The sequence below is a fragment of the Coleofasciculus sp. H7-1 genome (assembly GCF_057473865.1).
Map to the genome: position 1 here is coordinate 1 of NZ_JBYCCT010000084.1, position 57671 is coordinate 57671.

Annotated in this window: 57 protein-coding genes and 1 tRNA gene (1 of these 58 running past the window's edge); 34 read left to right on the top strand and 24 right to left on the bottom strand. The window is 46.2% G+C overall.

All coding sequences use genetic code 11. From position 1 onward, the window contains the following. Positions 1-221 precede the first annotated feature (221 nt). A complete protein-coding gene (nadC, locus tag AC2VDX_RS24200; protein ID WP_378181363.1) occupies positions 222-1151 on the top strand; it encodes a carboxylating nicotinate-nucleotide diphosphorylase in 930 nt (309 codons plus the stop codon). Continuing rightward, entirely contained in the window at positions 1135-2892 is a 1758-nt protein-coding gene (gene argS / locus AC2VDX_RS24205) for an arginine--tRNA ligase (RefSeq protein ID WP_378181360.1), read from the top strand. The genes nadC and argS overlap by 17 nt, the downstream gene beginning before the upstream one ends. Before the next feature lie 10 nt (positions 2893-2902). On the opposite strand, the gene AC2VDX_RS24210 is transcribed toward argS, so the two are convergent. Then, positions 2903-3580 carry a hypothetical protein gene (locus AC2VDX_RS24210; RefSeq protein WP_378181357.1) on the bottom strand — a complete coding sequence of 226 codons (678 nt, stop codon included), beginning with the start codon at positions 3578-3580 and terminating at the stop codon, positions 2903-2905. Between the two features lie 199 nt (positions 3581-3779). Next, positions 3780-4127 (bottom strand): hypothetical protein, encoded by a 348-nt coding sequence (locus tag AC2VDX_RS24215; RefSeq protein WP_486928254.1) that lies wholly within the window; start codon positions 4125-4127, stop codon positions 3780-3782. Between the two features lie 678 nt (positions 4128-4805). Between AC2VDX_RS24215 and AC2VDX_RS24220 the strand changes: the two genes are divergently transcribed. Then, positions 4806-5990: an RNA-guided endonuclease InsQ/TnpB family protein gene (locus AC2VDX_RS24220; RefSeq protein WP_378181352.1), complete on the top strand. Its 1185-nt coding sequence runs from the start codon at positions 4806-4808 to the stop codon at positions 5988-5990. Positions 5991-6016: 26 nt separating this feature from the next. After that, complete coding sequence (locus AC2VDX_RS24225; protein WP_378181349.1) at positions 6017-6436, top strand: GNAT family N-acetyltransferase; 420 nt, start codon at positions 6017-6019, stop codon at positions 6434-6436. Here AC2VDX_RS24225 and def read toward each other — a convergent pair whose 3' ends face one another. Then, the gene (gene def / locus AC2VDX_RS24230) at positions 6437-6982 is read right to left on the bottom strand and encodes a peptide deformylase (RefSeq protein ID WP_378181346.1); all 546 of its coding nucleotides are present in this window, start codon (positions 6980-6982) and stop codon (positions 6437-6439) included. A gap of 81 nt (positions 6983-7063) precedes the next feature. On the opposite strand from def, the gene dnaA reads away from it, so the two are divergent. Together dnaA and dnaN are read left to right on the top strand one after the other, a co-directional pair. Next, complete coding sequence (gene dnaA, locus AC2VDX_RS24235; protein ID WP_378181343.1) at positions 7064-8440, top strand: chromosomal replication initiator protein DnaA; 1377 nt, start codon at positions 7064-7066, stop codon at positions 8438-8440. 458 nt (positions 8441-8898) lie between these two features. After that, positions 8899-10071, top strand: coding sequence for a DNA polymerase III subunit beta (gene dnaN, locus AC2VDX_RS24240; protein WP_378181340.1), 1173 nt, complete (start codon positions 8899-8901; stop codon positions 10069-10071). Here the strand turns inward: dnaN and AC2VDX_RS24245 are convergent. From AC2VDX_RS24245 to psbX, 6 genes are all read right to left on the bottom strand, one after another. After that, a complete protein-coding gene (locus tag AC2VDX_RS24245) occupies positions 10068-11507 on the bottom strand; it encodes a trypsin-like peptidase domain-containing protein (RefSeq protein ID WP_378181337.1) in 1440 nt (479 codons plus the stop codon). The genes dnaN and AC2VDX_RS24245 overlap by 4 nt on opposite strands. Before the next feature lie 129 nt (positions 11508-11636). Further along, positions 11637-12122 (bottom strand): TolB family protein, encoded by a 486-nt coding sequence (locus tag AC2VDX_RS24250; protein ID WP_378181380.1) that lies wholly within the window; start codon positions 12120-12122, stop codon positions 11637-11639. A 451-nt stretch (positions 12123-12573) separates the two neighbouring features. Next, on the bottom strand, positions 12574-13098 hold the full coding sequence (locus tag AC2VDX_RS24255; protein WP_378181335.1) for a TolB family protein: 525 nt from the start codon (positions 13096-13098) through the stop codon (positions 12574-12576). Between the two features lie 2 nt (positions 13099-13100). Next, complete coding sequence (locus AC2VDX_RS24260) at positions 13101-13658, bottom strand: TolB family protein (protein ID WP_378181332.1); 558 nt, start codon at positions 13656-13658, stop codon at positions 13101-13103. A 100-nt stretch (positions 13659-13758) separates the two neighbouring features. Continuing rightward, entirely contained in the window at positions 13759-14574 is an 816-nt protein-coding gene (locus tag AC2VDX_RS24265) for a Ycf66 family protein (protein WP_378181329.1), read from the bottom strand. Between the two features lie 241 nt (positions 14575-14815). Beyond that, positions 14816-14935, bottom strand: a complete 120-nt coding sequence (psbX, locus tag AC2VDX_RS24270; protein WP_190410189.1) for a photosystem II reaction center X protein — start codon at positions 14933-14935, stop codon at positions 14816-14818. A 242-nt stretch (positions 14936-15177) separates the two neighbouring features. Here psbX and AC2VDX_RS24275 point away from each other — a divergent pair, with 242 nt between their 5' ends. Next, the gene (locus tag AC2VDX_RS24275; protein ID WP_378181326.1) at positions 15178-15471 is read left to right on the top strand and encodes a YggT family protein; all 294 of its coding nucleotides are present in this window, start codon (positions 15178-15180) and stop codon (positions 15469-15471) included. A gap of 62 nt (positions 15472-15533) precedes the next feature. Here the strand turns inward: AC2VDX_RS24275 and accC are convergent, their stop codons facing one another. Further along, entirely contained in the window at positions 15534-16886 is a 1353-nt protein-coding gene (gene accC, locus AC2VDX_RS24280; RefSeq protein WP_378181323.1) for an acetyl-CoA carboxylase biotin carboxylase subunit, read from the bottom strand. Between the two features lie 192 nt (positions 16887-17078). Between accC and AC2VDX_RS24285 the strand changes: the two genes are divergently transcribed. From AC2VDX_RS24285 to AC2VDX_RS24295, 3 genes are all read left to right on the top strand, one after another. Beyond that, positions 17079-17159, top strand: a tRNA-Leu gene (locus AC2VDX_RS24285). Positions 17160-17335: 176 nt separating this feature from the next. Beyond that, positions 17336-17959, top strand: coding sequence for a chorismate lyase (locus AC2VDX_RS24290; protein WP_378181320.1), 624 nt, complete (start codon positions 17336-17338; stop codon positions 17957-17959). A 318-nt stretch (positions 17960-18277) separates the two neighbouring features. Then, positions 18278-18472 carry a hypothetical protein gene (locus tag AC2VDX_RS24295; protein ID WP_486928255.1) on the top strand — a complete coding sequence of 65 codons (195 nt, stop codon included), beginning with the start codon at positions 18278-18280 and terminating at the stop codon, positions 18470-18472. A gap of 980 nt (positions 18473-19452) precedes the next feature. On the opposite strand, the gene purF is transcribed toward AC2VDX_RS24295, so the two are convergent. Both purF and purL read right to left on the bottom strand, forming a co-directional pair. Further along, positions 19453-20946 (bottom strand): amidophosphoribosyltransferase, encoded by a 1494-nt coding sequence (gene purF, locus AC2VDX_RS24300; protein WP_378181314.1) that lies wholly within the window; start codon positions 20944-20946, stop codon positions 19453-19455. A gap of 164 nt (positions 20947-21110) precedes the next feature. Beyond that, the gene (gene purL / locus AC2VDX_RS24305; protein ID WP_378181312.1) at positions 21111-23468 is read right to left on the bottom strand and encodes a phosphoribosylformylglycinamidine synthase subunit PurL; all 2358 of its coding nucleotides are present in this window, start codon (positions 23466-23468) and stop codon (positions 21111-21113) included. Between the two features lie 39 nt (positions 23469-23507). On the opposite strand from purL, the gene AC2VDX_RS24310 reads away from it, so the two are divergent. The 3 genes from AC2VDX_RS24310 to AC2VDX_RS24320 all read left to right on the top strand — a co-directional run bounded on the left by AC2VDX_RS24310 (position 23508) and on the right by AC2VDX_RS24320 (position 28904). Continuing rightward, positions 23508-23660 carry a hypothetical protein gene (locus tag AC2VDX_RS24310; protein ID WP_378181309.1) on the top strand — a complete coding sequence of 51 codons (153 nt, stop codon included), beginning with the start codon at positions 23508-23510 and terminating at the stop codon, positions 23658-23660. 507 nt (positions 23661-24167) lie between these two features. Further along, complete coding sequence (locus AC2VDX_RS24315) at positions 24168-26990, top strand: hybrid sensor histidine kinase/response regulator (RefSeq protein WP_378181306.1); 2823 nt, start codon at positions 24168-24170, stop codon at positions 26988-26990. A 3-nt stretch (positions 26991-26993) separates the two neighbouring features. After that, positions 26994-28904 carry a two-component system response regulator gene (locus tag AC2VDX_RS24320; RefSeq protein WP_378181303.1) on the top strand — a complete coding sequence of 637 codons (1911 nt, stop codon included), beginning with the start codon at positions 26994-26996 and terminating at the stop codon, positions 28902-28904. A gap of 66 nt (positions 28905-28970) precedes the next feature. Here AC2VDX_RS24320 and AC2VDX_RS24325 read toward each other — a convergent pair whose 3' ends face one another. After that, on the bottom strand, positions 28971-29330 hold the full coding sequence (locus AC2VDX_RS24325; RefSeq protein WP_378181300.1) for a helix-turn-helix domain-containing protein: 360 nt from the start codon (positions 29328-29330) through the stop codon (positions 28971-28973). A 148-nt stretch (positions 29331-29478) separates the two neighbouring features. Here AC2VDX_RS24325 and AC2VDX_RS24330 point away from each other — a divergent pair, with 148 nt between their 5' ends. Both AC2VDX_RS24330 and AC2VDX_RS24335 read left to right on the top strand, forming a co-directional pair. Further along, a complete protein-coding gene (locus AC2VDX_RS24330; RefSeq protein ID WP_378181297.1) occupies positions 29479-29892 on the top strand; it encodes a GIY-YIG nuclease family protein in 414 nt (137 codons plus the stop codon). A 76-nt stretch (positions 29893-29968) separates the two neighbouring features. Next, complete coding sequence (locus AC2VDX_RS24335) at positions 29969-30340, top strand: hypothetical protein (RefSeq protein WP_378181294.1); 372 nt, start codon at positions 29969-29971, stop codon at positions 30338-30340. Positions 30341-30863: 523 nt separating this feature from the next. Here AC2VDX_RS24335 and AC2VDX_RS24340 read toward each other — a convergent pair. The 4 genes from AC2VDX_RS24340 to AC2VDX_RS24355 all read right to left on the bottom strand — a co-directional run bounded on the left by AC2VDX_RS24340 (position 30864) and on the right by AC2VDX_RS24355 (position 32082). Further along, entirely contained in the window at positions 30864-31238 is a 375-nt protein-coding gene (locus AC2VDX_RS24340; RefSeq protein WP_378181291.1) for a type II toxin-antitoxin system VapC family toxin, read from the bottom strand. Then, positions 31229-31444: a hypothetical protein gene (locus tag AC2VDX_RS24345; RefSeq protein WP_378181289.1), complete on the bottom strand. Its 216-nt coding sequence runs from the start codon at positions 31442-31444 to the stop codon at positions 31229-31231. Before AC2VDX_RS24345 ends, AC2VDX_RS24340 begins: the two co-directional genes overlap by 10 nt. A 193-nt stretch (positions 31445-31637) precedes the next feature. Continuing rightward, positions 31638-31856 (bottom strand): type II toxin-antitoxin system HicB family antitoxin, encoded by a 219-nt coding sequence (locus AC2VDX_RS24350; protein WP_378181286.1) that lies wholly within the window; start codon positions 31854-31856, stop codon positions 31638-31640. Then, positions 31849-32082 (bottom strand): type II toxin-antitoxin system HicA family toxin, encoded by a 234-nt coding sequence (locus AC2VDX_RS24355; protein WP_378181283.1) that lies wholly within the window; start codon positions 32080-32082, stop codon positions 31849-31851. The genes AC2VDX_RS24350 and AC2VDX_RS24355 overlap by 8 nt, the downstream gene beginning before the upstream one ends. On the opposite strand from AC2VDX_RS24355, the gene AC2VDX_RS24360 reads away from it, so the two are divergent. After that, positions 32076-32243 carry a hypothetical protein gene (locus tag AC2VDX_RS24360; protein ID WP_378181280.1) on the top strand — a complete coding sequence of 56 codons (168 nt, stop codon included), beginning with the start codon at positions 32076-32078 and terminating at the stop codon, positions 32241-32243. The genes AC2VDX_RS24355 and AC2VDX_RS24360 overlap by 7 nt on opposite strands. Positions 32244-32329: 86 nt before the next feature. Here AC2VDX_RS24360 and AC2VDX_RS24365 read toward each other — a convergent pair whose 3' ends face one another. Both AC2VDX_RS24365 and pdhA read right to left on the bottom strand, forming a co-directional pair. Continuing rightward, positions 32330-33184 (bottom strand): Rpn family recombination-promoting nuclease/putative transposase, encoded by an 855-nt coding sequence (locus AC2VDX_RS24365; RefSeq protein ID WP_378181277.1) that lies wholly within the window; start codon positions 33182-33184, stop codon positions 32330-32332. A gap of 155 nt (positions 33185-33339) precedes the next feature. Further along, positions 33340-34371, bottom strand: a complete 1032-nt coding sequence (pdhA, locus tag AC2VDX_RS24370) for a pyruvate dehydrogenase (acetyl-transferring) E1 component subunit alpha (protein ID WP_378181274.1) — start codon at positions 34369-34371, stop codon at positions 33340-33342. A gap of 169 nt (positions 34372-34540) precedes the next feature. On the opposite strand from pdhA, the gene AC2VDX_RS24375 reads away from it, so the two are divergent. The 6 genes from AC2VDX_RS24375 to AC2VDX_RS24400 all read left to right on the top strand — a co-directional run bounded on the left by AC2VDX_RS24375 (position 34541) and on the right by AC2VDX_RS24400 (position 42330). Further along, positions 34541-36958 carry an IMS domain-containing protein gene (locus AC2VDX_RS24375; RefSeq protein ID WP_378181271.1) on the top strand — a complete coding sequence of 806 codons (2418 nt, stop codon included), beginning with the start codon at positions 34541-34543 and terminating at the stop codon, positions 36956-36958. Between the two features lie 102 nt (positions 36959-37060). Then, positions 37061-38023 carry an AEC family transporter gene (locus tag AC2VDX_RS24380; RefSeq protein WP_378181268.1) on the top strand — a complete coding sequence of 321 codons (963 nt, stop codon included), beginning with the start codon at positions 37061-37063 and terminating at the stop codon, positions 38021-38023. Between the two features lie 721 nt (positions 38024-38744). Next, positions 38745-40013, top strand: coding sequence for a DUF4912 domain-containing protein (locus tag AC2VDX_RS24385; protein ID WP_378181265.1), 1269 nt, complete (start codon positions 38745-38747; stop codon positions 40011-40013). Between the two features lie 100 nt (positions 40014-40113). Continuing rightward, positions 40114-40683 carry a hypothetical protein gene (locus AC2VDX_RS24390; RefSeq protein WP_378181262.1) on the top strand — a complete coding sequence of 190 codons (570 nt, stop codon included), beginning with the start codon at positions 40114-40116 and terminating at the stop codon, positions 40681-40683. Between the two features lie 24 nt (positions 40684-40707). Then, the gene (locus tag AC2VDX_RS24395; RefSeq protein WP_378181260.1) at positions 40708-41109 is read left to right on the top strand and encodes a C6orf136 family protein; all 402 of its coding nucleotides are present in this window, start codon (positions 40708-40710) and stop codon (positions 41107-41109) included. 33 nt (positions 41110-41142) lie between these two features. Next, complete coding sequence (locus AC2VDX_RS24400; protein WP_378181257.1) at positions 41143-42330, top strand: TRC40/GET3/ArsA family transport-energizing ATPase; 1188 nt, start codon at positions 41143-41145, stop codon at positions 42328-42330. 157 nt (positions 42331-42487) lie between these two features. Here AC2VDX_RS24400 and AC2VDX_RS24405 read toward each other — a convergent pair whose 3' ends face one another. Together AC2VDX_RS24405 and AC2VDX_RS24410 are read right to left on the bottom strand one after the other, a co-directional pair. Then, on the bottom strand, positions 42488-42691 hold the full coding sequence (locus AC2VDX_RS24405) for a chlorophyll a/b-binding protein (RefSeq protein WP_378181254.1): 204 nt from the start codon (positions 42689-42691) through the stop codon (positions 42488-42490). Positions 42692-42722: 31 nt separating this feature from the next. Further along, the gene (locus AC2VDX_RS24410; protein ID WP_378181251.1) at positions 42723-43742 is read right to left on the bottom strand and encodes a succinate dehydrogenase/fumarate reductase iron-sulfur subunit; all 1020 of its coding nucleotides are present in this window, start codon (positions 43740-43742) and stop codon (positions 42723-42725) included. 452 nt (positions 43743-44194) lie between these two features. Here AC2VDX_RS24410 and AC2VDX_RS24415 point away from each other — a divergent pair, with 452 nt between their 5' ends. Further along, on the top strand, positions 44195-44626 hold the full coding sequence (locus tag AC2VDX_RS24415) for an AbrB family transcriptional regulator (protein WP_378181248.1): 432 nt from the start codon (positions 44195-44197) through the stop codon (positions 44624-44626). A gap of 226 nt (positions 44627-44852) precedes the next feature. Beyond that, positions 44853-45734: a CPBP family intramembrane glutamic endopeptidase gene (locus AC2VDX_RS24420; protein WP_378181245.1), complete on the top strand. Its 882-nt coding sequence runs from the start codon at positions 44853-44855 to the stop codon at positions 45732-45734. On the opposite strand, the gene cbiE is transcribed toward AC2VDX_RS24420, so the two are convergent. The 3 genes from cbiE to AC2VDX_RS24435 all read right to left on the bottom strand — a co-directional run bounded on the left by cbiE (position 45731) and on the right by AC2VDX_RS24435 (position 48576). Next, complete coding sequence (gene cbiE / locus AC2VDX_RS24425; RefSeq protein ID WP_378181242.1) at positions 45731-47017, bottom strand: precorrin-6y C5,15-methyltransferase (decarboxylating) subunit CbiE; 1287 nt, start codon at positions 47015-47017, stop codon at positions 45731-45733. The genes AC2VDX_RS24420 and cbiE overlap by 4 nt on opposite strands. A 103-nt stretch (positions 47018-47120) precedes the next feature. Next, positions 47121-47738, bottom strand: a complete 618-nt coding sequence (locus tag AC2VDX_RS24430) for a cobalt-precorrin-8X methylmutase (protein WP_378181240.1) — start codon at positions 47736-47738, stop codon at positions 47121-47123. 52 nt (positions 47739-47790) lie between these two features. Beyond that, positions 47791-48576, bottom strand: coding sequence for a DUF1868 domain-containing protein (locus AC2VDX_RS24435; protein WP_378181237.1), 786 nt, complete (start codon positions 48574-48576; stop codon positions 47791-47793). Positions 48577-48610: 34 nt separating this feature from the next. Here AC2VDX_RS24435 and holA point away from each other — a divergent pair, with 34 nt between their 5' ends. The 10 genes from holA to urtE all read left to right on the top strand — a co-directional run. Continuing rightward, positions 48611-49633, top strand: coding sequence for a DNA polymerase III subunit delta (gene holA, locus AC2VDX_RS24440; protein WP_378181234.1), 1023 nt, complete (start codon positions 48611-48613; stop codon positions 49631-49633). Between the two features lie 339 nt (positions 49634-49972). Beyond that, positions 49973-50452 (top strand): DUF4168 domain-containing protein, encoded by a 480-nt coding sequence (locus AC2VDX_RS24445; protein ID WP_378181231.1) that lies wholly within the window; start codon positions 49973-49975, stop codon positions 50450-50452. Between the two features lie 94 nt (positions 50453-50546). Continuing rightward, positions 50547-50990 (top strand): urease accessory protein UreE, encoded by a 444-nt coding sequence (gene ureE, locus AC2VDX_RS24450; RefSeq protein WP_378181229.1) that lies wholly within the window; start codon positions 50547-50549, stop codon positions 50988-50990. A gap of 193 nt (positions 50991-51183) precedes the next feature. After that, entirely contained in the window at positions 51184-51885 is a 702-nt protein-coding gene (locus AC2VDX_RS24455) for an urease accessory protein UreF (protein ID WP_378181226.1), read from the top strand. 97 nt (positions 51886-51982) lie between these two features. Next, positions 51983-52600 carry an urease accessory protein UreG gene (gene ureG, locus AC2VDX_RS24460; protein ID WP_378181223.1) on the top strand — a complete coding sequence of 206 codons (618 nt, stop codon included), beginning with the start codon at positions 51983-51985 and terminating at the stop codon, positions 52598-52600. A gap of 140 nt (positions 52601-52740) precedes the next feature. Beyond that, complete coding sequence (urtA, locus tag AC2VDX_RS24465) at positions 52741-54078, top strand: urea ABC transporter substrate-binding protein (RefSeq protein WP_378181220.1); 1338 nt, start codon at positions 52741-52743, stop codon at positions 54076-54078. Positions 54079-54224: 146 nt separating this feature from the next. After that, entirely contained in the window at positions 54225-55385 is a 1161-nt protein-coding gene (urtB, locus tag AC2VDX_RS24470; protein ID WP_378181217.1) for an urea ABC transporter permease subunit UrtB, read from the top strand. Between the two features lie 63 nt (positions 55386-55448). Then, positions 55449-56582, top strand: a complete 1134-nt coding sequence (urtC, locus tag AC2VDX_RS24475) for an urea ABC transporter permease subunit UrtC (RefSeq protein ID WP_378181377.1) — start codon at positions 55449-55451, stop codon at positions 56580-56582. Continuing rightward, on the top strand, positions 56557-57336 hold the full coding sequence (urtD, locus tag AC2VDX_RS24480) for an urea ABC transporter ATP-binding protein UrtD (protein WP_378181214.1): 780 nt from the start codon (positions 56557-56559) through the stop codon (positions 57334-57336). Before urtC ends, urtD begins: the two co-directional genes overlap by 26 nt. 299 nt (positions 57337-57635) lie before the next feature. Continuing rightward, positions 57636-57671: the 5' portion of an urea ABC transporter ATP-binding subunit UrtE gene (urtE, locus tag AC2VDX_RS24485; RefSeq protein ID WP_378181211.1), read on the top strand. The gene runs 666 nt beyond the window's last position; the window shows 36 of its 702 coding nt (coding positions 1-36); the start codon lies at positions 57636-57638; the stop codon falls past the right edge of the window.

Below are 57671 nucleotides of genomic sequence, written 5' to 3' on the forward strand. Positions count from 1 at the left end.
CTTGGCTTTCAAACTATTATTTTTTCTAGGTTCGGTGCGCTTCGGTGTCGCTTCACTTTCGCTTGCTCTCCCGACCGCTTTATTAATGTAGCAACCTCTTACCAACTCTGTCAACTGTTTTGAAAAAAAAAATTTGTGCAGCTCAAAAACCGCTGCCAGAGAGCTATTTGGGCTAAGTTGTTTTTGGAAGGTTCTACAAAGGTAAGGAAAAAAGAGAAGTGGTGAGTCCAAGCGCTGTTCTACCCCTCTTAATCGTGTTAGACCCGCTGTTACGCAGCTGGTTGTTAGAGGATGTTGGGCGGGGCGATCGCACGACTCAAGGCTTGTTAAGCGGCGAAGTACGTGTTGGGCAAGCAGATTGGACTGCTAAAGAGGCAGGAGTAATTGCTGGATTGCCGATGGCTACCCGGATATTCCAGCTTTTGAGCGATAGTGTTAATTTTGTTCCTGTTGTCGCTGAAGGGGAACAGTGCCAGCGGGGGCAGTTGGTTGCTCAAATTCACGGTTCGCTAGATGCCCTGCTGCTTGGAGAACGAGTTGCCTTAAACCTAGCTATGCGTCTGAGTGGCATTGCTACACTCACCCGCAAGTACGTTAACCAAATTTCGGATTTGCCAGCTCAACTGGTGGATACCCGCAAAACTACTCCAGGGCTGAGAATATTAGAAAAGTATGCAACGCAGGTGGGAGGAGCGATTAACCACCGTATGGGGTTAGATGATGCAGTGATGATTAAGGATAATCACATTGCTGTGGCTGGAGGGATTGGAGAAGCGATCGCTCGTATCCGCTTGCATATGCCTTATCCCCTGACTATAGAAGTAGAAACCGAAACGCTGGCTCAAGTGGAAGAAGCCTTACAACATAGAGCCGATATCATCATGCTGGATAATATGCCGGTGGAGATGATGCGGCAGGCAGTGCAGATAATTCGCCACAGCAATGAGCGGATCAAGATTGAAGCATCGGGCAACATTACTATAGAAACTATTCGTGCCGTGGCTGAAACTGGCGTAGATTACATCTCCAGTAGCGCCCCGATTACTCGCTCAACATGGCTCGATTTGAGTATGAACATAGACGTTAGTACGATGGAGGAGAGAAGTATGCTGCCTGAGGTTTCGGGAAAACCCAATGAATTCTACCCTTGAACAACTTAAAAATAGATTTGAGCAGGCTTTAGTTGCCGCTTTTGGCAGTGACTATGCTGGGGTAGACCCAATGCTAGTGCCTGCTAGCAATCCCAAGTTTGGTGATTATCAGTCGAATGCGGCAATGTCCCTAACTAAACAGTTGGGTCAGCCGCCACGAGCGATCGCACAAAAAATCGTTGAGCATATAGATGTAACCAATATCTGCCAACCAATGGAAATCGCTGGTCCTGGTTTTATTAATTTCACCCTGAAACCAGAATATTTGGAAGCGCAGCTAGGTGCTATTCAGGTAGATTCCCAGTTGGGTGTCAGCAAGGCAAAAAATGCTCAGCGGGTAGTCGTGGATTTTTCTAGCCCTAATATTGCTAAAGAGATGCACGTTGGGCACTTGCGTTCAACGATCATAGGAGATTGTATTTCCCGAACTTTAGAATTTCGGGGTCACGATGTCTTGCGGCTGAATCATGTGGGCGACTGGGGAACGCAGTTCGGAATGCTTATTGCTTACTTACGGGAAGTTTGCCCAGAAGCTTTGACGACTGCTAATGCTATAGATTTGGGCGATTTAGTGGCTTTATACCGCAAAGCAAAACAGCGGTTTGATGAGGATGAGAAGTTTCAAGAAACTGCCCGACAAGAAGTAGTCAAGTTGCAAGCGGGTGACGAAGAGTCTCGGCGGGCATGGCAGCTGCTGTGCGAACAGTCCCGACGGGAGTTTCAGATGATCTACGATCGGCTTGATGTCCATCTAACAGAACGAGGAGAATCTTTCTATAACCCCTTGTTAGCAGGAGTGGTGAAAGACCTTGCCCAGTCGGGCTTGTTAGTGGAAGACAATGGGGCTAAATGCGTATTTCTGGAAGGGTTTACCAACAAAGAGGGTGAACCTTTGCCCATGATTGTCCAAAAGTCTGATGGAGGCTATAACTACGCCACTACTGATTTGGCAGCCTTACGCTACCGGATTGAACAAGATCGAGCCGATCGAATTATCTACGTTACAGATGCTGGACAGGCAAATCACTTTACTCAGGTGTTTCAGGTAGCGCAACGGGCTGGCTGGATTCCGGATAATTTAGAGTTGGTACACGTTCCCTTTGGTTTGGTGTTGGGGGAAGATGGAAAGAGGATAAAAACTCGCTTTGGAGAGGCGGTACGGTTGCGGGATTTGCTGGATGAAGCGATCGCGTCTGCCTGTGAAGACTTGGAAGCAAGACTCAAAGAAGAAGGGCGCAAGGAAACAGAAGAATTCATTGCCCACGTTGCTGAGATAGTTGGCATTAGTTGTGTCAAGTATGCCGACCTGAGCCAAAACCGGAACAGCAACTATATCTTCAACTCCAAGAAGATGGTAGCTCGAGAGGGCAACACAGCAACTTACTTACTCTATGCCTATGTCCGGATTCAGGGAATTAGCCGCAAAGGTGATATTGACTTTGAGAAATTGGGAGCAAATGCCAAAACTCTGTTGCAGGAAGAAACAGAACTTGTGCTAGCAAAGCATTTATTACAACTGAGCGAAATTGTTAGTGACGTTGAACAAGATTTGCTGCCCAATCGCCTTTGTCAATATCTATTTGAACTGAGTCAGAAGTTTAATCAATTCTACGACCAGTGTCAGGTGCTTAAAGCCGATGAACCTCAGCGAACATCTCGATTAGTTCTATGCGATTTGACTGCGCGAACTCTGAAGCTGGGATTATCGTTGCTTGGGATTTCCGTACTAGAGCGGATGTAAGCGGTTCGGTCTAGAGGCTGGTTGACTGACAAAACTCAAGAATCAAAGCTGTAAGATTTGATGGTAAATTCTCGATCCAATTGCTTTTGTGTTTGTTTTTTGACGCAGATGCAGGCTCTGGATCAATTCTGCCAGACAAGAAAATGGTTGGAAATAATTGCCATTCCTGATGCAAAACACCCTTGAGCCAATTCCAACCGATTCTCAGGTAGCTATTGCCCCGTTGCCAGTGAGCATCTACCCAACGACGTTTTCCCGCCGCAACCACCTCAATACCTTGTACCGTCAAAAGCAAGGTTGCCACTGCCATCACCAAGCATAGACGGGACAGGGCAGGGGCAGAGCGAAGTTCAGAACGTTCGAGTTGAAAGCCATTCGATTTTTCGTCAAGCAGTTCTTCTTCAATTTGAAAGCGTTCGCCATACTCAAAAAAGGTTTGTAGTGTCGTGGTTTGGTCGGAGACAACCATCCACAATTGCCGACTCAGAGGGTCGCGTGCCAAAGCCAGATGGAGGTGTTCGAGGGAATGGGTTTTAGTCAAACTGACGTTTTGGAGAAGCACGACTTCACCCAACGCCAGGTGATATTGGTTGAGTTGTATCCACCCATTGCGACACGAGTGAATCCAACTATTACTCTTGACTCGAATCCGAAAATGCCAGTGCAATTCATCTCGCAAATACTTCATTAATGTTGTGTCCGCAAAGCCTCGGTCTGCCAGAAAACACACTGAACTCCCAGGAGGCACTATACGAGCGGCTCGTTTCAACATCGCCTGATACATCTCAAAGCGCACACTGCTACTGCCATGTCGTATTACGCGCCTGCGCCAGGGGCACTGCCCGTCCTCGGTATTGTACCGAGAGGCGAATCAGACAGTACTCATTCTAGAGCATGGACGTATCTTCAATCAGGGTGATCTCTGAAACTCCCCATCCACTCAAGGCAGTTTGAATCAGACCACTATAGAGTCGTTGCACGTTGATGCGAGGATTATGAAACCACCGACTGAAGCGTCGTTGATGACTTTGAGCAAAAACGGCGCGAGTTTTCACATAAATCGTCCATTTGGTTAAGTTAATACATTCGCTACAGACTAAGCCAATCACCATCCAAATCAGCGTTTGTAAATGTCGCTGGTCTGCCCAAGTCATGGATTGACCTAACAAGGTGTGTAGTTGATGATAGAGTTGGGAGGTTTTCATCGGTTCCTGTGGTTGTGTGGTAACTTTCACAATAAACCGGAAATGCCCTTCTACCAAGGGTTGAACCTCCCTTTTCTTGCAGTTTTGTCAGTCAACCAGGTCTAGAGGTTTAGGAACCATGATCGAGTGTCAAAAAATGACAAAGGAGTTGTTGCGCGATGCCTTTGCGTTATTAGGTGAATTCCTTAGCTTCAAACAGAATTCATCTCACACTCCCCTGAGTACAGGGTGAGGTGTGAGATGAATTCTGGGCAATGAGGAAGTGACCAACGAGCGATATTGAACGCAGTTCAATCAGAAATGTTGGTCGGTGACGAATTGCCAGCCTCAAGTTTAAGGGAATCAATAAAGTCTTCTAGTATCTGAGTCATAGTTTTATCTTTTTGTGCTGAGTATAACCGTAGCTTATTTAACCTACGTTCAGAAATCCGCAAATTCAATGTTTTTGTTTTCATTAAGTAACTACAGCGCCAGTACGTTTATGTTACTATATAAGGAGGTCGAATCAAAAAAAATAAAGGCTCTTCATTACTTGGTATGCTAAAAAGTTGATCCCAAAACTTGAAAGGCTTACCTAGCAAGGTATAACAATTTTGGACTGTATTTTCTATTTAATAAACGCTAAATTGGCTTAAATTTATGGCTAGTATAGCTTGTGGCGCTTCTTGACTATAATTTAGCATACCAACTACGGAAGAGCCAAAATAAATGCGAATCTCATACCAGTACAAAATCAAGCCTAATAAAGAACAATCTGACAAAATTGATAAAACGCTCGAAATGCTACGGTATCAGTATAATTATTTGCTAGCTCAAAGATTTGATTGGTATGAGATGAATCGCTGTTCGATTGATAGATGTTCGTTAATCTGTCATTTACCCGAACTAAAAGACCAACCCAATTATTACAACCAAAAATCATCCCTAACTCAACTGAAAGCAGACCGCCCTTGGTATAAAGATATTCATTCTCAAGTGCTTCAAGAAGTACCTAAAAAGGTTGAGATAACTTTCGATAGATGGTTGAAAGGTGATGCTAACGGTAAAAAATCAGGTAGACCTAGATTCAAAGGCGCTGGACAATACAAGACTTTTACGTATCCACAATTTAAAAAACATCATTTTGCCAATAATAAAATTACTCTCTCAAAAATAGGGGACGTAAAAGTAATTGTTCATCGTCAAATACCTGACGGCTTTGATATTAAGACTGTATCTGTTACCAAAAAAGCAGATGGTTATTATGTTACTCTAAGCCTTGACGATCAAACAGTTCCAACTATCAAGCATGATTTTGATGCTGATAATATTGTTGGTATTGATGTAGGGTTGATAGATTTTTATGTCGCTTCTGACAATACCCGAATTGCAGCACCAAAATATTTACGCAAAGCTGAATGCAAGTTAAAGTCAGCACAGCGCCGTGTTTCTCGTAGAAAAAAAGGTTCTAATCGCCGCAAAAAAGCAATTAAAAAGCTAGGAATTCAACATAAAAAAGTTGCTGATACTAGGAAAGACTTCCACTTTAAAACGGTTAAATCACTACTTGACGAATACGATGTGATATCTGTTGAAAAGTTGAATATAAAAGGACTCGCTAAATCAAGATTGGCAAAAAGTGTGAATGATGCTGGATGGGGACAATTCATGTCAATACTAACAGCCAAAGCCGAAAATGCTGGGTTGTGTGTAGTAGAAGTACTTCCATTCGGCACAAGCCTTGAATGCTCAAGCTGTGGTCACAAGGTCAAAAAGCCGCTATCTCAAAGAATGCACAACTGTCCTGTATGTCAAATCAGTTTGTGTCGGGATTTAAACGCGGCTATAAACATAAAGAACCGTGGGGCACACGGTCTTAAAGCTCAGTCAATGTCTTCAATGAAGAGTCTCTGAGCAGCCTACACTCTATCGGTACTCCGATGAGTGTAGGAGATGTTACTCAAGACGAATATTATCTTGACAGTAGCCGAACCTATGGTGATGGTGGGAGTATAGCTCTACAAAATGCCCTTGAGCTATTTTTGCAGCGCCCAGAGCTTGGACTTGTATGGATGGCTTATGATAGCAATAAACCCGTGGGCATCTGTGTAGTCTGCTTCGCTATTTCTACTTCGATAGGGGCAGTAGTTGCCAAGCTAGATGATGTATTTGTGGCAACAGGTAGGCAAAATCAGGGAATTGGCTCGATACTGCTCGCTTCCCTCAAGAAGGAATTACGCCAGTTGGGTGTTCGGCGCATTGATACCAGCGTTCATTTTCAAAACAACCAGGCACGTCATTTTTACAGTAAACACAATTTCTGTTCTTTAAGTGAGGAACGCTTGTCGTGTTTACTGTAATCAAAGGGCATCTGGAGCTTTTTGAATAATTCGGTTCTGATATTCCTGTTCGGTCATCATATCGTGCGTACTCTGTAAACGATCTACAAACACGATGCCATCTAGATGATCGGATTCATGTTGAAAGATCCGGGCGACAAAATCTGTTAATTGTTGGCGATGCAATTTGCCATCCCGACTGGTGTATTCAACTTCAATCGCCTGATACCTGGGAACCAACCCTCGAATCCCTGGAATGCTGAGGCAACCTTCCCAGCCTTTCACCACCTCCTCAGAGTGGGCAATGATGCGAGGATTTATTATGGCGGTTGGTTCCATCTCAGGGGCGGTGGGATACCGGGGATTAGGACGAGATGCCATGATGAACAAGCGATAAGATTGAGCTACCTGGGGTGCTGCAATGCCAACGCCGCTTGCTTGAGCAACGGTTGTAATTAGGTCATTAATCAGTTTTTGGATCTGTTCAGAGCGCACATTTTCGATAGTCTGAGCCGATTGGCGCAGGATGGGATTGCCGAGTTGAGTGATTGGCAGGATTTCAGTCATAGTTGGGAGAAGTTGAAAGAAGCGATCGCTCTTCACAAGAATGGATAATACTATGCATGCACAAAGCGGTAGAGGTGAGCCGTGGATATTACTCTTGAACAGCTCTGGAGTCAGGTGCTGGAGCGTCTACAGCTACAACTGAGCCGTCCCACCTTTGAAACTTGGATCAAAACTGCCAGCGCTCAAGAGCTGGAAAATAACTGCTTGGTGATTTGCACACCCAACCCGTTTGCCCGGAATTGGTTGCAGAAATATTACATCAAAACAATTGCTGATGTCGTACAAGATATTCTGGGACAGCCGGTGGAAATTCACATCACGGTTGCCAAAGGAAATGAAGTCTCTAGCGCTGGTGATGCCGAAATCTCCTGGTCGCTGCCGATAGAAACCAGTATTGCAGAAATTACGCCGAACCAGCGTCCCAGACCGACCGAATTAAATCTTAAATACGTTTTTTCACGCTTTGTTGTCGGTTCTAATAATCGGATGGCTCATGCAGCTTCTTTAGCTGTGGCAGAATCTCCGGGACGTGAGTTTAATCCATTGTTTTTGTGTGGGGGTGTTGGGCTAGGAAAGACTCACTTAATGCAAGCAATCGGGCATTACCGTTTAGAAATTCACCCGGATTCTAAAATATTTTACGTTTCTACCGAACAGTTTACAAATGACTTGATTGCAGCGATTCGTAAAGACAGTATGCAACGGTTTCGAGAACATTATCGAGCTGCCGATGTACTGTTAGTGGATGACATTCAATTTCTTGAAGGAAAGGAATACACTCAAGAAGAATTTTTTCATACTTTTAATACTTTACACGAAGCTGGAAAGCAAGTAGTAATAGCTTCCGATCGCCCTCCTAATCAGATTCCCCGGCTGCAAGAACGCCTTTGTTCCCGCTTTTCTATGGGGTTAATTGCCGATATCCAGCGCCCAGATTTAGAAACACGGATGGCAATTTTGCAAAAAAAGGCAGAATATGAAAATATGCGATTACCGCGAGATGTTATTGAATATATAGCGACTAATTATACTTCAAATATTCGGGAATTGGAGGGCGCTTTAATTCGGGCTGTGGCTTATATTTCGATTTCTGGTTTACCGATGACTGTCGGGAATATTGCCCCAGTTTTGAATCCGCCTGCGGAAAAAGTAGCGGCTTCTCCAGAGGCGGTAATGATGGCGATCGCAGAAACCTTTGATGTTCCAATTGAAGATTTAAAAAGTAATTCTCGCCGTCGGGAAATTAGCTGGGCGCGACAAATTGGTATGTATTTAATGCGTCAGCACACGGATCTGAGTTTACCCAGGATTGGTGAGGAATTTGGGGGTAAAGATCACACCACAGTAATGTATAGCTGCGAGAAAATTACTCAGTTGAAGGATAGCAATCCCGATGTGGCTAGAACGCTACGCCAACTCAGCGATCGCATTAATATGCTGTGCAAGAAGCCAAAATAAATCCTGATCCTTCTCTAACAGCCAGCCAGTACCCTTTAACTTAAGTTTTCTGAAACTAATTGTAAAGAATGATTAACGTCCGGAAAGGTTGTGGAAAACTCCTAATTTTCTGTGGAAAAGCTTGTGGTAAAGCCGTGAAAAACTTTGTGTCTTCAGGGGAAAACGATCGCAAGTATAAATACCTTGTAGGAAAATAACTCCTTTTTTCCACAAAGTTTCCACAATTCATTAAGCTCTAAAACATATACAGGAAATTCATTTGACAACTTTTTCCACATTTTCCACAGCCCCTACTACGATTCTTTTAAAATTAATTAAAACAGTAGTAGTTTTCGCCAAGGTAGGTAAGCAGGGGAATCTGGATTGCTGAGGACAAGGGTGCTACGATCTCTTTCTGTGCCAAAAGTACCGCGCTCTCTCGCGTTCGGTTGGCTGAACAACTCCAAGGTTGAACTTCTATGAAACTGGTTTGCACCCAAAACGATCTCAGTACCAACCTTTCTCTGGTCAGCCGAGCAGTGCCATCGCGCCCGACACATCCTGTCCTCGCAAATGTCAAGCTGGAAGCTAACAAAAAAACTCAGCTTGTCAGTTTGACGGCATTCGATCTCAGCCTTGGCATTCAGACCAGCTTTCCCGCACAAGTGGAAGAGGAAGGTTTTCTCACGTTACCCGCGAAGCTGTTAAACGATATTGTTTCCCGTCTAGCAGAGGGAGAAATTACTTTAGAGGATAAAGGGGAGGAAGCCACGAGCGAAGGGATTATTGCCACGCTGACTTCTGCCTCTGGGCGTTATAAAGTCCGGGGAATGGGAGCCGAAGAATTTCCAGAACTGCCAGTCATTGAAAATGGCGAAGCTGCTCAATTGCCTGCCGCCGCATTAATTGAGGGCTTGCGGGGTTCCTTATTTGCCACCAGTCCGGACGAAACGAAGCAGGTTCTCACGGGCATCCATTTAACAGTCAAGCCAGAATACTTAGAATTTGCCGCTACCGATGGTCATCGTTTATCGGTTGTCGAAACGACTAACCAAAGTCAAACGGATGAAGAACCCTCTGAGGCGATTAGTCAGACAGCTCCGTTAGAAGTCACGATTCCAGCGCGGGCACTGCGAGAACTGGAACGAATCTTAGGGATGCGCCAGTCGGCGGAAGCGATCGCTCTCCATCTTGACCAAGGGCAGGTCGTATTTGAGTTAGCAGATCAACGTTTGACTAGCCGCACCCTAGAAGGGCAATATCCCGCATATCGTCAGTTGATTCCGCAACAATTTGAGCGGCAGGTGACAATCGATCGGCGTCAGCTGCTCAATGCATTAGAACGAATTGCCGTGCTAGCTGACCAAAAAAATAATCTTGTCAAATTCACGATAGACAGCACCAACCAGCAGGTTGCCTTATCAGTGGAAGCACAGGATGTCGGTAGCGGACGCGAATCTCTACCTGCACAAATATCAGGAAAGGATCTAGAGATTGCCTTCAACATCACCTATCTCAGGGATGGACTGAAGGCGCTGCAATCCTCCGAGATTCAAATACAGATGAATACAGGGAATAGTCCGGTGATTCTGACACCGCTTGGAGGTCTAAAAATGACTTACTTAGTGATGCCAGTGCAGATTCGCGCTTAACGAATTGTTAAGAGATAGCGACCTCGACCGCGCGGATTTGAGGCGGTGGCGATCGCACGATAAACGCCTGTTCGGGGTAAAGTCACACTCAGCTGAGAATTGGGATTGCTGCGGCTGATGTTATCATTCTCAGCAATCTTCCGGTCATTTTGATCGACCAAAATCAGATAAGTATCAAAATCAGGACTGGCAAGGGCGATTGTCACAGGCTGACCGGCACGACCTTGAAAGGAATATTCCTGGAACAAACTACCATCAGAAAGCACCTTGGCACCCCGACCCAGAATGCCAGCTTGCCGCATAAGCAAGCGATTTTGGGAAGTTTGATAGCGATCGCTCGCAGCGGTTGCCATTGCTCGAAGACGGTAAGCACCCGCTTGTCTTCCCTCAGAGGAATTGGCAATGATTAAATAAGTGCCACTTGCAGGCAGTGTCGCCACAAGGCTGGCGTTTCCCCTACCGCCCCCATCATCGTCTTGGGCAACTTCATTGCCATTGGGACCAAGCAGAATTAAGTAGGAGTCAATCTGCTGACTAGCCATATCAACTTTGACTCGCTGACCGGCTCTCCCCTGAAAGGTGTAAAGGTCAAAATAGCTGTTATCAGCTTGTAAAACATTGTCACCACTGCTAAGGGTGGCATTGATAACGGCACCATTTAGGGCGATGGATTTAGGTGGTTGTCTTCCAGAAGCGGGTTGTTGCCGTTGAGCGGTTGTAGGGGCGCGTCCTTGGCGCACTGCGGTCAGGAACGGCTGCACCCGGTCTACAGAAATCGCAAATCCGATGCCAATGTTTCCCGCACTCTGACCGCTGGTAAAAATGGCAGTATTGACGCCAATCAATTCTCCCTGGCTATTGAGAAGGGGACCGCCGGAATTGCCTGGGTTGATGGCTGCATCGGTTTGGATCAAGCCGCGCTGTTGGTCAATCCGACTGACAATGCCAACGGTGAAAGTTCCCTGAAATCGACCGAAAGGGTTCCCAATCGCAAACGCCCGCTGACCGACTTGTACGGAGTTTGCAGGAGCGATCGCTACGGTAGGTAGATTGTTCTGTCCTCGGATTTTCACAACTGCTAAGTCGAGACTATTGTTAGCAAAAGCAACAATATCGGCTGGAAGTCTTCTGCCATCTGAGAGAATAACGGTGACAGTTTGGCGACCGTTTGCCACAACGTGAGCATTAGTCAACACCAGACCGTCTCGGCTAATGATGCTACCGCTGCCACTGCCGTCACCAGCCTGGATGGATACCACCGCTGGACTGGCGCGTTTATAAACCTGAATATTTGTTTGTTCTTCAGCGTCTTGGGCAACAGCGATATTTGGCTGTTGCCAGTTAAAGGGAGCGATCGCGTCGATGGCATTAGCACCAATGGCAGCTGTGGCTGCGATGATGCCCGAAGTGGCAATACGCAGAACTTTGGTACTCATTATGTTAATTTTTTTAAGCTTTTTTGACTGGTCTAGCATATTTAGCAGCGATCGCTCTTAGGCGAAGCTGTTTCTATAGAAGAAGCGGATGCCGCGCTCGTGCGGGATCTCGCTAATTTCATTGATCTTCTACTGTTGTAAAGAGCCTGAATTTGTCGCTGAAGTTCCTCTTTCTACAGTTGCAATATGCCATTGCCCTAGCTGGCTAGTTTCAAACGCGACGTAGCGACCATCGCCGGAAATAGTAGGATGGCGTACCGAGCCTCGGATGCTGCTGGTGAGCAGTTCGGAGCGTTGAGTTTGACGGTCGTAGACAAAGATATCCGTCTTGCCTCGCTCGCTAGAAACATAAGCAATAAATCGACCATCCGCACTCAAAGCAGGTTGATCCTGTCTGGAGTCGCGACGATTGATATTGGGGAGATCGACGAGACGGCGTTGCTGCAAGTCGTAGAGGAAAATGTCTCGATTGTTATTGCGGTCAGAAGCAAAGGCGAGATAGCGACCGTCACTGCTGTAGGCGGGATGTTCGTCGGGCGTCTGGCTGTTGATACCGCCAGTGAGTATTTGCGGCGGGTTGAATAGCTGGGTGTCAAGACAACCAGTCATCCCCATTGTTAATAAAATTGTCAGCCAGCGCCAGTTAATTAGCCATTTCATATCACTTGCGCCTAAATACCTGATGACTGTAACTGCGAAGCGCGACTACACGAACCAAGCCCGCCTGTACAAGCTAAAAATATCACCTGATTCGCCAAAGTTGCGGATTAGAATAAGCGAGTAAGTAGATGGATATAACTATTTGTAGGATGGGTAGAGCGACTAAGCCAGGACTTACGCAAAGCTTATACATATAGCGTTCTTGTCGGTTCAATCCCCTTGTGGTTGCCCAAGAGATGTGGTGATATTTGCGTAAGTCCTGTAAGCGTTACCCATCAAACCCCTGTCATGCGTTGGGTAACGTTGCCTCAACCATTCCCTACATCAGATGTGCGAGTTTAATTATGTCTACCTACTTATTTATTTTTTCTCAGTACTTGTTACACACTACTTAGCACTTTTATCCTCAAGGAGGTGCTGGAAGATTCAGCGGTTGTCCAGAGCGGTCGATAACCACAATATCCCACTGACCATTTTCACTAGATTCAAAGGCAATCATCCTGCCATCGGCGCTAATCGTTGGATTTCGCACTTCTGCTTGCACGTTTTCCGCGAGATTCCTTAACTGGCGAGTTTCGCGGTCATAGAGGTAGATTCCCGACCGACCCTGACGACTTGCAGCAAAGACAATGTAACGACCATCAGCGGAAACAGCCGGGTGAGATGCGATCGCATCCAGGGAATTTAATCCTGGCAAATCAATTAAACGCCGATCCACCGTGTCGAAAAGATAAACATCCTGACTGCTGCGCCGGTCAGAAATCAGGACGATGTACCGACTGGCAATTTGAGGATTGATGTCAGAGGCTGGGCTATTTAAACTTCGCCCTCCTGAATCAAAGGGAAAACTCACGAGACGACCTGAGCCAGTACAACTACTCAATAAACTGGCTAAAGCAACAAATACTGATAGAACAAGGTTACGTTTCACGCTCAGGGAGAGGCAGATGGGCTGCCATCGGGGATATCTAACTCAATATTAGACCCCCGGTCTAGCACCTCTATGTCCCACTGACCGCGACTGCCGCTTTCAAAGGCAATATAGCGACCATCTGGACTAATACTAGGATTTCGCACCCAACCGCGATAGCCCATCGTGAGAATTTGCGAAGATTTGGTGCTGCGGTCGTAAAGTTCCACTTCCGGGCGTCCTTGGTCGCTGGCAATGTAGACAATGTAACGACCGTTCTGACTGAGACTGGGATTTTCGGCGATCGCGTCTTGTCGGTTCAAGCGCGGTACATCTACAAACTGCCGCTGTTGCAAGTCATACAGCCAAATCTGTCGGCTGCCATTGCGGTTAGAAACAAAGGCAAGCAACCGACCATTGCCACTCAAAGCCGGTTGCTCATCTGTATAACGACTGTTGAGGGCAACTGGCCCTGTTGAGCGATTGACTGGGGTACAGGCGACGACTAACCCAGCCATGCTAAACCAGATTCCCCATTTGACCCAGGTATGGATTCCCAGACCGCACGTCAATCTTTTCACATCAAAGTTGCATTGTTGCTTGCAAAAGTAACCCGACCCAATGAACCAGCCGCGTCTCATAAAACGCGGGGCGGACACGAAGACAACGCCCTTACCAGACTCATTCTTGGTCAAAATTGCTGGAGTTGTCCCCTTCGTCTTCCGGGTAGTCTATCGGTTTGTAGTCCACATAGTCGGTTGGGGTTGCTTCTACATCCTCCCGATTCTCCCGATTGGGCGATCGCTCCGACGATTCTCCTCTAGGTGGACGACTTCTTCTTGGCTTGGCGGCAGTCTCTGGATCTCGGCTGGGTGGACGAGTCGAGCTGGGACGGCTACTGCGAGGCGGTTTTTCCTCCCATGTGTCTGAGACTTCCCAATTGTCAGGCTGTTCGGTTGGGCGAGTTTCTGTTGGACGGGGACGAGGCTTGCGAGGGCGATCTCCTTGCCCCAGTTTTTCAGAATTACTATTACTGCGACTGGATGGACGGCGACGCGGTTCATCCTCGTAAGTTTCTACCGTCCGGCTATTGCGAGATTCTTGCGTTCCCCGAATCCGGCGTCTCGGCGGTTCCTCATCCATCGGTTCGAGTTGATCCAACTCGGCTCGATACACGCGGCTTACGGGGCGCTCTTCGTCCACAATTTGCGTATTCCGCTTTGCTACCTCCGTCGCCACTCCCCGCATCCGAATACTTTCAAATGCAAAAAAGATAGCAGAGCCGGTCAACAGAAACTGACCGAATTGCAAAATCGGATCGAGTCGCCATCCCTGAAATAAAAGAATGAAGCCGCACAAGAGACCAACCGCTGCAAAAAAGATATCGTGGTCTCGCGCTAGCTCTGGACGCACGGTACGCAAAAAGTACAGTGCTGCCCCTGCCACTGCCAGAAAAATACCCAGAAGACTGGCTGAGTTAAGCCCGAAGTTTACCATTGCTGTTTTCCCAAGACAAATCTATGTTAACGAGTTAACCGCAGAAATTGGTACGCAGGTTGGGAATTTTAATTCTAAGTATCCTGGGTCAGCAGGAGAATGAGCGGGCAGAAACTGGCGCGGCTGCGATTCGCATCAGCTCTTCTCCCTCTAACATATAAAACCTCAGTTTTTTTAGATCGAGCAACTAATTTAATAATTACTCTCTCGATAAACTGAGGTTTCCGGCTATTCCGGCAATCTAGGAACGTTGGATTTTATCCTTTTGACTAATAAAGATCAGCGCCACTGTGGCTGGGATGACAACAATTACAGCACCCCAGAGCAGACTATAGAGAAAATTCGCTAATGAAGGCGTCATTTTTTTTGGCTCTCTTTGACAACGATTTCTTTTGATCAATTTTAACGATATGTTATGAACTTGAGAAGCCTATTCCTCGCTTCATTTTGTTGCTAGTCTCTTTATACCTCTGTAGCAGTCTGGCTGAATAGGATTCAGCGCCATGCTGCGTTAGAATAATGAGAGATTTGGTTACAAAACTTTAACTATTGTGCCTTGCCACGCCAGTTGCATGACACTGGAAATTTCTTGATTGAGAACCAATGGACGCTGTTTCGCTTGCTAGCTGGATTCTTGGCCCGCTTGTGGGCTTGATGACTTTGTTGTTTATCTTTCGGATTGTCCTTACCTGGTATCCCCAGATAGACCTAAATCGCCTTCCCTTTAACTTGATTGCTTGGCCTACAGAACCCTTTTTAGTGCCATTGCGGAAAATTGTGCCGCCTATCGGTGGTGTGGACATTACGCCAATCATTTGGGTGGGGATCTTTAGCCTACTGCGAGAGATCCTCTTGGGTCAGCAAGGACTGCTGACGATGTTTGCTCATACTCATTAAAGCGCTTTGGAGGTTAGTAGGAGCGGGTAGCGGAAAAAAATTACCGATTCCCCACTCCTTACTTATTGCTGCGACTGCATTAACTGCTCAACAAAATTGGTATAAACCTCGCCTTGTAAAAACTCCGGTGTCTCCATAATTTTTTGATGTAAACCAATGGTCGTGGGTAAACCCGTGATGGCGCATTCCCGCAGTGCCCGTTTCATCCGCTTAATTGCGGTAGGGCGATCGCTACCCCAGACAATTAATTTGCCAATCAAAGAGTCGTAGTAGGCCGGAATTTCGTAATCCGTGTAGACATGGGAATCCATACGCACACCAAAGCCACCGGGGGGCAGATAGCCGCTGATCCGCCCCGGATGAGGGCGGAAGTTGTGGTCGGGATCTTCCGCATTGATTCGACATTCAATGGCATGACCTCGGAGAACTACCCCATCTTGAGTCAGCGACAATTTCTCACCTTGAGCAATGCGGATTTGTTCGGCAATCAAGTCTAAGCCAGTGATCATTTCTGTCACCGGGTGTTCGACTTGAATCCGAGTGTTCATTTCCATGAAGTAAAATTGCCCAGAGGGTGCAAGCAGAAACTCCACAGTCCCGGCACCCGTGTAGTTGATAGACTTAGCAGCCATGACAGCAGCAGTGCCCATTTTTTGGCGCAGTTCTGAACTGAGAACTGGACTGGGGGCTTCTTCCAGTAACTTTTGATGACGCCGTTGGATAGAGCAATCGCGTTCACCCAGGTGAATCACGTTGCCGTAGTTATCGGCTAAGATTTGAAACTCGATGTGGCGAGGACGCTCGATAAATTTTTCTAGATAGACGCCAGGATTGCCAAATGCGGCTTCAGCTTCTCCCTGTGCAGCTTGGAAGAGCTTGCCGAGTTCGCTTTCTTCCCGCACCAAACGCATTCCTCGCCCTCCACCTCCAGCGGTGGCTTTGATCATGACGGGATAGCCGATTTCATCAGCGATCGCTAATGCTTCCCGATCGGACATTAATATCCCATCACTTCCCGGCACTGTAGGCACACCCGCCCGTTGCATAGTTTCTTTAGCGGTGGATTTGTCCCCCATTGCCCGAATCGCTTCCGGCGTCGGACCAATGAAAGAAATCTGGTGAGCCGCGCAGATTTCCGCAAATCTGGCATTTTCTGCCAAAAAACCATAGCCCGGATGAATAGCGATCGCGTTGCGCGTCAAAGCTGCCGCAATAATATTGGGAATATTCAGATAACTTTTGATACTGGGGGGTTCACCAATGCAAACGGCTTCGTCAGCCAGTTGCACATGAAGGGCGTGTCGATCGATCGTCGAGTGAACTGCAACAGTCGCAATCCCCATTTCTTCACAGGTACGGAGAATGCGGAGAGCAATTTCCCCTCGGTTAGCAATTAAAATCTTTGAAAAACGCATCTTCTAGTTTTTAGAGAAATGGGGTAGCGCAAGGAACAATCATTATTATTTCAGGATGTTGCCTTCAGTATCAGTACAGTATATAGATCGCATCACCTCGTATCGGCACAGTTGTCGATGCTGATTAAAAGTCTTGTTTCTTCAAAAAAGAACGAAATTGCCCAAAAGATGCTACGATAGGTATATCTGCAAGCGGATGTGGCGGAATTGGTATACGCGCACGTTTGAGGGGCGTGTGGCTTTGCCTTGCGAGTTCGAGTCTCGCCATCCGCATTATTTTCTCTTATTTTCTCAGTTCTCAGTGCTGTAAGCGCATCAGTGCGTAGTACGCCCTGATTTCTGAAATGGCACAAAAACTTAACTCACCACTCAATTTTTTTGCTGGAATAGGTTTCCGGCAAGAAATTGTTTATGATTTTATATAAGAAAATGAAGTTTTGTAAAGAGCGTTGACTTCAACTGTTATACCTACAAACAGCATTACCCTACCAAGAGCTTGGTATGCTCTCAGTCCGCTTTGGCAGGGAGGCGAAGAAGTGGTGCAGCAAGGACTGCCTCACACACAACTAGCACCAGCATGGCAGATGCTTTTACTGGGAGATGGCTCCCCTACCCGTCATCTACAGCTTTTGACGGGTGAACCAACCGAAGTAGATGTAATTGATATGTCGCCTGTTGGCATGGATGCTGATGCGGCACCCAATCAAATCCAGGCTGTACCGGGACCCAGGTTGCGACGACAGGTATGGCTGCGTACCACCTCCGGTCAGCGGCTGGCTTACGCGACTTCCTGGTGGGAAGCCAGCCATGTAGATGAGTATTTACAAAACCGTTCTTTGCCAATTTGGGCAAGTTTGGCTCGCCTGCGTACCGAGTTGTATCGGGATGTCCAGGGAATTTACTATGGTCAGTCAGATGCTTTAGAATCTGCTTTTGGACAAACAGGACCATTCTGGGGGCGTCATTACCTATTTTGGCATCATGGGCGTCCCCTGACGCTGATTTATGAAGTTTTTTCACCCTATTTGACAAACTACTTGGGGCCAATGCAGCCTGTGAATCCGGGGAATTAAGTAGACGGACTTAATATATTTTGTAGGATGGGTAGGAGCGAAACTCATCAAACCCTTGTCAATGTTGGGTTGAGTACCAATCGCCCAACCTACAAAATGACAGGGTTTAATTCAGTTGTTCTACTTAGCAAGAAGTTACAAATTTGCATAGCAAAGTCAAACAGCAAAGTTCCAATTATGGTAAGCAATTGGAACTTTGCTGTTTCTCTTAATACTAGAGAATTTTGGAGTTAGTTACTACACCCCGGATTAGGATTATTTAAACATAGCCAAGTTCCTTTGGCAGCCCTGATCATTTCAGCAGAAGACGACTGACTATTGCTACCTGTACTAGGAGACGATGGGGTAGTGTTTCTTTCCATAGGAGACGATGGGGTAGTCATTCCATCTGTAGGAGACGATGGAGTAGTCATTCCATCTGTAGGAGACGATGGAGTAGTCATTCCATCTGTAGGAGACGATGGAGTAGTCGTTCCATCTGTGGGAGACTGCTCATTTACTGACGGCATCTGAGCGTATACTTTTTGGCTGTTTACAATCGAGCCAGTGGCATTACTGAAAAATTGATTAGAGTCACTACTACTAGAGTTAATTTGTGCCCAGGCGGGAAAATTCATAAAAACACTAGCGCTAACAACTCCCATCAGACTAATCAGCTTTTTAATTGAGTTTTTTGACGAGTGTGCGTTCATCAGTATCTCCTTGTTTTTTAGCGAAAAGAGTTTCAGTTTCTTGGTTAATTCAGTGTTTTATTTTGTCAGACTCGGCTCTGTTAGCTCAATTCAAAGTTGAGAGGCTTCACTTAGAAATCGAACTGAGACTGAGTAAAGCCAGAGACATTTTTATCCTTCCGTTTTACCCAAGAGTCATGGAGTTTCTTAGTTAAATCTCATCGGTTAAGAGTAGCTTTCTTAATTTTTTGGTTCGTCCACCTAAAGGGTTATCTAAAGTTAAATTATTTTCAGTCTATAGGTATAGGTATAAAATAGTACAAGTTGCTATGAACTGCAAATTTGCTTCTATTTCTTATTTTATTGAGGATTTAAATACTTTAATATAGCAATCCTATTTTAGTTGTGAGATGCCAGCGGTTCAGCTCCCCGACTTCGTAAGAGTTGCCCTAGGATCTTGCCTTCACGAATCATTTAGGACTGCTATATCATTTAGCTTTATGTTTATAACAAATAAATCCCTTAATAATTCCTACAATTTTGGGTTGTCACAAATGTGGGATCGCCTAATCAATTAGAATTGGAAAAATTCTGGTAAATCTAACCCCTAATTTTCTTTCCTTATACAATTCAGTCTTTTGAATGCCCTATTTTTCGCTTCTCAGAGTAACATAAGAGCGATACTATCCCCTAACCCCCTTAAAAAAAGGGGAAATAGACAGAGCTGTTGCAGACATAAAGTGAAATAGTATTACACGGGAAAGATGTCTAGACATCTTTCCCGTGTAAGTTTTTCAAATTCATTTAACCACTGACAAAAAGTTAACAGCTAGCTGCTTTTTCCAACATCAGCTTAGAACGCTTAACTTGCTCTGGAACTGGGATGGGGTAGTCGCCAGTAAAGCAAGCAGAACAAAAATTGTTAGGGTCTTCGCCGGTAGTTTTCAACATTCCATCGCGACTGAGATAAGCTAGCGAGTCTACACCAATTTGCTCGGCAATTTCTTCGACTGAGTTTGTTGCCGCAATCAACTGATCCTGGCTGTCAGTGTCAATGCCATAAAAGCAGGGATGAGTTACCGGCGGAGAGGAAATTCGCATATGAACCTCGGTGGCACCGGCATCTCGGAGGGCTTTGACAAGTTTGCGGCTGGTCGTTCCTCGCACGATGGAGTCATCAACAATGATCACTCGTTTCCCAGTCAGCACATCTTTAAGAGGATTGAGTTTCATCTTGATGCCAGACTCTCGCATTGTCTGAGTCGGCTGGATGAAAGTGCGACCGACATAGCGATTTTTAATCAATCCCTCGGCGTAAGGAATGCTGGATGCTTGGGAAAACCCAATTGCGGCGGGAATGCCGGAATCGGGTACACCAATAACTACATCGGCATCCGCTGGAGATTCGTGGGCGAGTTGCCGTCCTAAGCGCAGCCGGTAGCTATAGAGACTCTCGTCATGCATGACGCTATCCGGACGAGCAAAGTAAATCATTTCAAAGATGCATAGTTTCCGTTTGGGTTGTTCTGCCCAGAAGAAGGAAGCCATACCTTCTTCGGTAATCCAAACTAACTCGCCCGGTTCAACATCCCGCAGGTACTCAGCACCAATAATATCTAAGCCACAAGTTTCTGATGCGAGGACATAGCGCTGGGGGTTAGTGTTTAAAGTGCCAATCACTAAGGGACGAATGCCATTGGGGTCGCGGGCACCCATCAAGCCGTCTGGTGTTCCAATTGCCAGACTAAAGGCTCCTTCGCATTGCCGAAAGGCTCGGATAGCTCCTTCTAACCAGTCTTTGCCTGCGTTAATTTCTTCGGCGATCGCAAAGGCAATCATCTCAGAATCCGTCGTAGTGATTAGGTTACAGTCGCGTCGCAGCAACTCTTCCCGCAGTTTCCCAGTATTGACTAAATTACCATTGTGTGTAAGCGCAAGGGTTCCCAACCGAGTCTCAACAAGTGCTGGCTGAGCATTGACAACGCGGCTGGAACCCGTCGTGGAGTAACGGGTATGACCAACTGCCATGTCACCTGGTAGCTGGTTCAAGATGGATTCATTGAAGACTTGGGAAACCAAGCCCATCTCTTTGTGTAGATGAACCTGCTTGCCTTCAAAAGTGGCAATACCAGCAGATTCCTGACCCCGGTGCTGTAAGGCATACAAACCAAAATAGGTCAGTTTTGCCACATCTTCACCTGGTGCATAAACGCCAAAAACGCCACAAGCTTCCTCTGGCTTATCAGGTCGCTGGACATTCAAGTTGTTAGACTCATCTGAAGACTCATCACTAGCAAAGGGATGGTTGGGAATCATGTGCGAACTTGGCTCCTACTTATTGAGGCAGAGAAAACTAACTGGGCTTAGTAATTCTTAATAATCTCATAACAAAGCATTAATGTCGCTAACCGAAGACATAGACCAGGAATTTAGGGTCTGTCTGGGTGAGCGATTTAGGGAAGGAAATTGGGGGAGATTGGCTAAATGGTTAAACGGCGTTGGATAGCATAGTGATAAGCGTCGCCCATTTTCTTTATGCTAACGTCAATTAAAGCTTGGCTTTGAGCCGTAAAAACCCGTAACTCGCTGTCCGGTTTTCCGACGCGACCCATTTTTTCCCAGCAATCCTCCAGTTGCTCCTTTAAATAGGATTCCCAAATTGCTTGGTGTTCTTGCACTACAGAAACTAAAATTCGCGCTCCTCCCTCGCCAAAAAAGATGGAATCCCAACGTAAAGAGGGTTTTGGGGGAAGTTCCAAGTAAATTTCGGCTCCTAAGTTGCTAGTGATGCAAGCTTCCGAGAGAGCGATCGCTACTCCTCCCTCAGCACAATCGTGAGCTGAGCGAATCCAGCCTTGACGAATTCCTTCCCGACAAGCAGCTTGTACCCGACGTTCCAAATCAAAATCTACGATGGGCGGTTTACCGGCGACAATGCCATGAATTGCTGACAAATACTCGGAGGCACCTAACGTGACTCCCTCTGGTGAATCCAACCGTCGTCCCAGTAAATAAATTAAATCTCCCTCAGCTTGCCAAGCTTGGCTGCAAACTCGCGTAATGTCAGGAATTAACCCCACCATCCCCACCACGGGCGTCGGATAAATTGGCTGGGGATTCCCGTCGGCGTCCACTGTTTCGTTGTAGAGAGACACGTTGCCGCCAGTCACAGGCGTTCCCAATTCCCGGCAGGCTTCCGCGATTCCCCGACAAGCATTTGCCAGTTGCCAGTAACCCACCGGCTTTTCTGGACTCCCGAAATTTAGGTTATCCGTTACCGCTAGAGGTTCGGCTCCCACACAACTGAGATTACGAGCCGCTTCTGCGACGACTGCCTTGGCTCCCTCATAGGGGTCAAGATAGACGTAGCGAGCATTGCAATCGACTGTGGCAGCAACCCCCTTATTGTTCCCCTCGTTAACCGGGTGATTTGGGGAGGGTTCCAGCGGACGCACCCTCACTACTGCTGCATCTGCGCCACCTGGAACAATGACAGTATTGTTTTGCACCTGATGGTCGTACTGACGATAAACCCAACGCTTAGAGGCAATTGTGGGAGTATCTAATAAAGTCAAGAGAATCTCATTCCAGGTGAGAGAACGATCTTGAATTTCAATGCCAGCGCTGGTAAAACTTGGAAGGCGATCGCTTGTCCACTCCCAAGCTAGACGCGCATACTCTGGCGCTTGGGTCAACAATTCCCGGTGATAAATTGGCGTATTATCCGCCAAAGCCGTTGCTGGAATTTCTGCCGCCACGCCGCCTTGGAACAGAATCCGTACAATCGGCTCTTCAATAACTGTGCCTGCAACGACAGCGTGCAAACCCCAGCGGTGGAAAATATCAATCAACTCCTGTTCGCGCCCCTTGTAAGCAACAAACAGCATCCGTTCCTGAGATTCAGATAGTAAATATTCATAAGGCACCATCCCCGTTTCCCGCACTGGAATTTTGTCTAAATCCAGTTCAATCCCGACGCCGCCTTTAGCCGCCATTTCTGACGTGGAACAGGTAATGCCAGCTGCGCCCATATCCTGTGCTGCTACCACTGCACCAGTTTTAAACGCTTCTAGGCAAGCTTCAATGAGGGATTTTTCTAAAAAAGGGTCGCCAACTTGTACCGCTGGACGGTCATCCATCGACTGATCGCTGAGTTCCGCACTGGCAAAACTCGCCCCGCCCATGCCATCTCGCCCAGTCGTAGAACCCACATACAGCACTGGATTGCCAATCCCTACTGCTCCAGATGTGACAATTTCCGGAGTTTCCATCAATCCCAGTGCCATTACATTTACTAAGGGATTCTCCGAATAAGCTGGATCAAAATAGACCTCACCGCCCACTGTGGGTACTCCCACACAATTACCATAATGTGAGATTCCCGATACCACGCCACTGAACAATCGCCGCGTCTTGGCATCTTCCAGAGAACCAAAGCGGAGGGAGTTTAACAAGGCGATGGGACGCGCACCCATTGTAAAGATATCCCGGAGAATACCGCCTACTCCCGTCGCAGCTCCTTGAAATGGTTCGACAGCTGAGGGGTGATTGTGAGATTCAATTTTAAATGCTAGTTGCAGTCCGTCGCCCAAGTCTACAACACCAGCATTTTCTCCTGGCCCGACGAGAATGCGATCGCCCTGTGTCGGAAACTGCTTCAGCAATGGTCGTGAGTTCTTATAGCAGCAATGCTCCGACCACATGACGCCAAACATTCCCAACTCAGCTTTATTAGGATGACGCCCTAGCCGTTGGACAATTTCTACGTATTCTTCTGGCTTTAGACCTTCAGCAGCAATTTCTTCAGGGGTAAACGGGGCGGATGAACTTGTAGACATAGAACCCTTGCACGAACGGCACAGGAGTTCATTTTATCTATGATTGTCCTGTTTCGGGTTGCAGCAGCTGATTTCTCACCTATTTATTTTATTCCCGAAATTCCCGCGCTGATGCCGTCACGCCTAGAGTTTGACATTGCTCAAGTGACTCGCCAATTCTGGCAGATGGAAAGACGCGATCGCCTTCTCTGAAAACTTGCTTCAGCAGCGATCGTGAATTTTTGAATTAACTATCTTTAACTTGCCGAAATAATTAATGTTTATAATAGGATTTTTAAAATAAAAAACTGATAATAATACTCTCTAATAAAGTTTTTTTGTTCATCAAATTATCTTATCTTTTGACTTGTATTTTATGAAAAATCTTGGCTCTTAACGTGTAAATAAAACGGTAATCATTGATATTATTTTTGAGTAAATATAATTAGCGAAGATAAATTGCCAGTTCCATCCCAATAAATTAGAAATAATAAAAAAGTTCTAAACCACCCTACAAGTCAGTATTTTCTTCCATTCTGCTGTATCTTTGGTTACAACCTATAAATTTCCTAAGATTAAGTTTGGTTGAATAGCTACGCAATCAACCCAGCTAACGTACAAGATAAGGAAATAGAAAGTTTTTTTATTTCTTGCCTTGTATTACCTAAAGGCGAACGGCTGTTGGTATCAAAACTATATAGGCATTAAAACGAATTTACTATGACGCGAGTAACAAGCGATCGCCAAATTTCAAAAAATAAGCGAAAAATCCCGCTACGCCTCGTCTTAGTAGTGCCATTTGTCTTCCAAATCTTTACCGCTGTGGGTCTAACGGGGTGGCTCTCGCTACGCAACGGGCAAAAAGCCGTCAACGATGTCACCACCCAACTACGGAGTGAAATTACTGCCCGTATCAAACAGCACCTAGATACCTACTTAGAAACACCTCATATCGTCAATGCCATCAGTGTCGATGCCATTCGTCGCTTCCAAATGTGGAATCCAAACGACATGAGTCCTATGAGAAGCTACTTCTTTTGGCAGCTTAAGCAATTTCCCACAGTAAATTACATTAGCTTCGGAGGAGAGAAAAAAGAATATGCCGGTGCTGGATATAAGGATGATGGTTCCACAGTTATTGAAATTACTGATAAATCTACTAACTTCGTCAATACAATCGTTACCGTAGATAGCGAAGGCAAGCCGACTCAGCTCAAGGAAACCCACCCAAACTACGACCCTCGAAACAGACCTTGGTATAAAGCCGCACGGGTTGCAAACAAACCCCATTGGAATAAAATTTACCAATATTATATTCAACCGAGCCTAGGAATCTCCGCAAGCAAGCCCGTATACGACAAAACAGGCACTTTCCGGGGAGTTGTAGTTACCGATTTATTTCTGTCAAAAATCAGTAGTTTCCTGCAAACTTTAAAAATCGGTCGGACAGGAAAGACATTCATAATAGAACGCTCTGGACTGATAGTAGCTTCTTCTACCTCCGAGAAGCCATTTCTAAACAGCTCGGATGGCAAAGAAGCGAAACGGCTTAACGCAATTGAAAGTTCTGTACCCTTGATTCGCTTTACAGCACAACATTTAACAAAACGCTTCGGCAACCTTAACAAAATTAGCAGCAACCAGCAATTTGACTTTAAGCTGAATGGTCAGCGAGAATTCGTGCAAGTTATGCCCTTCCAAGATGGTCGAGGTCTGGATTGGCTAATTGTGGTGGTTGTTCCAGAAGCCGACTTCATGGAGCAAATCAATGCCAACACTCGTACTACTATCCTGCTGTGTCTGGGGGCATTGATACTAGCTACCCTTCTGGGAATCTTCACCTCTCGTTGGATTACTCGTCCCATTCTTCGTTTAAGCGAGGCTTCTAAGACTTTAGCAATGCAGGCTGTAACAGCGAATTTTGCCAGCAGTCAATTAGAGCAAAAAGTGGAAGTCAAAGGCTTGGGTGAACTGGAAACTCTGGCTCACTCTTTCAACCAAATGGCACAGCAGTTGCGAGAATCCTTTATAGCTTTAGAAAAAACAAACGAGAAGCTAGAAATCCGAGTCGAAGAAAGGACAGCCGAACTCAAAGAAGCAAAAGAAGCCGCTGAGATTGCCAACCGAGCTAAAAGTGAATTTCTTGCCAATATGAGTCACGAACTCCGCACTCCCCTCAACGGCATTCTGGGGTATGCTCAAATCTTGAAACGCGATAAAGATGCCAGCTTCAAACAACTCGATGGCGTCAGTATTATTTATCAGTGTGGCTCCCACCTACTGACATTAATTAACGATATTTTAGACTTTTCCAAAATTGAAGCTAGGAAAATGGAACTCTATCCGAAAGATTTTTATTTTCCTTCTTTTATTTTAGGCGTTATAGAAATTTGCCGCATCCGCGCCGAACAAAAAGAAATTTCTTTTACTTATCAAGCTTTAAATCAACTTCCTACTGCTATTCATGCTGATGATAAACGACTCCGACAAGTTTTGATTAACCTCTTGGGCAATGCTATCAAATTTACAGATAAGGGTAGTGTAAATTTCCAAATAGGGGTAATAGATAAGGGATCGGAGTCTAACCAATTAGCCTTTACCAAGATTCGTTTCCAAATTGAAGATACTGGTGTTGGGATGACTTCAGAGCAGTTAAAAAAGATATTTCTGCCATTTGAGCAAGTGGGAGATAAAAATCGCCATCCAGAAGGCACCGGCTTAGGATTATCGATTAGTCAGGAAATTATTCAGATGATGGGAGGCGAACTAAAAGTCGAGAGTAGTTTAGGTAAAGGTAGTATTTTTTGGATAGACTTAGATTTGCTTAAAACATCTCAATCTATTGAAAAACCTTCTGTTATTTCAGCAAAAAATATTATTTGCTTTAAAGGTGAAAGGCGCAAAATTATGATCGTAGATGACCGATGGGAAAATCGCTCATTTCTAGTTAATTTATTAGAGCCAATAGGATTTGAGGTAATCCAGGCTGAAAACGGAAAAGAAGGGTTAGAGAAAGCTGTTGAATTTAAACCCGATCTGATTATTACAGACTTATTAATGCCAGTTATGGATGGCTTTGAAATGTCTCGACGCCTCCGAGAGTCAACAGAATTAAGAAATGTAATTTTGATTGCTTCCTCTGCTAGTGTATTTGAATTGGATCGGCAAAATAGTCTGGAAGCTGGCTGTAACGGATTTATTGCAAAACCAATTATACTTGAAGATTTATTTGAGAAATTACAAATTTACTTAAAATTAGAATGGATTTATGAAGAAGCTGACAATTTAGAAAATCACAATCAGCAAGATGATTTTAATAATTTTCAAGATTCCGAATTTGTAGCACCGCCATCCGAAGAACTTGTCACGCTTTATCATGCTGCTCGAATCGGTGATATCGAAGGTATTGAACAGGAAGCGACTAGAATAAAGCAATTGGATAAAAAATATTTTTTCTTTGCTAATCAACTGCTGCAACTAGCGGAACTATTTGAAGAAAAAGAAATACTAAATATTGTCAAACGATATTATTTAGAGGTGTAAGAAATGAATAATTTAAATAACGAGCTTATTTTGATTGTTGACGATCTCCCCAATAACCTCAAGCTGTTGTTCAGTTTATTGAAAGAATCTGGCTTTAAAGTTTTAGTGGCTAAGGATGGTGAAAGTGCAATCGAGAAGCTAAAAGAAGTCTCACCCGATCTTATATTGTTGGATGTAATAATGCCGGGAATAGATGGGTTTGAAACTTGCGATCGCTTGAAATCATCAGTAGCAACGAAAGATATTCCTGTGATTTTTATGACTGCTCTTACCGATTCGGTGGATAAAGTCAAAGGTTTGTCTCTAGGGGCAGTAGATTATATTACCAAGCCCTTTCAGCAAGAGGAGGTTTTAGCCCGCGTCCGGCTTCACCTGAGACTATATTCTTTAAGCAAAACGCTCGCAGAGCAAAATGTACTTCTTAAACAGGAAATCGACGCCCGAAGAGAGACAGAAGCAGCGTTGCAGAGGATTTCTCAGGAGTTAGAGCAACGGGTAACAGAGCGCACATTTGAACTTACACAAGCCCTGTATGACCTTCAACAAACGCAAATTCAGCTGTTGCAGAGAGAAGAAAAATTAGGGCATGATGCTTTTCATGACACGCTGACGGGTCTGCCTAACCGAGCATGGTTCATGAATCGGCTGCAATTTGTGCTTGAATTAGCTTTAAAGCGTCAAGATTATTTATATGCAGTCCTATTTATTGACCTAGATCGCTTCAAAGTGGTTAATGATAGCCTTGGACATTTGGTTGGAGATGAATTACTCAAAAGTGTCTCTAGCCAACTACAAGCTTCTTTAAGACACACAGATACAGTTGCGCGTTTTGGAGGAGATGAATTCGTCATTTTACTGGAAGAAATTAAAGATGTAAACGAAGCAACTGCTGTGGCTGAACGCATCCAAAAGCAATTAAGACTACCATTAAATTTTAACGATTATCAAGTCTTCACTGAAGTCAGCATTGGCATTATTCTCAGCACAACGGGTTATGAGCGACCAGAAGATGTGCTGAGGGATGCGGATGTAGCAATGTATCATGCTAAAGCCCAAGGAAAAGGGCGTTACGAAGTGTTCGATCCAGCGATGCAAACACTGGCAATGGCACGCTTGCAAATGGAGAACGATCTACGACGGGCGATCGCGCTAAAAGAATTTTTTCTTTATTACCAGCCCATTGTCTCGCTCTCTACGGGTGAAGTGAGCGGCTTTGAAGCACTGATACGCTGGCATCACCCATCTAGGGGCTGGATATTGCCCGATCGCTTCATCCCTGTGGCTGAAGAAACTGGATTAATTAACGATTTGGGCTGGTTGGTTTTGCAGGAGGCTTGTCGCCAATTGAGTATTTGGCAGCAACAGTTTCCTCAAAAACCTCCTTTGACGATCAATGTGAATCTTTCTGCCGTGCAGCTTAAGCAAGTGGATCTAGTGGATCGAATAGAAGAGATTTTGCAGCGAACTGGGATATCAAGAGGCTGCTTGAAACTAGAAATTACTGAAAGTTGCATTCTAGAAACAGTAGCCTGGGAAGAAAAAATGTTGAAGCAGCTTAAAGCTCTAGGCATTCAGTTATGTATTGATGACTTTGGCACCGGCTACTCTTCTTTAAGTCGCTTGCATGAATTTCCTATTGATACGTTAAAGATTGACCGCTCTTTTGTGAGCCGCATCGAGCCAGACTTCAGCGATATCGAAATTGTTCAGACAATTGTGACGCTAGCTCGTAGCCGAGGTATGGATGTTGTAGCAGAAGGGATAGAAACGCTTCCTCAGCTACAGAAACTGCGAGATTTAGGATGCGAATCGGGGCAAGGATACCTATTTTCTAAGCCTGTAGACAGCCAACAAGCAACCCAACTATTGGTTAATGACCAGATATTTCAGGCAGTGCTGGTAGGAGAAGCGTAAACGACGCTCTGCTTCCTCAAGTAAGGCTATGTCCTCTTGCCTAGTTTCCATCTTTACCGCCCTTAACTAGGTTTCTTGCAAGACGTTGTGGATCAGTTCTGCTGCTAGTTCCAGCTTATCCCGCAGGGTCAGGGCTTCCAGGTCAACTGTGACAACAGACCTAGTTCTGAGCATAGGTGCGGCTGGCGGTGCAGTGGGCAACTCCAGGGTTTCGTAGAAGTAATCAATTGGCTTTCCGTAAACTCCAGCAAATGCGGGTAACTCACTCTCTGCATCTACCTTGCGCTTCCCGTTTTCAATGTACGACAAGGCTTGTTGGCTCAGGCTCAGGTTATAGCCAATCTCTAGCTGTTCGATGACCTGCTCTTGAGTCAATCCCAGTGATTCACGGGTAGCCTTGAGGCGCTTGCCGAGGGAGAACGCCATATCAGGTAATCGTGTAAAGAACAATAAAATCCTATATTTTTTGTTAAGAATGCTCTATTGAATAATTTGGTTAGCTTAAAATAATCGTGTAAACACAAGATAATCTTGTAAAACCTAAATCACAAGTGCTACAAAGCGAGGTCAGTACATGGCATGGAGTAACTGGATAGAGTGTAAGTTTGACAGTCAAGGGAAACTTGACACCTCTAGGCTATGGGAAGCCTCGAATTCTTCTGGTGTATACGCGATCGCGACCAAAACTGGCAGCAATTATAATACCCATTACATTGGAAGGTCTGGAAGAAGTATTAGGGGAAGGTTGAAAGCTCATCTTTCAGGAAGCGGTAACAAAGTTATTGCTGGCATACTGCAAAACAAAAAAGACCGTCCTAGCGATCCAACTCAAGCTTTATACTTTGCTTATCTTGAAACAAAGGAACATAAGTTGATTGAAGCAGCTTATATAGATGCTTCTGATCGACCTCTTGGAAATTTAATAAAAGCTAGGCTCCCTGAAGGATTAAGGGAAGGAGATATTTATAGTTCTGAGCTAGAAGATTAGTTTTTTAAGAAATAAATAAATTATTAGCAGTATTGTACTGCTCACAGCAACTTCCACCATTACAACGGAGCCAAATATGAAGTTTTCAGCCGACCGTCAAGAAAAGAAAGGACCACTTGGTGGAGCTTACTACGAAACATACATCAAGGTAACTTTAACACCTGAAGAGGAAAAGGTTGCACGTAAGCAAAAAATTATGGGGGCTGGACTTGTTGGAGGCGATCCCGAAGGTGAAGGAAAAGTAGTTTATATGCTCTGTAATAAATACATGATAACGATGAATGACTTAGTTGCTGGTATTACAGCAAAAGTTGGTAGTGGTAGTAAATTGGGAAAGTTGGCATCTTTTGAAGACGAAGTAAGGGAGGCGTGTAAAGACTTTAAGTCTAATATTGAGGCAGATCAATTTTTTGGATCGGGTGGTTCAAAAAGTGAAGAAGAATTTTAGATTACTGAAGTTAAGATAGGGCTACCCTATTTTATTTGGAAATATTCAAAAGGCATACACGCTTATGGCACATTGGAATTTTGTCAAAGTCAAACTGTCTGATATCGAGAATGTTGATTACAATGAACTTAAACAAAGCCGATTAGATACATTATTGAACGGGTATGACCCATTTGAGAAGGTTCTCAATAGCGAGTCAGATCCAATTGCGCTAGATATGTCAAGAAACCCATACAGAATTACTGATGGTAGGCATAGAGTCTATCTTGCACGTCAAAAAGGCTACACAGAAGTTCGAGCCGTATCTACTTGAGTGTTACTAGGTTTCCACTTAAATAGTGTGACTGCTCTGCTACATTATGAGGAACTTAGAGTGCGGTCGCCTTCTTTCTCAAAGTAACGAAATAGCGATCGCATCTTTATTTACTACTCATCGTCGAATGGCGATCGCTCTCTTCTCAAGTACCAAAAGAGTGATCGCATCTTTATTGGATACTCATCGTCGAATGGCGATCGCTCTCTATTACAAAATTCTCACTGAACAAGTTTTTATTTCTGTTAACTTAACCAGTCTCGCATCATTCGTCAACAAGGTTGCATTTAGAAATTGTGCTGTTGCTGTAATAATGGCATCAGGCAACCTGAGATTGTGATTTTTGCGGAATGCAATCGCTAATTCTTTAATATTTTCATCAATACAAACAATTATAATTTTAGTCAAAAAAGTGCGAATTTGTACTTCTTCATCTGGATTGAGACTAGGATAAGATAGTAATTCAATTTCAGTAATCACGGAAATAAAATATTTTCCTGATGGCAAAGGGTCTGTTAGGCGACCACCCAAGTAATACAAAACTATATTTGTGTCTAATAAAATTAAAGGTTCTGTCAATGCCATTCATCCCTAATTTGCTGCTGATACTCTAAAGGATCTATAGTTAATTTAATAATACCTGCATACTGGGTTAGATTAACATCGTCTTTTTCTGACAATTGATATGCCTCTAATATTTTCTCAATTCTCTGCCAGTCTTCATACTCAATCAACACAGCAACAGGACGCATTGCTTCATCTGTGACAATTTTTTTCTTAAAAGGTAGCATGACAGTCTGCTTCAGATTAAACGTTTAATTCTTTTATCGTAGCCTCAAATCAAAAAAATGGTAATTTGGATGGTTACAATGCGATCGCATTCTTCTTCCTCAAGTAACAAAAGAGCGATCGCATCTTTAGAAGCTCCTTGATAAGATAGCGATCATCACAAGAGCGAAACTGCCATTCCAACCCAATATTTTACTACGCTGCGTGACAAACGGTTGGTTCGGGAAGCGGATCTCCAGCAGCTTCATAAGCAATAATTAAAGACTCTAACGCTTCAATTCCATTTGCAACCGCTGACTCGTAAGTATCACCATGAGTCCGCCAACGTTGTCCTATAAAATCAGGAAATCCTACCAAGAAACAGTTATCTTCCTCAGACCACTGAATAACCATTTGGTACTTGAACTTAGTCATCTTGTTCCTTCCCATCTAAATCCTCAATTGCCAGTTGAACTTCAGTAATTGCCAGTTGAACTTCCTTTTCTTGGTAGCGTTTAGCGTCGGCTCCATCTTTACCAGAAATCGTAATTTTTCCAGTATATAAGCGATGCACCCAGTTGGTGTGGCTTCCCTTACCTGGGAGTTCTGTAAAACCAGCTTTGTGAAGCATTTGTTTAAGCTCTCGGATTTTCTTTGGCATTACAGCTTATCGCACGGTCAGGTTACGCGATCGCATTCTTCTCAAGTAATGAAAGAGCGATCGCATCTTTATCTACTACTCATCGTCGAATTGCGATCGCATTCTTCTCCCTCAAGTACCAAAAGAGCGATCGCTTCTTTATTTACTACTTGATAAGATAGCGATCGCGCATTCTTCTCCCTCAAGTAACAAAAGAGCGATCGCATCTTTATCTACTACTCATCGTCGAATTGCGATCGCTCTTAAACTAATTTCCCGAATTTTCTCCTTGTGGGGTATCAGCAGCAGACGCTTGCGCCGCCTGTCTCACCGCCTCAATATCCAAGGCTAACCTCTCGGATATTTGTTCCACACTTAACCCCAACTGCAATAACAAAGGCACTGTTTCTAACTTACCTTCCTGTTTACCTTCCTGTTTACCTTCCTGTTTACCTTCCTCCTTACCTTCTTCCTTGGCTTCTTGATAAAACCTCGTCTGCTTTAGATCGCTTAGTCCAAACATCGCTTCTATCTCCTGCCGACTCAAGTTGGTAAACTTATAAATTAATATCGTCTCAACCAATTCTAGAACTTTCTGCCTGAAGGCAACATCCTCAAGTTCCTGTCGTGCTTGCTGTAGCAGTCGATTAGTTTGTTCAACTGCTGTTTCCTCATCCCCGACTACCAGCTGCACCATCCCTAAGCCAAGCGATGGATCTGTTGCTTCCACAAATTCATCGAGATATACAAACTTAACTTGCTGACTTGTCACCAAACTCCGATACTGCATTGGTAAGCCTGGATCTATAGTGCGGCTTTCAAATACCGCCACCGCATACCAATCATTCTTTGGTTTGTATTGACCAAGGTAGACGAAGATTTCGGTAAAAAAGCGCCAGTAAAAGTCAGATTTTGATTTAAATTGGACTTCAACAAAGTAGATTGGTAGGTTTGTGGAAGCTTCGGGGGGTAAAAATACACCATCGAAGGTGCGAGACAGTTCTTTAATTTCTTTTGAAGAAAATTCGTAGTTTTGAGCTTGGGTCGGTGGCTCTCCGATAAGTTCAAATAAAAGGCTAGGTAAGGTTTGAAAAAGTTGATAGAAAATTGTATCTGTTCTCACAGTATTCGCTTAAAATTACATTTTTTACCAACTTTATTTTTACATTAATTAAGGCAATTTAATAAGTTTTACCTATCAGGTAGAAGCAAAAGTTATAAAAAAAGTAAGGTGAGCAACGCTCACCTTACTTTAAATTACAGTTATTAACTCAAGTGTTAATCTTCGGCAAAAATGTAGCGGTACAATTCGTTGGGATCGGGTTCTGGACTTTCCTCGGCAAACTTCACCGCATCGTCGATGACGCTTTGAATTTTCCGGTCAATCTCTTTGAGTTCTTCCTGAGTTGCCAGATTGTGTTCTAAGAGATGAGCTGCCAACTTTTTGATTGGATCGCGGGCGAACCAATATTCCTTCTCATTTTTGGAACGAAGTTCGTCGGGGTCAGCCAGAGAGTGACCTCGAAAGCGGTAGGTTAAGGCTTCAATCAAGGTTGGTCCTTCACCCGCACGGGCACGCGCGATCGCTTCCTGGGCGACTGCTCGTACTGCTAACACGTCCATCCCATCAACCTCAACACCTGCCATGCCAAATGCATGGGCTTTCTTGAAAATCTCTGGTACAGAAGTTGCCCGTTCGTGCGCCATGCCAATTGCCCACTTGTTGTTTTCCACAACATACAAAATCGGCAGTTTCCAGAGCGCCGCCATGTTCAAGCATTCAAAAAATTGACCGTTATTCGCAGCACCATCTCCAAAAAAGCAGGCGGTTACTTGATCGGAACCGGCATCTCCCAAGGCTTCGCGGCGATACTTACTGGCAAAAGCCGCACCCGTAGCAACAGGAATTCCTTCGGCAACAAAAGCATAACCTCCCAGCAGTTTATGCTCAGATGAGAACATATGCATCGAGCCGCCGCGTCCTTTGCTACAACCAGTGGCTTTACCAAATAACTCAGCCATCACCTCTTTTGCGGGAACGCCAGCACTCAGAGCATGAACGTGGTCGCGGTAGGTGCTTGAAACATAATCCTCACCGGGACGCATCGCCTGGATGACGCCAGTTGACACAGCCTCTTGACCGTTATATAGATGGACAAAACCAAACATTTTGCCCCGGTAGTACATCTCGGCGCACTTGTCCTCAAACGACCGCCCCAAGACCATATCCTCGTAAAGGAGCAATCCTTCCTCTTTGGTGATTTGAGTTTGAGCGGTGTCAAAGACGGGTAAAATGCGTTCCTGAACCATTGATTTTAGGGATAAACTTGACGTGATTGGTTGAACGGCGGTTTTTATGTACCAAGATAAGCTTCTACTATAGAAGCTAGGGGGTATAATTATCGCACCTATTCTATCGTTTATGTTCGCTCGTACAGATACAGATTAATTTAGTTGCCTGGGGCTGAGGAAGTAGACTGTGAGAATTCCGCTCGATTACTACCGGATTCTGGGCCTGCCGATTCAGGCTACGGCTGAGCAGTTGCAGCAAGCGTATCGCGATCGCGCTCTGCAACTTCCTCGACGCGAGTATTCAGAAATCACGATCGCCGCCCGAAAACAACTGCTAGACGAAGCTTACGCGATTCTCTGCGATTCAGAACAGCGTTCCGCTTACGACGCTACATTTCTGACTAAAACTTACGACTTGGACTCAGAATCAGGAACGGCAACTCGTCAGGAGGGAAACGGCACAGCAGACGCTGACCTTGACCCTTATACGCCCAGCATCGAAATTCAAGACGAGCAATTCGTTGGGGCATTGCTGATTTTACAGGAGCTAGGAGAATACGAACTGGTGCTGAAATTGGGGCGTCCCTTCCTCAGTCGTGCCAGCACCAGTATCGAGAAGGGTCGTTTGGGGAACCCTCAGCTAGTGCAACCAGATATTGTGTTGACACTGGCACTGGCGTGTCTGGAACTGGGTCGAGAGCAATGGCAGCAAGGTCAATATGAAAATGCCGCCACCTCCCTGGAGACGGGACAAGAATTACTGTTGCGAGAAGGTATATTTGCCAGCTTGCGGGGGGAAATTCAGGCGGATCTTTACAAGCTTCGCCCCTACCGCATTTTGGAATTACTCGCGAGTAGTGAAGACAAAGTGACGGAACGCCGCAAAGGATTGCAGCATTTGCAAGAAATGCTGCAAGAACGCGGCGGCATCGATGGCACCGGAGACGATCAATCTGGATTGAACATTGATGACTTTCTCCGCTTCATTCAGCAACTGCGTAGCTACTTGACCTCCACCGAACAGCAGAGCCTTTTTGAAGCAGAAGCGCGTCGTCCCTCGGCGGTTGCTACCTATTTAGCGGTTTATGCTTTATTAGGGCGGGGATTTGCCCAAAGACAGCCCGGTCTAATTAGACAAGCCAAGCAGATGCTGATGCGCTTAGGCAAGCGTCAGGATGTGCATTTGGAACAAGCGGTGTGCGCCTTGCTGCTCGGTCAGACGGAAGAAGCCAGTCGCGCCTTGGAACTCAGCCAGGAGTACGAACCCCTCGCCTTCATTCGGGAACATTCTCAGGGTGCCCCAGACTTGTTACCTGGGTTGTGTTTGTATGGGGAGCGTTGGTTGCAAGCAGAAGTGTTTCCCCACTTCCGAGATTTGGCATCAGTGCGGGCTTCTTTGAAGGATTACTTTGCCGATGACCAGGTTCAGGCTTACTTAGAAGAATTGCCAGTAGAGGAAGACGCAACAAATGAGTGGGCGGTGTTGCCGACTCAGCAAGTATCCTATGCCGCTGCTCCCTCCTCGCGGGGGACAAGCGACTCGCCAGGATTTCGCAGACCGGAGAGTGTGGTTTCTCGTTCCAGTTCGCATAACGGCAGTGGAGAGAATGGGGGCAGGATGAGCGATACGGGATCGCGCAACGCTGAAGAAAGTTCGTCGCGCGATCGCCTTCAACAAGTGGTGGAACAGCAGCCTGACGCTGCCTATCGAACGGCGACGATGACCGCGACAATCGATCGCCCACAGACAGCAGGAGGATCGAATTTACCGGCAGCAGAACGAATTTCTAGGTCTCCAGAACCAGAGGGCAACGATCCGGGCTTGGCTGGGGATTCTTCCTCGAAGCGTCAGCGTCGCCGAGGGAATTCACAGGAACCAAATGAACAACCACGGGCAACGATCGCTAGCCGGTTGCGGAGAACGGATTCTGTGCCCAAGGCATCGCCCACAGGGGGAGATGTATCAGCTCGTCGAGGCGGTCGTCTTCAACGTTCTGCGGCTTCCTTGCGCTCGGCAAAAACCGGGCGGCTCATTTTACTGGGACTTGCCGGGATTCTCGGTTTGGGAGTCTTTGTAATGCTAGCGATCGCGACTTTCGGTTGGCTCCAAAGAAGTTTCTCAGGTCCGCTCTTGGAGGGAGAGCAACCGATGGTACAGCTAGCTGCGCCTCCGGTACCGATTCCCGAACCAGGCAGTAAATTAACCAGTCCGTCTGGCCCTCTAACCCAAGAAATAGCTCGACAATTGGTTCAGATTTGGCTTGCCAGTAAAGCAGATGCCTTGGGTGAAGAGCATACCGTTGAAAAATTACAGCAAATACTTGCCGATCCCGCTTTGTCTCGTTGGCAGAAACGTTCTCAAAGCACAAAGAACAGTAACTCGTACTGGAAGTACAAGCATAAGGTCGAGGTAAAATCTGTTGAAACGAGCGATCGCCATCCCGACCGCGCCAAAGTGGATGCACAGGTGAATGAAACCGCAGATTTCTATAAAGCAGGCAAGCTCAATCAAGCTTCTTCCTACGATGAAAGCCTGCGCGTGCGCTATGACCTGGTACGCAAAGATGGTCAGTGGCTGATCCAGGACATGAAGGTTCTGAGGTAGTCATTGGTCATTAGTCATTAGTCGGCTCGTCATCAGGCGACCGATTGTTAACCCATGACCCGTGACTGATGACCAGTGGCTAAGCACAGTGGCTAATAACGAATGACCGAAACCTTATTTCATGCCTATACGCCCATCATCCTGTGGACGGGACTCGGTATCATACTATTTAGGTTTATCCCCAGTTCCTTACCGAGGTTGCTGGGTCGCAGCCTATATTGGGTTGGGGTACCGCTACAGATTCTGACGCTGGCTCGTCAAGCTAACTTATCGGAAAATGCTGGAGTGGTGCCGCTGATTGCAATGACAGCTTTAGCGATTGGTTTTTCCTTTGCATGGCTAAGTTTGCAGGTTTGGAAACGCTTCAGTTGTGAAAATGGCGAAAGTAAAAATTCTTTTCTCCTGCCTTTTTTAGACCGATCTCGCCAGGGTAGTTTCATCCTGTCTGCCATGCTGGGCAATACAGGTTTTGTGGGGTTAGCGATCGCTCCTTCTTTGATTAGCACTCAAGCTTTCAGTCTAGCCGTCTTCTACAGCGTCACGAATAACATCATTGGCACCTATGGAATCGGCGTCTTTATCGCCAGCTACTTTGGGCGACCCGCAAAGCGAAATCATTGGTGGATTCAAATTCGAGATATCTTGAGTGTTCCTTCCCTGTGGACATTTAGCCTCGGATACCTCACTCGCTCGGTTGAACTGCCTACTTTCCTGGAATCAGGACTGCAAGCTTCCGTAGATTTTGTCATTGCTAGCTCCTTTGTGCTGATGGGGATACGACTCGCTCAGCTGCAAGGATGGAAGAGTTTTCAGGTTGCCTTGCTCCCTGCCCTAGTAAAAGTCGTGGTGATGCCGGGATTGGTGGGCATTGCCGCCACTTTAGTCGGTTTATCGGGCGACGCACGATTGGCAATGATTCTCATGGCAGGTGTGCCCACTGCCTTTGCCAGTCTGATCCTGGCAGAGGAGTACGATCTCGACCCAGACTTAGCCGCCAGCAGTATTGTCGTGAGTATAGGACTGCTGCTGTTGATGATTCCGCTTTGGCTGCTTATATATGGTTAATCCTAGAACGCCAATACAGGAGTTCTCCTTTGTGCCTCATTAGTAAGCTTTCTTGCCTATTAGAGGAGGTTGAGCCTCTGAAGAAAGCACACCCAACCCAGAAGAGCTTAGGAATCAGACCGATCTCCCTTTGCCTCTGATAATTGGGGCAAGGAGAGATTTTAAATATTGCCCCAAAAAAGTGAATGGGTGCCGCTTCTTTTGTCATGATTTTTTGACATTGTGAATTTGCATGGGAACGCCTCCAACAAATTGACAAATTAGGGCGATCCCAATTCGTCCTCAAATGTCAGGATATCATGACAATACGATCCCCAATCACCTGATAACTTCGTAGATATACCTATAATCGGCTGAAACACCCCTTGACCTAACCCGGCATTTTTCTGCAACATGAATATTAACAAAGCGATCCCCCGATCCCAAAGAAATGCTGTAATCAGCACATTTCTCAAATCCTGGGCGCTCAGTTAGATTCTCAATCCAACCAAGAAAGCCAGTCAGTCTTCTGGGCGTCGCCAAAGCAGCCCCCATTCGAGGGTGACACCAGCTCGTTCAAGACCGGAGCTAACCATTGAGACGTTACAGATTTCAGGAAGGGGATGATATTGCACAGCTTTCCGAAGTAGAAGAGATGCGAAATAGCATTTTGTGCTGCTTTGCTAGTCAGTCTCTAGAGAAGTAATCTAACTGCCGCCCAAACTATCGGAGACTATCTGTTATGGCAAAAGAACGCCCACCATTGGAAGAGATGACATTGAGGCAACTCCGTAAAGTTGCCAGTGAATGCAGCATCTCTCGATACAGCAGAATGCGTAAAGAGCAACTGCTAACAGCAATTAAAGAAGTCCAACGCACCAAGATTTCTCTCGGTTCAACTCGCATAGTGGAGGCGCAAGAAGAAGTGGAAGCAGCAAAATTTGAACTGGGTCAGGAAGATCGTACAGGTGGAACCCTGGCATCCGTAGACGAAGGTCTAGGGGATCTTCCTGGTGGCTACGGTGAAAGCCGCGTTGTCCTCATGCCCCGCGATCCACAATGGGCATACACCTACTGGGATATCCCCAACGATCATAAAGAAGAGTTGCGCCGTCAGGGGGGACAACAACTGGCGCTGCGGCTCTACGATGTCACCGACGTTAATCTAGAATATCAAAGCCCTCACAGCATTCAGGAATATCCTTGCGATGAGCTAGCGCGGGAATGGTATTTGCCGATGCCCGTGAGCGATCGCGACTATGCTGTAGATATCGGCTACCGCTGTGCCGATGGTCGCTGGCTCGTCTTAGCTCGTTCCGCTCCCGTCCGCGTTCCTCCCGTCTATCCCTCAGATTGGATTGAAGACCAATTCATCACCGTTTCTTGGGAAGAAGACCTGCGCGACAAGACTTTCCTAGAACTGGTTCCGCCTGCCAAGAAAATGGCAGTGGCTAGCTACGGTAGTGTAGTAGCAGGTGGCAACCCCATTTACGACGAAATCTTCGGCATGGCTCAGACCGTCGAAGCTCAACGGGTAGCCGGTTCCCTGTATGGCTCCATGCAGCACGTACCCGGTTCTATGCAGTCAGTGTCCCTTGCCGAACAAGCTCTTAGTTCCTACGTCTTCCCCTCTGGCGTTGGGATGTGGGCAGTTCCCACCGTATCTGGTCTCACCATGTCTGGTGTGGGAATGTCCGGAGCTGGCTTCTCGGCTTCCGCCGTCCCGATGCGTCCTCGCCAGTTCTGGTTGGTTGCTGATGCTGAACTGATTGTTTACGGTGCCACCGAGCCAGATGCTACGGTCACAATTGGCGGTCGTCCCATCAAGCTGAATCCAGATGGCACCTTCCGCTTCCAGATGTCCTTCCAGGATGGTCTGATTGACTACCCGATTATGGCGGTGGCGACTGATGGCGAGCAAACCCGCTCAATTCACATGAAGTTTAACCGCGAAACTCCATCGCGCAATACCAACACCAAAGAAGAAGCTGTCGAGGAATGGCTCTCTTGAAAAGATAAAGGATGAGGAATCAATGAATTCCTCCTTTCCTCAATCTTCTGTCTTTTGAAGTTTCCCCCGGCTCAGGTCGGGGGTTTATTATTTGAAAATTATGAAACCTGAAGACATTACCAAAACCCTTACAGAACTATTTGCTGCCACAGCGATTGAAGCGACCGCACCCGGCTTGTGGCAAGTAGAAACGACTCAGATGCGTCTGTTGGTGCTGCTTTCCGATGACGGTTCTTGGCTGCGACTTCTCTTACCTATTGCACCCGCTCAAGAAGCGCAACCGTTTGTCGAACAGCTGCTAGAAGCCAACTTTGATGACACTCAGGAGACTCGTTACGCCCTGAATCAAGGGGTGCTATGGGGTGTATTTCAGCACAACCTTGAGACTCTAAATGTAGAGGATTTTTCAGGAGCGATCGCGCGACTCATTTCTCTGCATCAGACAGGTTTATCGGACTGCTTTAATCAGCTCGTTGAAAGTCGAATTAGTCAAATTATCCTGGCTGCCAAACAGCAAGGACAATCCCTCACAGCCACACTCCAAACCCTCGATCGGTTCTACGAAGAAGGTCTCATGGGCGAGCTGGATCTGCCTCCAGAGGCTCGTGAGGAGGTGCTGGCGGCATGGCGGCGTCAGTTAGAACGCCTTTGGCCTGAAATCGAACCGTAGCTTGTTGTCAATCCCGTAAGTCTCATGGACATCATTCAAATCCTCAAAGACGACTACCAAAGATTTCCAGAAAACCAAACCTACAGCATCTATGCAGAAGATGTCTTTTTCAAAGATCCGCTGAACAAGTTTCAAGGTCTTGAGCGTTACAAACTCATGATTGGCTTTATCAAAACCTGGTTTATGAACGTCAAGATGGATTTACATGACATTCGCCAATCGGGAGACACAATTCAACTTGAGTGGACTTTGAGCTGGAATACCCCTCTGCCGTGGAAACCTCGCATCGCCATCCCCGGCTGGAGCGAGTTACGACTCAACACTGATGGAATGATTGCTTCCCATATCGATTACTGGAAATGTTCGCGTTTCGATGTGTTGAAACAACATTTGTTACCCTTAAAACAGGGAAAAAATAATAAGTAACGTAAACAATTCTCAGATAGGAAAAAAGCATTCATGCGCGTAATTTTGATGACCGGCAAGGGTGGCGTTGGCAAAACTTCTGTAGCCGCCGCTACTGGCTTGCGGTGTGCCGAACTCGGTTATAAAACCCTCGTTTTAAGTACCGATCCCGCTCACTCTCTCGCCGACAGTTTTGACTTAGAACTGGGGCACGTTCCGCGACTGGTTCGCCCAAACTTGTGGGGTGCTGAATTAGACGCTCTGATGGAATTGGAAGACAACTGGGGCGCAGTCAAGCGTTACATTACCCAAGTTTTGCAGGCAAGAGGCTTGGAAGGCGTGCAAGCGGAAGAATTGGCAATTTTACCAGGCATGGATGAGATTTTCGGTCTGGTACGCATGAAGCGCCACTACGATGAAGGCGAGTTTGACGTTTTAATTATTGATTCAGCTCCCACGGGCACGGCGCTCAGATTGCTCAGCTTACCGGAAGTCGGCGGCTGGTATATGAGACGTTTTTACAAGCCGTTACAGGGCATATCAGCGGCGCTCAGACCTCTAGTTGAACCGATCTTCAGACCGATTGCCGGTTTTTCCTTGCCCGATAAAGAGGTAATGGACGCTCCCTATGAATTCTACGAGCAGATTGAAGCTCTAGAAAAAGTATTAACTGACAATACCCAAACTTCGGTGCGCCTCGTCACCAATCCCGAAAAAATGGTGATTAAAGAGTCTCTCCGCGCTCATGCTTATTTAAGTTTATACAACGTTGCTACGGATTTAGTGGTGGCAAATCGGATTATTCCCGACCAAGTGACCGACCCTTTCTTTCAACGTTGGAAAGAAAGCCAGCAGCAATATCGGCAGGAAATTCACGCAAACTTCCATCCCTTACCAGTCAAGGAAGTTCCGCTTTACTCAGAAGAAATGTGTGGGTTGGATGCCTTAGAACGGCTAAAGGAAACGCTCTATAAAGATGAAGATCCGACTCAGATATATTACAAGGAAACAACTCTGAGAGTTGTGCAAGACCAAAATCAGTACAGCTTAGAACTTTACTTGCCCGGTATTGCCAAAGATAATATCCAACTGAGTAAAACCGGCGATGAATTAAATATTACGATAGGCAATCACCGCCGCAATTTGGTGTTACCACAAGCATTGGCAGCGCTGCAACCAGATGGAGCAAAGATGGAGGATGACTATCTTAAAATCCGGTTTACCACTCCGGTTCAGGTTTAGCTAGTCAATTAGGGTAGATATCAAGGTAGCGCCTCCAGATTCTCGTTCTCAGGATCAGCCTAAAAACGAGAATCTGGATGCAGAGTAGGGGCATGGCACAGAAAAAGCTCCTACGCATGGAATTGAAGGTTAACAATTCCACGCTTCTGTGTGCGAATTAGCGCCAACCCAGCCAGGTAAAAAAATCCTGATGGGTGAAAAATTCTAGCACTAATAAAGCCACAAACCCCACCATCGCAAATCGTCCGTTGATTTGCTCGGCGTAGGGTGTCCAGCCAAAAGCAGGTTCTGGTTGATTATAATTTTCTGCGGGTGTTTCTGTGGGTGATTGTTCTGGGGAAGAAGTTGTTTCAGGATTCATTGCTTTTACTTCAATCGTGATTCAATATGAGTTAAGATTCAAGGCTTTGGACAGATTCAATCAGCGATCGCACTACCTCAGCCCCAGCAGACGGCTCAAACCCCAAAGGAAACTTACCCCGAACCAGCATTCTGAATCCGAGTGGTCCTAGGCTAATCATCCCCTTGATGTCTCGAAAAGAATTCCCCACTACTTGCAAACCAAACCGACGTTCATCAATCCAACCTCCTTCCTTCACCAGATCAATTAATACTTTCCGGTGACGGATTGAGCGACTGGCTTGATCGTCCTTACGGTCGAGAATTTGCTGTTTAATTTTGCCGATTTGATCCATTGGTGCCACATCCATCGGACAAACCGTATTGCACATAAAACAGCGGGTGCAACCCCAGACGCCCTTGGTTCCTTCGTTGTAATTTTCCAAACGGGATTCTATGTCGGCGTCACGAGAATCCGCTACCATTCGATAAGCCTTTGCAAGGGCGTGGGGACCCACAAAATCCGAATTGACCTCACGGGCGTTGCATTCAGAATAGCAGGCACCGCACAGTATACAATTGCCTGTTTGATTAAGGCGATCGCGTTCTTCGGGTGTTTGCAAAAACTCTCGTTCCGGTACGCCACTTGCACCCGTACTCACATAGGGTTCAACTGCTTCAAGATGATCCCAAAAACTCCGCATATCCACCACCAAATCTTTAATGACCGGCATATTGCCCATTGGTGCGATAGTAATTTCTGGGATAGCATCTAAGAATTTTTGCCGGGGATCTGAAGGGCTGGCACTCGCTGCTATCTGTTGCAGCCTTTGTACTTCACTGCCGACATTTTCCTTACAAGCCAAAGCGGAACGACCGTTGATTCGCATTCCACAACTGCCGCAAATTGTGTTGCGACAATTCTTGCGAAAAGCTAAACTTCCATCCTGCTCCCACTTAATAAGATTTAGGCAATCCAGAATCGTGTTGCCAGGATCGACATCCAGCGTGTAAGTCTGCACTACAGGGGAGTAATTTTGCTCCTGCCGGATGACCTTAAAAAGGACTTGCATGCTTTAAAGCTCTTCATTCTCTTAACTTCTAGTCTAAAGCTGAATTGGGGATCTGTAGACAAACCCAGCTTTGTTTGAAATGACTTGACTTGGGAGTATGGCTGATTTTTGGATGCCCAAGGCTAGAAGGACAAAACAGAGATATCTCCTGCCTTACCCTCCAAAAGATAGATTTTTAGAAGCAGATACTTTACACTTTATACTTTAAACTTTACACAATCTCTAGTCTCTACTCTCTAATCGCTCCTTTAACGGTCTGCTATCTGGTAGTAAGAACCTCAACTTTTACCGAATTACGCAATTTTGCTGAAATCCAAGAATTTAAGGGCGACCCTTGTAAATATCCTTGTCAAAGTTGAGTGATTTAACGATATATTTTTTTTAGTCAGCCAAATATTGGCATAAGACTCTCTTTACTATACTGTAGATTGAAGTGTATTTTGCATATAGCGATGAGTGAAACCGCAACAGCTCCATTGACAGGGAAAGCACTGCTTCAAAAAGTAAAAGAGCTTTCACACTTACCACGGCGAGAAACAGCAAAACGCTGTGGCTATTACACCGTGACAAAGAACAGCCAGACGCGCGTCAACTTAACAGACTTTTATGACGCAGTTTTAGGCGCTAAAGGTGTTCCCCTCGATCCAGAAGGAACAAAAGATGGTCGGGGTCGAGAGCCAACCTATCGTGTAAGCGTACACAAAAATGGTCAAATTGTTATTGGTGCAACTTACACTGAGGCAATGGGATTAAAGTCTGGTGATGAGTTTGAAATTAAGCTGGGTTACAAGCATATTCACCTAATTCAGGTGGATGGCGATAAAAGTAAGACAGCCGACGATACCAGTGATGAAACCAAAAGTGAGGTGGCGACTGCATCATAGGCGGTAATGCTTTCTGATATGGCGTTGCTTCTAACAAATTCATCAGGCAATTTGAAAGAATCAACTGCCTCTCCTTTCCAGGGAGCATCTTAGGGAAAGCGGATACATCTTTTGTGGACTGGACATAAAAGCTGCGGGGGTTCATGCTTACCCCCAGCGGTACATAAGACAGTTTTTTCACAAACTTGAGGTGTTACGCTGGGGCCAATGAAAGCTGTCTTTAAGAATGCCTATTTTTGATCGAGCCGATTGGTGGCTGGCATCACTTGCACAAACTCCTGCTGTGTTGAAAGCGATCGCTTTTTTCATGGTCTGGCTAGTTCTTTGGTTGCCAGTTGCGATTCCTTTGGCAGCCGTGCTGAAATGGCGACCCCCTAACCCATTGGCTGTAGAGCAAAAGCTACCTTTATTAGCTTCGCTCTATTTAATTGCCCCTGTGATTGTGTGGGGTGCCGCTTGGGTGGAGGGGGCTTTTTTTTCAGATTATGGGTTGGACTGGGAAGCTTCAATATTAATTTCACTAGGACAAGGCTTCGCTTTAGGGGTGCTAAGTCTGCTAGTGGTGTTTGGCATTCAAAAAGCCTTGGGCTGGATCGAGTGGCAACCTGAAGAGAATCGCTTCATTGCAGATACACAGAACCCGCCGCAAAATCTTGGGTCGGTAGTCGGATCTATCTTACTACCGACATTGTTATTGGGATTATTGATTAGTGGAATTGAAGAGTTAATTTTTCGGGGATTTCTGCTTACTGAACTCCAGCAAGATTATTCAGCTTGGGTGGCGGCGGCAGTTTCTAGCTTAATTTTTGCGCTGCTTCATTTGGTTTGGGAACAGCAGGAAACATTGCCTCAGCTGCCAGGATTATGGCTGATGGGGATGGTATTAGTGCTGGCTCGTGTCTGTGATGATGGGAATCTAGGCTTGGCGTGGGGACTTCACGCCGGATGGATTTGGGCGATCGCCAGTCTGGATACTACGAGAGTGATTTGCTATACCGGCATTGTTCCCGCGTGGGTGACTGGTTTGGGAGAAAAGCCTCTCGCGGGTGCGGCGGGAATTCTTTGTCTACTGGGAACTGGGATTTTAATCTGGCAACTTTATCTTTAAGATGAGCGATTTGCTGCCAGAATCGTGACGGGATTGAGCGGAGAAAACCGAGTCAGCGGTCCTACCGGCACAGAACGCGATAGCTGCACTTGCAACAACTGATAATCCCATTGCTGACGCGATAACCAACCCAAAGCCTGATTCAGATGTTCCAGGGTGGCGAGTGCTAGTACCAAGCGCCCTGAAGCGGTTAAATGGGAATGGCAGGTATCGAGAATTTCAGTTAAATTGCCGCCGCTACCGCCAATAAAGATGCGGTTGGGTGCGGGGAGATTGTACAAAGCTTCTGGGGCGCTGCCATGAATGGAAATCACATTTTCTACCTGGAAGCGATCGCAGTTCTGCTGAATTAACGTGGTGCCAGCAGAGGTTTTCTCAATCGCATACACGCGAGAAGTGGGGAATAAACGGGCAATTTCAATCGAAACTGAGCCGGTACCTGCCCCAATATCCCAAATAATTTGTCCTGGCTGTAGCGCCAATTCTCCTAGTACGAGAATCCGCACTTCCCGCTTCGTCATCAAGCCGGGGCGATCGCTAAAACTCAAGAAACTCCGATCCGGGACTCCCAGCATCGGCAGCGCCTCCAAATCCTGTAGCGGTGGGGTTTCCTCGCCCCTACCCGCTGAATCAGACTGGCGTAGCAATACAACTACATTCAAGGAAGCAAAATTTTGCTCTTGTAGAGACGTAATTAATTGTCTCCCTACAGCGGGAAAAGACCGAACTCGCTCATCGGTACCGCCTAAATTTTCACAAATCCAGAATTGATAAGTGCTGGGTAAATCTAAAGCGAGTAATAGACGAGCGATCGCGTCCGGCGTATTCTGAGTATCTGTTAATACAGCAATCTTCTCAATCCCCTGTTGCAGCGCTTGGGTTAACTCTTCGAGCGATCGCCCGTGGGCACTGATGACACGAGCATCCTGCCAGGGAACCTTAATCCGGTTAAAAGCCAGCTGAACCGAACTCAGATGCGGATGAAACGTTAATTCTGCTGAGGGTAGTTGTGCCACCAACAGCCGTCCCAATCCAAAAAAGAGGGGATCGCCACTCACCAATACGACAATGCCGCCAGAACCCGCAGACAGGCGGTAGCGAATTTCCTCAATTGCCTTTGTGAAATCACCCAAAATCAGCCGTTGAGCGGGGCAATCGGGAAAATAGGAGAGATGGCGATCGCTCCCAATTAACAGCGTCGCCTGCTCTACAATCTCCCGCACAGCATGACTCAGCCCATCTGCGCCATCCAAGCCAATTCCGACAACGTGTACGAGTGTCATTGTCAGAATGCACCGGGCGGCGGGAAGTCGCCGCTACACAGACTAAACCTGCCTACGCAGGTTGCAAATCTATTTGTCGTGACGCTAAATAGGCAGCGAACTCCTAACATTTCTCTGCCTCCCAAGCCAGTAAGAGTAAAGCATTGACAATCGCGGCGGTGACGGGTGAACCGCCCTTGCGTCCCTCAATGCGAATTTGGGGTACGGGCGTCTTTTCTAGTGCCGCTTTTGACTCCACTACGGAAATAAATCCCACGGGTGCGCCAATTACCAGAGCCGGTTGAACGGGTGCCGAGGGTAACTCTGCACACAAAGCCAGCAGCGCCGTGGGGGCATTGCCAATCGCATAAATTGCCTCTGGAAATTCTCGCCAACATTGCAGTAAGCCAGTTTCCGTGCGCGTCTTGCCGGGGAGAGCTTCGCGCGCTTGTTCCACGGCAGCAATTAGGGGATTGCCAAAAGTTTGCGCCACCATTCCTGCCACTCCCTGTTTTACCATGCCAACGTCTGTAATAATCGGCACGCGACGCCGCAAGGCAGCGATCGCGCTGGGAATCGCCCCCTCACTAAACCGAATCAGTTGGGCAAATTCAAAATCAGCGGTGCTGTGGATCGTTCGACGTACAATCGCGTACTCGGAGGGGCTAAAGCGGTGTTCGCCAATTTCTCGATCGATGAGAGCAAAACTTTGCTGGAGGATGGGATGAATGGGTAAGCTCATAAATCAGGAGTCAGCTAATAGCGATTTGTGAGCCGCTATTAGCCGATTATTGTTAAAAAGTTAAAACAGGCCAATCAGGTTCCCGATAATACCGGGTCATATCGTCAAATTTTCGCAATTGTGCCTGGTGTGTGCAGATTTGGGGAGAATTTTCCAACCATTGTTCGTTGATTTGGGAAAGTTTTTCACAGAGGCGATCGCGCTTCAAATCCGGTGAAATCTCGCCAAAATAGCCCAGCGTGACATGGGCAGTAAAACGATATTGCTGTTCAATCCCCAAAGCCATTAAACTACGACTTTGATAAATAAACCGGCGAAACTTCAACATTCGCTCGTAGGTTCCTTCATCCTTGGGGACTAAACAAACCGCGACTGCACGGGGCATTACCATCAATCCCAGCAACTGCCAAAGCATCGGATTACCGCCAGTGATAGATGACTGGGACTGCTCGAAGATTTGAGCAATGCGATCGCGCAGTTGTTCTTCAAACTCCGGATTTTCACTCGTGGCGTGTCGATAAGCACTGTCCCAAATCAAATCTGCTAAGGTTACATGAAAACTCTCAGCGGGGACTGGCACAATAAAACCAGGATCTAGCTGCTGTAGCAGTTGCTCTTGGCACACCTTCAAGTTTTCGTAAAACGTCGCATTCTCGGATTCTTCCCCCCAAGGTGGTGCGATCACCGTATAGCCAGGGAAAGGCACCGCTTGTCTTGTCCCTGACGGGGAGGGCTTAAACTTCGGAGACTCCTGTATATGCTGTACTTGGGACTCGTAGGTTGCAGGTAGTGTTAGCCGTGCTACCCGATTTAAATAAGTGTGATAAGTCTCGTCCAATCTTGATAGCCTCGTACTTTTAAGAGATGCTTTAATGCCAATTTACCTCTACTGGGGTGAGGATGATTTTGCCCTAGAAAAAGCTGTTGACTCCCTGCGCGATCGCATTCTCGACCCCCAATGGACTAACTTTAACTATGACAAAATTTCTCAAGCGCTACCCGATGCGGTCATCACTGCTTTAAACCAGGCGATGACACCACCTTTTGGCAGCGCCTACCGTTTGGTCTGGTTGGTTGATACCACTATATGCCTGCACTGTTCGGAAGAACTACTAGCTGAACTGGAGCGGACTATACCGGCGATTCCTGAGTCTTCAATATTATTGCTGACTACTCGCTCTAAACCCGATGGGCGTCTCCGATCTACGAAGCTGCTGCAAAACCATGCCGATATTCGAGAATTTTCTCTCATCCCGCCCTGGAAAACTGAAGAACTGCTAAAAAGGGTGCGTCAGGTTGCCCAGCAAGTCGGTGTAAAACTAACCCCGGCAGCTGCCGAACTTTTAGCCCAATCTGTGGGAAATGATACCAGACAACTCTGGAACGAACTGGAAAAGTTGCAGGTTTACGCTGGTATCCCGAAGAATCTCCCCACCGCCCCTGACCAAGCAGGCGTATCCCAAGAGAGCGCGATCGCCCTCGAAGTCGTTGCTGCCCTAGTTATCTCTAACACCCAAAACAGCTTGCAGCTCGCATCGGCGATCGGATCGGGAAATACTGCCCACGCCTGTTCGCTGGTTGCAGACTTGATCGGTCATAACGAACCCGCTTTGCGGATTGTCGCCACCTTAATCGGTCAATTTCGCACCTGGTTGTGGGTGAAACTGATGGTAGAGAGCGGTGAGCGAGACGAACGGGCGATCGCCACTGCGGCAGAAATCGGCAACCCCAAACGAATTTATTTTCTGCGCCAAGAAGTCAAAGACTTCTCTGTGCCTCAACTCACCTTAACCTTACCCTTACTCCTAGAATTAGAAGTCAACCTCAAGCGAGGAGCTGACCCCATCTCTACGCTACAAATGAAAGTTATAGAACTGTGTCAATTGTATCAATGAAGGCATAAATACGTAGAAGCAATTTTTTCCTCCCTACCCCAATGTGTAGGGGTAGGGAGGAAAGCGCTACCTATACCACCCAATCGTTACAGCTTTCGTAACGTTCTGCTTTTTAGTCTAAAGTGTGGTAAAATTCACACACTCTTAATATCCGTAGTGAGTTGTATATTACTACTTGATACCTGCTCCGTAGGGAGAAGGCTTCTGTTTTTTGAGGTACCAACACGGGATCTAAATCTACGAATGCCTGTCTCTACCTGGAACTTCTCACCCTTAAAATAGTTCAGAAAAAGTAATCCTTGTGTGTTTCGATTTTCTCTTTTTTGGTCGCACTAGATCATGATGACTTTATACAGTTCACGTCGCTCTCTGAATCGAGTCTTATCTCAATGCCTGAGTGTTGGTACTCTCGCTGCTCTCAGTCTGTTGTTAGGTTTTGCACCGGGTCTATCTGAGCGATCGCATAGCCTTGACTTTAGTTCTCAGGCATACGCTCAATCACCCTTCAGCAATAAGGACTTAATCAACTTCGCCAGGGCTGTTTTGGCGATGGAACCGGGTCGCCAAGCTGCCTATAACGAGATCAAAAAAATCGTGGGAAGCCCTCCGAACATTGCTTGTAGCCAACCAAATAGCTTGCGATCGCTTCCGGGAAATGCACAAGCCATTGCCATAAATTACTGCAAACAGTCTCAAAAGATTGTGCAGAGCAACGGTCTGTCAATTGAATTATTTAACCAGATTACGGTGGAGGCGCAAAAGAATTCGGAGGTAGCAACACAGATAAAAAATGAAATGATCCGTCTGCAAGCTCAGTAAAAAATGGACTTTTGCTGACCCGGCTTGACTTGGATTTTTATGTCATCTGTGCTGTAGTAGCATCACAATAACGTGCTGACTAAACATTCCAACGATGCTAACGATAACGCAACGCTTGCCCGCAAATTCGGATGCATCGGTAAACTTTACTCTTTTTCTGACTGCCCAGGAGCGCACGCGCAGCCGCTATCGTTTTGAAACGGCTGATGGACAAGCTTTGTATCTGCGCTTACCCAGAGGAACGGTGTTGCGCGATCGCGATCTCCTGCAATCTGAAATGGGCGATCTCGTCGTGAGAATCGTGGCTAAACCGGAACCCGTTCTCACCGCGACTGCCCAGAAACCCCTAGATTTGCTGCGGGTGGCTTATCATCTAGGCAATCGCCATGTACCGATAGAAATCGCTCCCACTCATTTGCGGTTGTCTCCCAACCCAGTTTTGAAGTCAATGCTGGAACATCTGGGGATGGAGGTACGAGAGGAAATCTCGCCTTTTTATCCAGAAACGGGTGCCTATGGACAGCATCATCACGGTTAGTTAATTGGGTAGTAAATAATGGGATTTTGAGTTGTAGAAGACTTGCGGTTATCGCGTCTGATTTTTAACTCTTCCCGACTACCTAATATCTACCAAAATAGGACTTACGCAACATCACCACATCTGAGGGCAACCACAGAGGGATTGCCCCTACAAAATGCTATATGTATAAGCTTTGCGTAAGTCCTGAAAAATGACCAACGAACAATTACCCATTCCCGATTCCCCAGTTAACCTGCTGTGTCTTTTGCAACTAGCGAGTCCGGCGTTGCCGGTGGGTGCTTATAGCTATTCCGAAGGGCTGGAAACGCTAGTCGATGCTGGTGTAATTGAGAACCCGCAAAATCTGGGACACTGGCTCAAACAGGAACTGGGTTATGGGGCAATTCGGTTAGAAGCAGCGGTGATGATCCGGGGATATCGGGGGGCAATTGCCGGGGATTTAGAGGCTTTAAATTACTGGAATGTCTGGTTATCTGCTGCTAAGGAAACACAAGAGTTGCAAGCGCAAAGTTGGCAGATGGGGCGATCGCTGATCCGATTGTTTTTGGAATTAGAGCCGCAGGTTCGGTCAATGGCGGATGCGATTGGGAATCCTTGTAATTATGCGATCGCTTTCGGCATTGCCGCCGCCCATTGGCAAATCGATGCTGCATCTGCCCTCTTGGGCTACTTACACAGCTGGGCAACCAATTTGATTGCAGCCGGAGTCAAATTGGTTCCCCTGGGACAAACGGCTGGACAACAGCTACTCCTAGAACTACAACTCAATCTCATTGATGCTGCCAAGGAAATTTTAGCGTTAGAAGATGACGCCCTCAGTAGTTGCGGCTGGGGATTAGCATTGGCGAGTATAGCTCACGAAACTCAGTACACGCGCTTATTTCGGAGTTAAAAGAAATGGGCACAATAGACACATCGCTGGTGAAAGCTGCGAATGGCTAATTGCCTTGCTACGATGAGCAATTAGCCATTCCCTATTCGCAAATTTTATGAATGCTTTTCGGGTTGGAGTAGCGGGCCCAGTGGGTTCGGGAAAAACTGCCTTAGTAGAAGCCTTATGTAAGGCGATGCGGCAAAAATATCAAATTGCTGTGGTCACGAATGATATTTATACCCAGGAAGATGCCCAGTTTCTAGTGCGGAGTCATGCATTGGAGAGCGATCGCATCCTTGGTGTCGAAACTGGCGGCTGTCCCCATACCGCCATCCGCGAAGACGCTTCTATCAACATCGCTGCCATTGAACAGATGGAACAGCGATTTCCCGATTTAGACTTAGTGTTTTTAGAAAGTGGTGGCGATAATCTGGCGGCAACCTTCAGCCCAGAACTTGTAGACTTGACAATTTACGTCATTGATGTTGCAGCCGGTGACAAAATTCCCCGCAAAGGTGGCCCCGGAATTACTAAATCCGATCTTTTAGCGATCAACAAAATTGACCTTGCCCCTCAAGTCGGAGCAGATTTAGGCATCATGGAACGCGATGCGCGGAGGATGCGGGGAGAAAAACCCTTTATCTTTACGAATTTAAAGACTCAGCAAGGATTAACCGCTGTGGTGGACTTTATCCGCCTAAATCTGGGCGAAATTTCAGAAACAGCAAGCTGACCTTTCCTAGAAATGATCCAAAAGTTCGATTCTTTGTATCATTGATAACAATTTCTTCCCAGAACATCGCTCTAATATCACTGCTTAACTGTGTATGTTCTCTATCATTAGGCTGATTCAGCCAGGAGTACGGTAACGGTATGGCAAGGCGATTAGGGCGACGTAAATTTCTTCTATACGGTTCTGCTACTCTGGGAACCAGTATTCTTCTCAAAGCTTGTAGCAGCACTCCCACCCCTTCCACCTCTGAGACTGCCAGCCCAACGGCGGCATCTCCCTCTCCCAGCGCGACGACCGTTGCGGCTGCTGGTGCAGGAAACACCATCAAAGTGGGGATTCTGCACTCTCGCAGCGGCACGATGGCGATTAGCGAAAACAGTGTCGTCGATGCCGAACTGTTGGCAATTGAGGAAATTAATAAAGCCGGTGGCGTCCTCGGCAAGCAAATTCAAGCAATTGAAGAAGATGGTCAATCCGACTGGCCCACTTTTGCCGAGAAGGCGAGAAAGCTAATCGATCAAGATAAAGTTGTCACCGTTTTCGGCTGCTGGACTTCCGCCAGTCGCAAAGCAGTGCTGCCAGTATTTGAAGAAAAAAAACATATGCTTTGGTACCCCGTACAATACGAGGGTCAAGAGTGTTCCAATAACATCTTCTACACGGGTGCTGCCCCCAACCAACAAATCGAGCCAGCAGTCGATTGGCTATTGCAGAATAAGGGCAAAAAATTCTTCCTAGTTGGCTCCGATTACGTTTTTCCGCGTACCGCGAATACGATTATTAAAGAGCAGTTAAAGGCAAAAGGCGGCGAAACCGTCGGTGAAGATTACTTACCTCTAGGCAATACCGAAGTCACGCCCATCATCACTAAAATTAAAGCGGCTCTGCCTGATGGCGGCGTTATTTTTAATACCCTGAATGGGGATAGTAATGTGGCTTTCTTCAAGCAGATGCAAGGTGCGGGGTTGGGGCCAGATAAGTATCCCGTAATGTCTGTCAGTATTGCCGAAGAAGAAGTCAAGGCAATTGGCACAGAATATCTCAAAGGTCAATATGCCGCCTGGAATTACTTCCAAACAGTAGATACCCCAACGAATAAAAAATTTGTCGAAGCTTTTAAGGCAAAATACGGTCAAGATCGGGTAACAAATGACCCCATGGAAGCGGCTTACATTGCCGTTTATCTCTGGAAGCAAGCTGTCGAGAAAGCAAAAACGGCTGACGATTTAGAGTCAGTGCGAAAGGCTGCGGTAGGTCAGACTTTTGAGGCTCCAGAGGGCACCGTAACGATGGAAAATAACCATCACATCTCTAAGTTTGTGCGACTAGGTGAAGTCGGAGATGACGGTCTCTTTAAGATTGTCTACGAGACGAAAGCAGCAGTGAAGCCAGTTCCTTGGAACCAATTTGTTGCCGCAACTAAGGGTTTGGGATGTGACTGGTCAGATTCCAAAAAAGGTGGTCAGTACAAGATTTAAGAGCTTAGTAATTAGTCCTTAGACATAGTAGGTTGGGTTGAGGTAACGAAACCCAACTCCAGAAGATTCGTTGGGTTTCGCTATTGCTCAACCCAACCTACGGGCTTTAAAAGCTAATGACCAATGATTAATGGCTGAGGAAGCGTGTGATAGCAGGATTGCTGGATGGGATCTTTAATGGAATTAGCATCGGCGCGGTTTTGTTAATTGCAGCGCTGGGGCTAGCCATTGTCTTTGGACTAATGGGCGTTATTAACTTAGCTCACGGTGAGTTGATGATGCTGGGAGCCTACACAACTTTTGTTGTACAAAATGGCTTCAAAATGTTGGGTAAGCCTTGGTCTGAAACCTATATCGTTTTTGCCCTGATTTTGGCTTTCCTGGTGACAGCGGCTGTGGGATTAGTTTTGGAACGGGGGGTAATTCGTTATCTTTACGGACGCCCTCTAGAAACACTGCTGGCAACTTGGGGCGTTAGTCTAATTTTGCAGCAGTTCGCTCGCAGTGTTAGCTGGGTGTTAGTCATTGGCATTGCGATATTTTGCCTTTTGTTTTTTGGTGCTTTGTGGATTCTGTCTCTTCGCCCAGATTTTGAGCGTGTTCGTAACTGGGTAATTGCAATAATGTTGCCGATATCTGTGGGAGTTGCGAGTGCCGCAGGTGCATTTTTGGGACAAACTTATAAACTTGCTGTCACCAAGCCTTGGTTTGGCGCTCAAAATGTGGACGTAACGGCACCGAACTGGTTACGAGGAGGGCTGCGGCTGGGCACTTTGCAGATGCCTTATACGCGGCTATTTATTATTGGGCTAACCATTGTTTGTGTTGCCGGAATTTATATATTTTTGCAACGTTCTTCGTGGGGATTAAGAATTCGCGCAGTCATGCAGAATCGCAGTATGAGTGCTTGTTTAGGAATTCCTACTGCCAAAGTTGATGCCATTACATTTGCTTTGGGTTCTGGATTGGCTGGAGTTGCCGGTTGTGCAATTAGTTTGCTGGGTTCTGTAGGCCCCAATACAGGTCAAAACTACATTGTCGATACGTTTATGGTGGTTGTTGTCGGTGGCGTCGGCAAGCTGGTAGGCAGTATTGTGGCAGCGATGGGAATTGGCACGATTAACTACTTAATCAGTTCTAAAGTCTTGGTGCCGATGGTGGCACCGATGAAGCCTTTAGTGGATTTCTTTGAGTTTTTCGGCACAACCAGTATGTCGAAGGTGATGGTATTCGCCTTAATTATTGCGTTTCTTCAGGTGCGTCCAGGGGGAATTTTCCCACAGAAGGGACGTAGCGTTGATGCTTAAACAAAGACAATCGCGCAGAGGCTCAAGGCGATGATTTTGGATGCGGTTCTTGAAGTTAAAGGCATGAAGCGGCAACGCAGACGATTGCTGCTAATGGAAATAGGAGTGACGCTGGCGATCGCTCTTTTCCTCATCTTCGTGATGCCAGCAGTTCTGACAGGCTTTCGTCTCAGCTTGCTAGCGCGATTTTTGGCGTTAGCGATCGCTGCCCTCGGCATTGATTTAATTTGGGGCTACACGGGTATGCTGAGTTTGGGGCATGGTGTATTTTTTGCCCTCGGTGGCTATGCCTTGGCAATGCACTTGCAATTAGCTCCTCTCAAGAACGGTTTACCGGAATTTATGAGCCTCTCTGGCATTCTAAAACTGCCTTGGTTCTGGCAGCCGTTTTATTCGTTTGGTTTTGCCGCCGCCGCTGTCGTGATAATTCCCGCTGTATTAGCCGCAATATTAGGTTATTTAGTATTTCGCAACCGTATTCGGGGCGTTTACTTCTCAATTTTGACCCAAGCTGCGACGATTGTATTTTTTAATTTCTTCAACGGGCAGCAGGGATTCTTTAACGGCACCAATGGTTTAACAAACTTCAAAACATTATTAGGGGCAACAGTCAGTAATAATCAGACGCGATTTGTTTTCTACACGCTGACAGTCTTGTTTTTGGCAGCTGCTTATGCTTTGTGCCGATGGCTGACTAGCGATCGCTTTGGACGAGTTCTGATTGCGATTCGGGATGATGAGAGTCGGATGCGCTTTTCTGGCTATAATCCCACTGGATTTAAAGTCGTGGTGTTTGCGATTTCCGCTGCTCTGGCTGGAATCGGGGGTGCCTTATTCACCCTCCAATCAGGTCTAATTTCACCGAAAGCAATGGATATTGCCTTTTCTATTGAAATGGTAATTTGGGTAGCAGTGGGAGGTCGTGCCAGCTTAATCGGAGCCATATTAGGGGCGCTATTAGTCAACTTTGCCAAGAGTCTTTTGAGCGAGCAATTTCCGGGTATTTGGGTATTTTTCCAAGGAGCATTATTCTTAATTGTGGTAACAGTTCTTCCCGATGGTGTAGTCGGTTGGCTGCGCTATCAAGGTTTCCAGCACCTGCTGACACTTCTAGGGCGGAACAAGCAGGTAGCAACCTATCCCAGCCTTGAAGAAGACCCAGAGGTACAGCATGAACGCGAAAATATTAGAAACTGAAAATTTAACGGTTAATTTCGATGGTTTTAAAGCACTGAACCATCTGAATTTCAGCATGGATGTTGGGGAATTGCGGGTCGTAATCGGTCCAAATGGTGCGGGTAAAACGACTTTTTTGGATGTGATTACCGGCAAGGTGCAACCCACTGAGGGACGGGTATTATTTAAGGGGAGAAATGTGAAAGCCCTCTCCGAACATCAAATCGCTCGATTGGGAATTGGTCGAAAGTTTCAAACTCCCCGCATTTACCTCAACCTGACTCCCCGCGAAAACATGGAACTTAGCTGCAATCGCAATAAAAATGTATTGGCAACACTTTTTGGGCGTCCCCCTACTGGCGAACGTAGCAAAGTAATCAGTTTGCTAGAAACGGTTGGCTTAAGTACAAAAGCAGATATCCGCGCTGGTTTACTTTCTCACGGGGAAAAGCAACGGTTAGAAATTGGGATGTTAGTTGCCCAGTCGCCCGATTTATTGTTGGTTGATGAACCCGTTGCGGGGCTAACTGATGAAGAAACTGACAATATTGGGGAACTACTTATAGCGTTAGCTCAAAGTCATTCTATTTTGGTGATTGAGCATGACATGGAATTTGTACGCCAAATTGCTCGTAAAGTAACGGTGTTACATGAAGGCTCGGTGTTGTGTGAAGGCACGATTGAGGAAGTACAAAATGACCCTCGCGTCATAGAAGTTTATCTAGGAGAACAGTTAGATACTCAGCGAGAAGCGCTTAAAGAACTTGAGGAGTAAAAAGGAGCGGTGCATGATATCAATGATTATATAGATAACAAAGAATAAAGCAGCTTTGCCATGATATTTTTTTCTTGTCTTATAGCAATTATGTTTGATTTGTAAAAATTATCTCCATTAACGCTTACTTCGCTATAAAACGTGCAGTAAGAGAAGAAGAGAAGCGATAATTCATAACTCATTTAGGATTGGTAGAGTTTGTAAAATTTAAAATTTTCGCTTACTAAAGCTAAAGCAATTAAAGACTCAAGTACGCAATTTTAGAAGCGATCGCGCCTTATTCAACCAAGCACAATAAAATGCTGCAAATTTCTAATTTAAATGTCTATTACGGT

What these genes read in the sequence shown, in the direction of transcription:
- argS (WP_378181360.1), top strand. Translation starts at nt 1,135, where the DNA reads ATGAATTCTACCCTTGAACAACTTAAAAATAGATTTGAGCAGGCTTTA.
- AC2VDX_RS24210 (WP_378181357.1), bottom strand. Translation starts at nt 3,580, where the DNA reads ATGAAGTATTTGCGAGATGAATTGCACTGGCATTTTCGGATTCGAGTC.
- AC2VDX_RS24220 (WP_378181352.1), top strand. Translation starts at nt 4,806, where the DNA reads ATGCGAATCTCATACCAGTACAAAATCAAGCCTAATAAAGAACAATCT.
- AC2VDX_RS24225 (WP_378181349.1), top strand. Translation starts at nt 6,017, where the DNA reads ATGAGTGTAGGAGATGTTACTCAAGACGAATATTATCTTGACAGTAGC.
- def (WP_378181346.1), bottom strand. Translation starts at nt 6,982, where the DNA reads ATGACTGAAATCCTGCCAATCACTCAACTCGGCAATCCCATCCTGCGC.
- dnaN (WP_378181340.1), top strand. Translation starts at nt 8,899, where the DNA reads ATGAAACTGGTTTGCACCCAAAACGATCTCAGTACCAACCTTTCTCTG.
- AC2VDX_RS24245 (WP_378181337.1), bottom strand. Translation starts at nt 11,507, where the DNA reads ATGAGTACCAAAGTTCTGCGTATTGCCACTTCGGGCATCATCGCAGCC.
- AC2VDX_RS24250 (WP_378181380.1), bottom strand. Translation starts at nt 12,122, where the DNA reads ATGGGGATGACTGGTTGTCTTGACACCCAGCTATTCAACCCGCCGCAA.
- AC2VDX_RS24265 (WP_378181329.1), bottom strand. Translation starts at nt 14,574, where the DNA reads ATGGTAAACTTCGGGCTTAACTCAGCCAGTCTTCTGGGTATTTTTCTG.
- psbX (WP_190410189.1), bottom strand. Translation starts at nt 14,935, where the DNA reads ATGACGCCTTCATTAGCGAATTTTCTCTATAGTCTGCTCTGGGGTGCT.
- AC2VDX_RS24275 (WP_378181326.1), top strand. Translation starts at nt 15,178, where the DNA reads ATGGACGCTGTTTCGCTTGCTAGCTGGATTCTTGGCCCGCTTGTGGGC.
- accC (WP_378181323.1), bottom strand. Translation starts at nt 16,886, where the DNA reads ATGCGTTTTTCAAAGATTTTAATTGCTAACCGAGGGGAAATTGCTCTC.
- purF (WP_378181314.1), bottom strand. Translation starts at nt 20,946, where the DNA reads ATGATTCCCAACCATCCCTTTGCTAGTGATGAGTCTTCAGATGAGTCT.
- purL (WP_378181312.1), bottom strand. Translation starts at nt 23,468, where the DNA reads ATGTCTACAAGTTCATCCGCCCCGTTTACCCCTGAAGAAATTGCTGCT.
- AC2VDX_RS24310 (WP_378181309.1), top strand. Translation starts at nt 23,508, where the DNA reads ATGATTGTCCTGTTTCGGGTTGCAGCAGCTGATTTCTCACCTATTTAT.
- AC2VDX_RS24315 (WP_378181306.1), top strand. Translation starts at nt 24,168, where the DNA reads ATGACGCGAGTAACAAGCGATCGCCAAATTTCAAAAAATAAGCGAAAA.
- AC2VDX_RS24320 (WP_378181303.1), top strand. Translation starts at nt 26,994, where the DNA reads ATGAATAATTTAAATAACGAGCTTATTTTGATTGTTGACGATCTCCCC.
- AC2VDX_RS24325 (WP_378181300.1), bottom strand. Translation starts at nt 29,330, where the DNA reads ATGGCGTTCTCCCTCGGCAAGCGCCTCAAGGCTACCCGTGAATCACTG.
- AC2VDX_RS24330 (WP_378181297.1), top strand. Translation starts at nt 29,479, where the DNA reads ATGGCATGGAGTAACTGGATAGAGTGTAAGTTTGACAGTCAAGGGAAA.
- AC2VDX_RS24335 (WP_378181294.1), top strand. Translation starts at nt 29,969, where the DNA reads ATGAAGTTTTCAGCCGACCGTCAAGAAAAGAAAGGACCACTTGGTGGA.
- AC2VDX_RS24340 (WP_378181291.1), bottom strand. Translation starts at nt 31,238, where the DNA reads ATGGCATTGACAGAACCTTTAATTTTATTAGACACAAATATAGTTTTG.
- AC2VDX_RS24345 (WP_378181289.1), bottom strand. Translation starts at nt 31,444, where the DNA reads ATGCTACCTTTTAAGAAAAAAATTGTCACAGATGAAGCAATGCGTCCT.
- AC2VDX_RS24350 (WP_378181286.1), bottom strand. Translation starts at nt 31,856, where the DNA reads ATGACTAAGTTCAAGTACCAAATGGTTATTCAGTGGTCTGAGGAAGAT.
- AC2VDX_RS24355 (WP_378181283.1), bottom strand. Translation starts at nt 32,082, where the DNA reads ATGCCAAAGAAAATCCGAGAGCTTAAACAAATGCTTCACAAAGCTGGT.
- pdhA (WP_378181274.1), bottom strand. Translation starts at nt 34,371, where the DNA reads ATGGTTCAGGAACGCATTTTACCCGTCTTTGACACCGCTCAAACTCAA.
- AC2VDX_RS24380 (WP_378181268.1), top strand. Translation starts at nt 37,061, where the DNA reads ATGACCGAAACCTTATTTCATGCCTATACGCCCATCATCCTGTGGACG.
- AC2VDX_RS24385 (WP_378181265.1), top strand. Translation starts at nt 38,745, where the DNA reads ATGGCAAAAGAACGCCCACCATTGGAAGAGATGACATTGAGGCAACTC.
- AC2VDX_RS24390 (WP_378181262.1), top strand. Translation starts at nt 40,114, where the DNA reads ATGAAACCTGAAGACATTACCAAAACCCTTACAGAACTATTTGCTGCC.
- AC2VDX_RS24395 (WP_378181260.1), top strand. Translation starts at nt 40,708, where the DNA reads ATGGACATCATTCAAATCCTCAAAGACGACTACCAAAGATTTCCAGAA.
- AC2VDX_RS24400 (WP_378181257.1), top strand. Translation starts at nt 41,143, where the DNA reads ATGCGCGTAATTTTGATGACCGGCAAGGGTGGCGTTGGCAAAACTTCT.
- AC2VDX_RS24405 (WP_378181254.1), bottom strand. Translation starts at nt 42,691, where the DNA reads ATGAATCCTGAAACAACTTCTTCCCCAGAACAATCACCCACAGAAACA.
- AC2VDX_RS24410 (WP_378181251.1), bottom strand. Translation starts at nt 43,742, where the DNA reads ATGCAAGTCCTTTTTAAGGTCATCCGGCAGGAGCAAAATTACTCCCCT.
- AC2VDX_RS24415 (WP_378181248.1), top strand. Translation starts at nt 44,195, where the DNA reads ATGAGTGAAACCGCAACAGCTCCATTGACAGGGAAAGCACTGCTTCAA.
- AC2VDX_RS24420 (WP_378181245.1), top strand. Translation starts at nt 44,853, where the DNA reads ATGCCTATTTTTGATCGAGCCGATTGGTGGCTGGCATCACTTGCACAA.
- cbiE (WP_378181242.1), bottom strand. Translation starts at nt 47,017, where the DNA reads ATGACACTCGTACACGTTGTCGGAATTGGCTTGGATGGCGCAGATGGG.
- AC2VDX_RS24430 (WP_378181240.1), bottom strand. Translation starts at nt 47,738, where the DNA reads ATGAGCTTACCCATTCATCCCATCCTCCAGCAAAGTTTTGCTCTCATC.
- holA (WP_378181234.1), top strand. Translation starts at nt 48,611, where the DNA reads ATGCCAATTTACCTCTACTGGGGTGAGGATGATTTTGCCCTAGAAAAA.
- AC2VDX_RS24445 (WP_378181231.1), top strand. Translation starts at nt 49,973, where the DNA reads ATGATGACTTTATACAGTTCACGTCGCTCTCTGAATCGAGTCTTATCT.
- ureE (WP_378181229.1), top strand. Translation starts at nt 50,547, where the DNA reads ATGCTAACGATAACGCAACGCTTGCCCGCAAATTCGGATGCATCGGTA.
- AC2VDX_RS24455 (WP_378181226.1), top strand. Translation starts at nt 51,184, where the DNA reads ATGACCAACGAACAATTACCCATTCCCGATTCCCCAGTTAACCTGCTG.
- ureG (WP_378181223.1), top strand. Translation starts at nt 51,983, where the DNA reads ATGAATGCTTTTCGGGTTGGAGTAGCGGGCCCAGTGGGTTCGGGAAAA.
- urtA (WP_378181220.1), top strand. Translation starts at nt 52,741, where the DNA reads ATGGCAAGGCGATTAGGGCGACGTAAATTTCTTCTATACGGTTCTGCT.
- urtC (WP_378181377.1), top strand. Translation starts at nt 55,449, where the DNA reads ATGAAGCGGCAACGCAGACGATTGCTGCTAATGGAAATAGGAGTGACG.
- urtD (WP_378181214.1), top strand. Translation starts at nt 56,557, where the DNA reads ATGAACGCGAAAATATTAGAAACTGAAAATTTAACGGTTAATTTCGAT.